We start from the raw sequence: 57,671 nt of genomic DNA on the forward strand, positions 1-57,671 counted from the left end.
CGCCTTGGCATGCCTCGACTCACTTGACCTCAACTACTCGAACCGCCCGGTGCGGACCCGCATGCCGGGTGGTGTGGGAGGGGACCGGCTGGATAACTGGCCGCCCCTATCCCGATTGGATGCTGTTTTGTCTGTCGGAAATCTTTACAATCGAACCACATTTCGATGTGTGGTCCGGATCATGAAGCACAGTTGCCGGCTTAAGCCTTTGTTTGCTAAGTAAAAATTCCTAGAAGAAAAATATGGCATAAAAATTGCTTAAAATAAATCATTCGTAAACCAAAATAGTTCATTCACCAGGGTCCAAGCATGTCCTTCAAAAACCTGTCCAAAGTTGCAGCCGGCGTCGTGTTCGCTTTCGCGGCAAGTCCAAGTTTTGCCTCGATCGTCTGGGACTACAGCCCGCTTGCTACCACGGATAATGCATCGGGTGACCGCTGGACTAACATTCTCCAATACCAGCACTTTGCCGAACAGGTGTCGTTCGATAAAACGACGCGCATCGACGGGATGGACATCTACAGCAGCGATTTCTTCGGTTCCATCGGCGACGACGTGCAGATCACGATCTGGAGCGGCACCGGCATCCCCGGCGACGTGGTGGCCAGCTTCAACTCGGTGACCTCCATTATCGACACCGAAGGCGCCCAGGACGGCCAGCACCGCCTGCACGCGGATTTCAGCGGCTTCGATATGCTCGCCAATACCCGGTATTGGATTGGCATGACGGCGTTGACGGCTAACTGGACCCAGACCGGCATGTACAGCATGCCTGGCGGCGACGGCACGATGGCGCAGTTCAGCAACATGGTGTACACCCAGCAAGCCAATATCGGCGACATGGCATTCCGCCTGCACGGCACCGCTGCCGCTGCCGATGTGCCCGAGCCGGCATCGCTGGCCCTGGTGGGCCTGGCCCTGCTGGGCATGGGCGCAGCGCGCCGCCGCCAGTCGTAACGATCATTGTTCCAGCCAGCCTGCAGCATGACGGCGCATGACCGTCGCTGATGGCCGCTCATGAAAACGGCATCCTCGAAGGATGCCGTTTTTGCTAGAGAGCGGGTAAGGAGCCGCTTCCCACTCAGTCCAGGCTCCGCTTCGGTGGAGCCGGGAATCCCGTATTCGCAAGCCCTCATTCTTGAGGAAATTCGGCTGGCAGTATTGGCGCTGCTTCAAACCCGGCGGTCGCCAAGCACGTCGAAAGCAGTACGCCGGCGCCATGTTTGCCACTTAACCCACCCGTACGCCCATCCTGCGGAATGACTGCTATGATCCGCTGCTAAGTTATCGTTATTTTCACATTCCCTACCCACCGAGCAATATATGCCCTGGCCTTTTGACGCGACCCCGGACGCCCCGCGCGCGCCTGCCATGCCGGACAGCCGCATCTCGGACATGGAACGCCAGATGCGCGCCTTCCCCTGGGAGACCACCGCCGTCGGCCCGGTCGCCGGCTGGCCGCAAAGCCTGAAGCATGCGGTGCGCACCGTGCTCGACCTGCGCATGCCGGCCTATCTCGCCTGGGGCGATTCGTACACCCAATTCTTCAACGACGCCTATCTCCCCATTCTGGGTGCGAAAGCAGAAAACGCATTGGGCGTGGACACGCGCGTCACCTGGTCCGAGGCCTGGCCCACCATCGCGCCGCTATGGGACCAGGTGCGCCAGGGCGCCACCTTCGCCGACGACGAGTTCCAGATCACGCTCAACCGCAATGGCTTCGCCGAGAGCTGCTATTTCAGCCACTCGTATAGCCCGATCTACGGCGCGTCCGGCGCGATCGAAGGCATCTTCGTCACCTGCGTGGAAACCACCAAGGCCGTCATGGGCGAGCGCCGCCAGGCCTACCAGCTCAAGCTGGCCGACACCCTGCGCCGCGAGACCGAATTCGGCCCGATGCTCAAGGCCACCATTCGCCTGACCAGCGAATACTTCACCGGCTCGAAAGTCGCCTACGTCGAACTCGACGAAGCGCAGCGCAGCTTCGCGGTCAAGGAAGAATGGATGGACGGCGTCGAGACGGGAGGCGCCCACGGCACGCTGCCGCTGGATATGCTCTCGCCCGCACAGCTCGAGCAGCTGCGCGCCGGCACCACCATCTGCATCAACGACGTCGAGACCGACCCGGAATGCGCGCCGGTCGCCGCGCCTTGCCTGGCGCTCGGCATCCATTCCGTCATCGTCATTCCCCTCAAGGACGGCCACCGCCTGCATGGCGCCGGCTTCCTGTACAAGGACCACGCCTACCGCTGGACCATTGATGAGCGTACGCTGGCCGAAGACCTGGCGCGCCGCACCTGGGAAGCGCTGCGCCGCATTCGCGCCGAGGAGGCGCTGCGCGAAGAGACGCGCATGCTCGAGCTGCTCAACCGCGCCGGCAAGGCGCTGGCATCGACGCTCGACATCGACACCCTGCTGCAGTCGATCACCGACGCCGCCACCGAACTGACCGGCGCCGAATTCGGCTCCTTCTTCTATAACGGCAAGGACGACAACGGCGACGCCTATTTGCTCTACACGCTCAGCGGCGCGCCGCGCGAGGCCTTTGCCCACCTGGGCCATCCGCGCCCGACCTCGATCTTCGGCCCCACTTTTCACGGCGCGGCGCCGATCCGCAGCGACGACATCACCAAGGATCCGCGCTACGGCAGGATGGGCCCGCACCACGGCATGCCGAAAGGGCACCTGCCGGTGCGCAGCTACCTGGCGGCCTCGGTGTATTCGCGCTCGGGCGAGGTGCTGGGCGGGCTGTTCTTCGGCCACTCGCGCACGCATGTATTCGACGAACGCACCGAGCAGCTCATCACCGGCTTCGTGTCGCAGGCCGCGGTGGCCATCGACAATGCGCGCCTGTACGAGCTGGCCCAGCGCGCGGCGAAGGAACGCGAAGGACTGCTCGCCAGCGAGCGCGCCGCACGCGCCGAGGCCGAGCGCCACAGCAAGATGAAGGACGAGTTCCTGGCCATGCTGGCGCACGAACTGCGCAACCCGCTGGCGCCGATCACGAATGCGGCGCAGCTGCTCAGGATGCCGACCGTGGACGAGAACCTGCGGCTCAAGGCCAGCAACATCATCTCGCGCCAGGTGCGCCACATGACCGAGCTGGTCGACGATTTGCTGGACGTCTCGCGCGTGACGCGCGGCCTGGTCAAGCTCGAAACCGAGCCGCTCGAACTGGACGCGGTGCTGCGCGCCGCCGTCGAACAGGCGCGCCCGCACATCGAGGCGCGCGAACATCTGCTGACGGTGGAAGCGCCGGCGCTGCCGGTGGTGGTGGCGGGCGACCGCACGCGCCTGGTGCAGGTGCTGGTTAACCTGCTCAACAACGCGGCCAAGTACACGCCGCCGCAGGGCCGCATCCTGCTCCGCCTGGAAGCCGGGCTCGATGCGGCGCGCATGACCGTGATCGACAACGGCAGCGGCATGGACGCCAAGCTGCTGCCGCACGTGTTCGACCTGTTCACGCAGGCCGAGCGCACGCCGGACCGCTCGCAGGGCGGCCTCGGTATCGGCCTGGCGCTGGTCAAGAGCATCGTCCAGATGCACGGCGGCCAGGTCGAGGCGCACAGCGATGGCCTGAACCTGGGCACTTCGGTGTCGGTGCTGCTGCCGCTGGTCGATGCGGCGGGCCTGCCTGGCCCCGCGCACCTGCATGCGGCGGCGCGCAACGTGGCGCCATGCACCTTGACCATCGTCGACGACAATGCCGATGCGGCCCAATCGCTGGCGGTGCTGCTGCGCGCACAGGGCCATAGCGTGAACGTGTTCGAGGACGGCGCACGCACGCTGGCTTCAAACGAGATCGCGCATACCCACGCCTTCATCCTCGACATCGGCCTGCCCGACATGACCGGCTACGAACTGGCGCGCCGCCTGCGCCGCGAGCATCCCAAGGCGGTGTTCATCGCGCTGACCGGCTACGGGCAGGAGCGCGACCGCGACCTTTCAAAAGCGGCCGGCTTCGACTATCACCTGGTGAAGCCGGTGGAGTTCCGCGCGCTGGCCGACATCCTGGCGCAGCTGCCGCAATGCGCGCAGGCTGCCGATGGGCTCAAGGCCGAGCCGGACGTCGCCGAAGCTGCCTGAGATCCCGGCTGTTCCGGAACAGCCCCAATTCCAGGATGGCCTACACTTGGACGCGTACCTGTCACTTCAACCAAACAAAAGGAGCTTGTCATGAAGATTCGCTGGATCTGTGCTGCCCTGTTGGGCGCGAGCTGCGCCGCCGTCAATGCTGCCGATGTGAAGGTCACCATGAAGATGGCGACCGAGAAGGGCGAGGGCGCCAGTGTAGGCAGCGTCACCGTCAGCGAGACGCCGCACGGCCTGGTGTTCACGCCCGCGTTGACCGGCCTGCCCGCCGGCCTGCACGGCTTCCACGTGCACGAAAACGGCAGCTGCGGCCCTAACCAGAAGGATGGGAAAACGGTAGCGGCAGGCGCCGCCGGCGGCCACCTCGATCCCGCCAAGACCGGCAAGCACGGCCTGCCATGGGGCGAGGGTCACTTGGGCGATTTGCCGGCCTTGAGCGTCGATGCGAAGGGGGCCTCAAGCAACCCGGTGCTGGCGCCGCGGCTGAAGATGGCGGACGTCAAGGGCAAGGCCCTGATGGTGCATGCGGGTGGGGATAACCATGCCGATCATCCGGCGCCGCTGGGTGGCGGGGGTGCGCGGATGGCGTGTGGGGTGATTCAGTAAGTGAAATAAAATTTCACCGTAGGGTGGGCGGCTCTACCCGTCGCGGTGAACACCCCGCGTCGGGTGGGCCGCCCGCGCGTTCAACCATGACATGGTCCTACGCGACGTCCATTCATGCGCCGGTTGAACGCGCGGGCGGAAGATCCGCCCACCCTACGAAAAGCGGATTTACTTCGCCGCGGTGCGCGCCTTGCCGAACGGATCGCCCGCCTTCCACATTGGCGCCTTCGGCGAATCGGCCACCATGCGGCCCAGGTTCAGCGTGAACTGCGCCTGCTGCACCATGCCCGACAGGTCCCAGTTCGGATCGTATTCATCCGACACCTGGTGGTAGCGCGCGCGATAGGCCTTCTGCTTGGCATCGCTCGCTTCCACGTCCTTCACCCAGCCGTGGCCCGCGCCCACCGAGAACGCCGGCACGCCGGCCTTGGCGAAGCTGAAGTGGTCGCTGCGGAAGTAGCCGCCTGCGAGGTCCGGCTTGGCTGCGGCGATCTGCATGCCCATGCGCTTGGCGGTGCTTGCGGCCATCGCGCCCAGGTCGGTGCGCTCGCTGCCCGGGGTGCTGACGTCCTTGACCAGGCCCACGAAGTTCAGGCTGTCCAGGTTCAGGTTGGCGACGGTCTTTTCGATCGGCCACAGCGGCTTGGTGGCGTAGGCGGCGCTGCCCAGCAGGCCCTGTTCTTCGGCCGCGACCCACAGGAACATCTGGCTGCGCTTGGCCGGGTTGAGCACGGCTTCGGCGGCCATCGCCAGCAGCGCGGCGGTGCCCGAAGCATTGTCGACGGCGCCGTTGAAGATGGTGTCGCCTTCGTTACCCTGCTTGCCCATGTGGTCCCAGTGCGCGCTGTAGACCACGACTTCGTCCTTGAGCTTCGGATCGGTCCCCGGCACGATGCCGGCCACGTTGAATTCGTTCAGCGTGCGCACTTCGGCGCGCGCCTCGCCCTTGACGCGGGCGTTCAACACGACCGGCTTGAACGCCTTGTCTTCGGCGGCCGAGCGCAATTTGTCGAGGTCCTGGCCGCCGGCGGCGAACAGCTTGCGCGCGGTGGCGTCGGTCATCCAGCCCTGCAGGCCGGTGCCCAGCTTGCCCTCGGCCAGCTGGAAGCGCTCGGCCGCGGCCCAGCTGTTCTGCACCACGCTCCAGCCATAGGAGGCCGATGCGTCGGTGTGGATCAGCAGCACGCCCGCGGCGCCCTGGCGCGCGGCTTCTTCGAGTTTATAGGTCCAGCGGCCGTAGTAGGTGAGGCCGGCGCCGTTGAAGCGCTTTGGCTCGCTCGCGGTCGGCGCCGGGTCGTTCACCATCATGACGATGACCTTGCCCTTGAGGTCCATGCCCTTGAAATCGTCCCAGCCTTCTTCAGGCGCATTGATGCCGTAGCCGACGAAGACCATCTCGGCGTCGAGCGTGTGGTCCGGCCTGGCGTCGCCCGGGCCCCAGACCCAGTCGGCGCCGAATTGCAGCGGCAGCGCCTGGCCACCGGCATAGACGCCGAGATTGCTCTTCTGCGGCAGCGAGCGCACGCCCGCGATCTTCACCGGCTGGCGAAAGCTCCCGTTGTTGGCGGGCTTCAGGCCTGCGGCCGCGGCTTGCGTTTCCAGATAGGTGACGGTCAGTTCGCCACCGCGCTGGCCGGTGCCGCGGCCTTCGACGGCGTCGGACGACAGGAAAGCCAGGTGGGCGCGCAGCGGCGCCTCCTTGACGGTCGCAACGTGTGACTTGGCGGCGCCCGCGGCGTGGGCCGGATAGGCCAGTGCCAGGCTGCCCGCGAGGGCGGTGAGGACAACGGAAGAGACGATCTTGTGCATGGAATCCTGCTGCGTAAGTTGAAGGGTAAGCACCGGGTGCAGGGGCCATTGTATGCCAACTGCTCAGTAAAACCGCAGCACGTCCGAGGAGATTGTCATGCCCGTTCCCGGCATCCGCGGCGGTGCGCCGGGCGGCAGCAGGTGGGTCGGCAAGCCGGGCATGCGCTCCTCGACCACGATCGCCAGCAGGTCTTCGCCCTTGGCGCTGACGGTAAAACGCAGCAGCTGGTCTTCCATCCCGTACAGCGACATCGACCAGCCGCCCTCAACGGCGGTGAGCACCCGTCCGTTCATGGTCGAGCCCAGCGGTTTGGTGCCGGCCGCCCACAGCTCGATGTGCGGCGCGCGGTTTTTCGAGCGCAGCGTGAATGCGACCTGCCGCGTCGTCGGCTTCGCGTTGGTCCAGGCCAGGGCCGGATTCTTCAGCAGGAAGGCTTCGGGGAAGGCGATGCGGTCTTCGCGCGGCGCGATCGCATACCACTGGCGCGGGCTGTGCCAGCCGAAGACGTCCACATGGATCGCGGGCTGGGCCAGGTCCGGGAACAAGGCCTTCGACCAGGCGTCGAGCGGCTGCGGCGGCAGCAGCCAGTAGGCGCGCCAGCTGTTCATGTCCTTGAAATAGACCAGCCGGTTCGGCTCGATGATCGGGCGTTCCTGCGGCATCGGCGCTGCCGACGCGTCGGAGACGGAAGGCGGCAGCACCGCGCAGCCGGCAAACACCAGCGCCAGCGCCGGCCCGGCGACCCGCCCGAGCGGCAGCAGCAGGAGCATGCTCGCGAACAGCAGCATCAGGATGGCGATCACCAGCGCCGGCACGTACAGTCCCTGCGGCGCCTGCGCGGTCCAGGCATCGTTGATGGCGGGCAGGAACAGCACCAGCGCCGGGGTCAGCCCGGCGGCGACCACCGCGAGGCGTGTCCACGAGCCGCGGACAGCCCGCAGCGCCGTGAAGGCGCCGAGCGCCGCCGCCAGCGGCCAGGCCAGCACATAGGCCACGGCGGGCGCCACCAGCAGCACTGCTGCCAGGACCGCTGTGACCCAGGCCATCGCCCCGAGGAAGACCGGCACGCCGCCGGCCGCCCAGCGCAGCAAATAGAGCGCGCCGATGAACAGGCAGCCGCACATGACCGCGAACACCAGCACCGGCTCGATGCTGGCCGCCTGGGTCAGCGCGGCCACTTCATCGCGCCGCTCCCACAGGCCCATGCGCGCCGCCAGCAGCACCAGCGCGATGCCGAAGAAGCCCTGCACCAGTGGCGCGACGGTGGTGTCCGACTCCGCCAGCGCGCTGCGGTAGCCGCGCACCAGCATCAGGCAGCACAGCGCCGCCAGTGCCCAGGACAGCAGCGCCGGATGCTGGACGCTGCCCACCAGCGGCAGGGCGAAATAGCTGTGCGCGCCGTGCGTCCCGCGCGCCAGCGGTGCGTCGCCGAACTGGCGCGCCAGGCGCAGCATGGTGTCGCCCAGCTGCGCCGGCATGGCCGGGTCCAGGCGCTGCGGCGTATCGAGCACGCCTTCGGCATCGAAGCGCTTGCCGGTATTCGCGAACAGCAGGACCGGGGCATCCATGTCGGCGAGTGGCCCGATGCGCAGCCTGTCGGGCAGCAGCCTGGCCAGCCCCGCCGTCAAGGAGGAACCTGCGAGACCAGGCAGCGCCGTGGCGACGCCGCGCAGGACGGCGCTGCCGGCGCCGGCAGCGTCATACAAGACCGGCGGCCCGCTGCTGCCCGCGCTGTCGAAGCGCAGGGCCAGTCCCACCTGGCGCGCCCACGGATGCTGCTGCGCGAAGCCCTGCGCGCCGAGCGCGCCGACCTGCTGGCCATCGGCGAACAGCAGCACGATGTCGTTCGCCGGCGCGGGCCCGGCACGCAGCACCCTTGCCGTTTCCAGCAGCGCCGCCACCTGCGCGCCGGAGCGCGCCGCGCCCAGCGTGGCCTTGCCGGTGTCGTAGTGCGCCGCGAGCAGCAGCGACGGACGCTGCATGCTGCCTGCTGCGCTGCCCGGAATGCGCACGAGGATGTTGTGGACCGCACCCACGGTCACATGCCTGCCGCCCCAGTACTGGATCACCGACTTCTGCACGGTGGTTTTCTGGACCAGCGGCGCCAGTCCCATGCCGCGCAGCTGGCCCAGGATGTAGTCGCGCCCCCTGGCGTTGGCGCGGGTAGCGATCGGGCGCGGTTCGCTTGCCAGCACCGCCACATGGCGCAGCATGCGCTCGAGGTGGGGCGCGGGGGCAGGCGGGATTGGCGGCGTGGCGGGGGCGATGGCCAGCCAGGCCAGGGCGATCAGGGTCAGGCAGGCGGCCGCCAGCGCGGCCAGGCCGAGGGCGCGCGGCGGCGCCCTCAAGGATCCAGCGGTATGCATCTTCTCTCTCCATTTATTGGTGTTGTTGTCGGTGCTGCGGGTGGGTAGGCAGGCGGCCTCCGGGGCGAATAGCGAAACTGCGGGCGAAAAAAAGCCCGCCAGGCTGGAAGCTGGGGCGGGCGAAGAGGGGAAAAACGGTCAGGATTACTCGAGGGTCCAAACGTAGGCGATCTGCGCCCAGCCGGCTTCGGCGACGCCGGCATTCATGGCCGGCTTGAACTGGCACAGGCTCAGGGCATTGACCGCGGCGCGGTCCAGGTCACGCGAGCCGCTCGATTTCTGCACACGCGAACCCTGCACCCGGCCGTCGGCGCCCACCATCAGGGCCAGCGTCACGGTGCCGGTCTCGCCATTGCGCGCCGCATTCACCGGGTATTCCGGCTTGGCGCAGCCATTGGCGTCGGCCAGAACGGCGCTGCGCATCTCGCCCGGATTGCTGTTGGTGGTCGGCGGCGCGGGCGGGGCCTCGGTCTGCGAAGGCAGGGCCGGTTCCGGCGCCGGATCGGGCTCGGTGCTGGCCCTGACCTGGTCTTCCATCGGCGGCGGCGGCACCTCGACTTCGGTTTTCGGCACCACGATGTCGGGCTTGGAGACGCGCTGCTGCGGCTGCGGCGGTTCCGGCGGCGGTGGCGGCGGGATCTCGGGCTGCATCCAGACGATCTTGTCGTCGATCAGCTTGGGCAGGCTGATGGTCTTGGTGTTCATCATGTTGACCATCCCGATGGCGACCAGGGCGTGCAGGCCGGCAACCAGCGCGAACTTGCCGGCCTTGCCGCCGGGGGCATCATTGATTTGCGAGAAGTGCATGGCGATCTCCTTTTCTTGTCGTCCGGCGACAGGGTCGCAGAACTTTTTGCTTCAGGAAAGATATGCATCGAACAGATGATGGAACCAATATATGCTAGAGCCTAGCAATATGTAAAGCGATTTCGTAGTAATTTTGATTCCATATGTAAGCGACCGAGTGCGCGGGCAGCAGGAAACATGGGCACTCGCATCGTGACGCGTTGTATGGAATAATCCTCCTATTGCCCGCACCCTTTCCGTCAGTTGGCACACATAGGTGCCAGAACTTGGTAAGCGAATGTAAGCGGGTCTCAAGACAGGAGCAAAAGTGGTGTCCGAACAGAAAAAACCGATCCGCGTGATGCTGGCCGACGACCATCCGATCGTCATGACCGGCTTTGCCATGTCGCTGGAAGCGGCGGGCATGCAGGTGGTGGGCCAGGCCAAGACCCCGAGCGAGGCGGTGGCGCTGTACGCGTCGCAGCAGCCCGACGTGGTCATCCTCGACATGCGTTTCGGGACCGAGCTCACCGGCCTCGATGCCGCGCAAAGCATCCTGAAGGACGACCCGCGCGCCAAGATCATCTTCCTGAGCCAGTTCGACCAGGACAGCCTGATCAAGGAAACCTACCGCATGGGCGCGCACGCTTTCGTCACGAAAGATTGCGACCCGTCCGACCTGGTCACCGCGGTGCGCCACGCCCACGACGGCAAGCTGTACTTCCTGCCGCAGATCGCCTCGCGCCTGGCCAGCATGGCGGTGCGCGGCGACGTCACGCCGCAATCGCAATTGGACGAACGCGGGCTCGAGATCTTCAAGCTGATGGCCGAGGGCATGACCAATGCCGAAATCGCCGAGAAGCTCGATTTGTCGACCAAGACCATCAGCAACATCAGCCAGTCGATCAAGGAAAAGCTGGGCGTGCACCGCCAGGCCAACATCACCCTGCTGGCCGTGAAACACGGCCTGATCGAACCGTAAGGCCGATGCATCTCCCGACGCTCCTGCGCACGGCCTGCGCCGCGCTCGCGCTGCTTGCCTGCGCGGTGCAGGCCGCCCCGCAGCAGGACGCGGCGAAGGAGGCCGAGGTCACGGGCTTCCGCTTCCAGATCGTCACCGGCGACGACAGCGAAGTCACGCGCCGCATCGCCGAAGACCTGTACAAGCGCCTGGTGCCCACCTTCGCCGCCTTCCGCACCGAACTGGGACAGCGCCGCCGTATGCTCTACGTGGCGATCGGCCCCGTGGCCTTGCGCGACGCGGTGGCGCGCCGCTGCGACTGCGTGGTGATCTCGGCTTTCACTTCGAGCCAGGTCTGGCGCGCGGTAACCAAATCCGCCCCGGGCCGCGCCGCCTCCATGACCGCCGTCTATGCCGAGCCGGCGCCGGCCGACCAGTTGCGCCTGGCCGCGCTGCTGTACGGGCGGCCGGTGCGCGTGGGCGCCATCCTCGGGCGCGATACCGCGTTTCTGCGCCCGACGCTGGAAAACGAGGTCGACGTGCAGCCGCTTGCGCTGGGCGACGACATCAACCACACACTCAACCGCATGACGCGCTCCGAAGTGCTGCTGGCGCTGCCCGACGGCGACGTCTACAACCCGGAAAACGTGCGCAACATCCTGCTCTCGACCTACCGCCGCAAGCAGGGCGTGATCGGCTTCTCGGCCGACATGGTGAAGGTGGGTGCACTGGCCACGACCTATTCCGAGATCGAGGATATCAACACCCAGGTGGCAGAGATCGCGGCCAGTTTCGTGGCCACGGGCGAACTGGCCCCGCCGCAGTTCCCGCGCTATTTCCGCACCCTGGTCAACGAAGGCGTGGCGCGCTCGCTCGACGTGCGCGTGACCGACGTCGCCCGCAAGTTCGCCCGCGCGCCGGCTGCCCCCGCGCTTGCCGCCCCCTTGGCCCCGGTGGCGCCCAAGCCATGACGATGCGCTTCTGGCGCGGCTGGAGCATCGGCCGGCGCATGACCTTCATCACCATGCTGCCTGTGGCCTGCCTGTTCACCTCTTTCGTGTGGTACTCGTGGTATTCGCACCGCTCGCAGGTGGCCGAGGAACTGTCCGAGCGCGGACGCATCCTGGCGCGCGCGCTGGCCGAGACCAGCGAATACAACGTCATCTCGGGCAACCTGTCCGACCTGCGCCTGACGATCAACGGCCTGGTGCAGTCCGACAGCAGCCTGTATCGCATCGAAGTGGTGGGCGTGGACGGCACGCACGCCGTGCGCGTCGATTCCGAATCGGCGATCGACGCCCAGCCGCATTACTACGAGGCGCCGATCAAGAAGCAGGTGGTGTGGATCAACCTGTTCACCGACAACGGCACGCCCCACGTCTCCGCATCGAGCCTGCTGCGTCCCCCGACCCTCACCACCGAGGTGGTCGGCTGGGTGCGCGTGACGATGTCGCCCTCGAACATGATGGCCAAGCAGACCCGCCGCTTCCAGTTCGAGCTCGGCATCGCCGCGCTGGCGCTGGCCGTCAGCGGCATCCTGGCCTGGGTGCTGGCGCGCTCGCTCACGGTGCCGCTGCGCGAAGCCATCGGCGCCCTGAGCCGCATCCGCAACAGCGACTTCCGCGTCCACCTGCCGGTCACCACCGGCGGCGAGATGGGCGAATTGCAGGCATCGATCGGCGAGATGGCGCTGGCGCTGGACGAATCCAAGCGCGACCTCGAGAACAAGGTGGCCGAGCGCACCCGCGACCTGCTTGCCTCGCGCAACGAGGCGCTGCGCGCCGACGCCGACAAGCGCAAACTCATCCAGAAGGTGAACTCGATCATCGAGGACGAGCGCAAGAGCATCGCGGTCGAGATCCACGACGAACTCAATGCCTCCCTGATCGCCGCGCGCCTGGAAGCGCAGGCCATCGGCGCGCTGGCCGCCAAGGCCGTGCCTTGCCCGGAGATCGACGAGATCGGGCGCAAGTCGCAGGCCATCACCAAGCTGGCGCTCGACCTGTACGCCAACGGCCGCCGCCTGGTGCGGCGCCTGCGTCCCGAAGTGCTCGACATGCTGGGCCTGCACGGCGCCGTGGAAGAGATGGTGCGCCACTACGACAGCGGCTCCGGCTGCAGTTTCGAATTCCACGGCGAGGGCGACTTCTCGCGCCTGCCCAACGAGCTGGCCATCTCGGCCTACCGCATCGTGCAGGAAGCGCTGTCGAACATCATGAAGCACGCCCAGGCCACGTCGGCCCAGGTGCGCCTGGTGCTCGACGAAGGCGCGCAGACCCTGCGCATCGTCGTGGCCGACGACGGCAACGGCTTCGATCCGGCCAGCGCCTCGGAAGGTATCGGCATCATCGGCATGCGCGAGCGCGTGTATGCGGTGCACGGCGTGATGGACGTGCGTTCCAGCCCTGGAGGCGGGACCGTGCTGGCGATCACGCTGCCGCTCACCGCGCCGGTGGCCGTGCCGACGACTATTCAGTAACTCAAACGCAAAGCAAACCATGTCAAACGAACTGCTGACCCCTTACGAACAGGGCAACCTGAACCAGACCACCACGCTGGTTGAGTGCATCGCCTGGTACGAAGACCTGGCGCGCCGCTATCCCGGCGTGCTGCACTTTGCCCAGGTGGGCGTGTCCGATGCCGGCGTGCCGATCCATGCGGGCGTGGTGACCAGCGATGGCGTGTTCGACCGCGAAGAACTCAAGCGCGCCGGCCGCCCGGTCTTCTTCAACAACAACGGCATCCATCCGGGCGAGCCCGAAGGCGTGGACAGCTGCATGGCACTGGTGCGCGACTTCTGCACCCAGCCCGAGCGCCTGGCTGGCCTGGGCAATACCGTGTTCCTGTTCGTCCCGCTGTACAACGTGGACGGCAGCCTGAATCGCGCCGACACCTCGCGCGTGAACCAGGACGGCCCCGAGCAGTTCGGCTTCCGCGGCAACAGCCGCCACCTGGACCTGAACCGCGACTTCGTCAAATGCGACACCCTGACCGCGCGCGTGTTCAACCAGCTGTTCACCGCCTGGGATCCGGACGTGATGGTCGATACCCATACCTCGAACGGCGCCGACTACAGCTACACGATGACCTTGATCCACACCCAGGCCGACAAGCTGGGCGAGGAGCTGGGCGGCTTCCTGCGCTCGACCATGCTGCCGGCGATGTATGCCGGCATGGAAGCGCGCGGCTGGCCGACCTGCCCCTACGTGAACCCGGTCAAGGACTGTCCTGACCACGGCATCGCCGAATTCCTGGAAACCGCGCGCTTCTCGACCGGCTACGCGGCGCTGCACCACACGATCGGCTTCATGCCCGAGACGCACATGCTCAAGCCGTTCAAGGACCGCTACGAGTCGATGCGCGCGCTGGTCGAGACCGCGCTGGACTTTACCGTGAAGCACTCCGGCCAGATCCAGGCCCTGCGCCGCGCCGCCAAGCAGCTTGGGCGCACCCGTGCCGAGTGGCCGATTCACTGGGCGATGGACGAGTCCAATCCGTCCTCGTTCCGCTTCAAGGGCTATGAGGCGAAGTACACGCCGAGCGTGCTGGGCGCCTACACCCGCCTGTCCTACGACCGGACCAAGCCGTGGGAGCGCGACATCGCCTACTACAACAGCTTCCCGGCCGATATCACCGTGCGCGCACCGCGCGCCTACATCGTGCCGCAGCAGTGGCGTGAAGCGATCGAGCGCCTGCAGTGGAATGGCGTGCGCCTCGAGCGCGTGGAAGCCGACCGCGTGGAAGAAGTCGACTATTACCACATCGTCTCCGTCACTTCGCGCCCGACCGCCTACGAAGGTCACATGTTCCACGACGACGTGGTGCTGGAAAAGCGCCGCGGGCGGGTAGCACTGCGCGCCGGCGACTTCATCGTGCCGCTCGACCAGGACAATGCACGCTATGCGGTGGAAACGCTCGAGCCGCAAGGCCACGACAGCTTCTTCCGTTGGGGTTTCTTCAACAGCGTGCTGGAGAAAAAAGAGGCGTATTCGGATTACGTGTTCGAAGACCACGCGGCGGAACTGCTCAACGACGAGCCGGCACTGGCGGCGAAGTTCGAGGAATGGAAGCGGGAGAATGCGGCGCTGCTGGGCAACCAGGAGGCGGTGCTGGACTTTATCTTTGCGAACTGCGAGCGGTATCGGGAGCCGGAGTGGAGGCGGTATCCGGTGTTCATGATCGGCTAACTCCTCAAGAATTTCGCCCAAGTACTGGAGCGATCAATTTCGTTAAGGGAACAAATTTCGCGCCCAACTTTTAGTTACAAATGCCTTGTAAAAGGCTATATAATTTATTACTGAGAGTAAATTTAAGGTGCCCCGATGATTTGGTCTGCGCTGTTCTCGCGACTTTTCGATCCGTATGAATTGAAGGCTCGGCTGTTTCCTGGGTTGCTTCTTCTAGCGCCTGTGATTATTTTTTTTGCGGTTGTAATGGGTTCTAAAGACCCATTGCTTGTCGCGCTTGGATCTGTCATTGCCAGTTGTGGCGGCCCTTATTTTCTCGCGAGTTTCGTCCGGTCGTGGGGGCTACGTGCCCAGAACAGGTTATACAAAAAATGGGGCGGTCAGCCAACGACGATCCTGCTGCGTCATTCTGATACGAAACTTTCTTCCCAAACCAAGAATACCTATCACCAGCGCATCGAAAAAAAGCTAGGAATTAAAATGCCGAGTCCACAGGATGAGGCTACAAATTTAGAGCAGGCAGACGATGTGTATGTGGCCGCTGCAAACGCATTATGTCTGTTGACCATTGACAAGAGAAAATACCCCTTTGTTTTTAGTGAGTTGGTCGCATATGGTTATAGCCGCAATGCCTACGGCTGCCGGTGGGTGGGAGTCGTAATTTGTATCCTATCGATTCTCGCCACTTTAATCCACGGAGTGAACATTTTTAGTTCTGACTTTCGTGTTATTTTTAAAGATTTGATTAAGTTAGATGCATCACATGTGCTTACGTTAGTTCTGACAGTCGTGCTTTTACTGGCGTGGCTTTTCCACTTTAATGCGAAAACGGTTGAATTGGCCGGGTATGCGTATGCGAAGCGCCTGTGGGAAGCCCTAAATAAGATACCTGCCAAAACTCCCGGCAAGGAAAAATTTTCTGTTTAGGGAGAAATCAAATTGCAGCAGTGTCCAATGGTCAACAAATTTTAATAAGTTTTTAGAAAAAGAATCTATGCTTCGTGTTCATTTTTTGAATGTTGGTCATGGGGACTGTACAGTTATCCAACATAATTCTGGCAACTTGACTGTTATTGATATAAATAATTCTCAAGAGTATGATGCTGACTCTCATAAAGAGCTCGTAGACGAGCAATTTGCATTCTTGTCGAGAGGCGGAGGCGGGATCATAAAAGCCGTCTTTGCAGCGGAGAGTCATGCAGACAGTGTCGAGCGAACCGAGTTAACTGATCCGATTCGATTCATGAAAGACATGTATCCTGGGAAGAAAGTTTTTAGATATGTCCAGACACATCCTGATATGGATCACATGCGTGGCCTTAAGCGCTTGTACGACGAGATTGGATTTGTTAACTTTTGGGACACAAGAAATACTAAGCCGACGCCTACTTTTCGTGGAAGCGCTGATCGCGAAGATTGGGAGTTTTACCAAGCACTGCGCTCTGGGATGGTAGCGGGAATTAGTCCAAAATTTTATGAACGAGGCAACTCGTTATACGCGTTCGGAAAAGATGAAGAGGGAATTTCAGGTGGTGACCAGATTGAAATTCTCTCTCCTACTTCGGAATTGGTAAGGGCTTGCAACGCTTCAGGTAAATCCAATGATTTAAGTATCGTTTTGCGTGTTACACATGCGGGGAAAAGTATTTTGTTTCCTGGTGATGCAGAGAGTGTTGCGTGGGAAAGTATGGCCGCAAATTACGGTAGTCGGTTGCAAACGACTTATCTTAAAGCTAGTCACCACGGACGTGATAGCGGTTACCACTGCGAGGCTATGAACTTAATTAAGCCAGAAGTAATTTGTGTTTCTGTAGGTAGGAAGCCGAATACTGACGCACACAGCAAGTATCGCTACCACTGTTCGCTTGTCCGGTCGACACGCCGTCACGGCGACCTTCATCTTGAAATCGACGATTCAGGAACCCAAACCTGGTCGGCCGACCGTAATACCGATAGTTGATGAGAACTTTTGACGATATAGAGATAACCGGATCGTAGCCCGGTTATCTAAGCAATCTACAAGAACAATTACTTCGTCTCCGCAATCCACCGATCCACCTTCGCTTCCAGCACCGCCAGCGGCAGCGTGCCTTCCTCGAGTACTACCTTGTGGAATTCCGGCAGGCTGAATTTGCTGCCCAGCGCATCCTGCGCGCGCTTGCGCAGTTCCATGATCTTCAGCGAACCGATCTTGTAGCCCAGCGCCTGGCCCGGCCACACCATGTAGCGTTCAATCTGCGCGCGTGCTTCGTGCTCCGAATAGCCCAGCGTCTCCTGGAAGTACTTGATCGCCCGCTCGCGGCTCCAGCCCTTCGCGTGCAGGCCGGTGTCGACCACCAGGCGCGCGGCGCGCAGCATCTCGTCGTTCAGGTGGCCGAAATAGTCTTCCGGTTTCTCGAACAGGCCCATCTCTTTGCCCAGGGTCTCGGCATACAGCGCCCAGCCTTCGGTGAAGGCGTTGTTGCCGCCGAACTTGCGGAAGTTCGGCAGGCCCAGTTCCTGCACCAGCGCGATGTGGAAATGGTGGCCCGGCTGGCCTTCGTGCAGGTAGAGCGTGACCATGCCGGTGCTGCCGTACTGTTTCGGATCGTTCACCACCGACCAGAACACGCCCGGACGCGAACCGTCCACCGCCGGCGGCGTGTAGTGGTCCGAGGCGGTCGCACGCGACAATTCCGGCTCCAGGCGCAGGTCGAGCGGCGATTTCGGCATCAGTGTGAACAGGCCAGGCAGCTTGGTGCGCACTTTCGCATCGAGCTCGCGGAATACGTCGATCACCTGCTGGTCGGAGGTAAACGGCTTGAATTTCGGCTGCTCCGACACCCAGCGCGGCAGGCCGGCGGCCGGGCCGGTGTAACCCATCTTCGGGCCGGTCACGCCGTACTCGCCCTGGATGCGCGCCACTTCCTTCAGGCCGATCTCGTGGATCTGCTCGGGCGTGAGGCTGGTCGTGGTCATGGCCGCGGCGCGTGCTGCATACCAGGCGGCGCCTTGCGGCAGCGCGTTCCAGCCGGCAGTGGTGCGGGTCTTCGGTAAGTAGTCCTTCTCGATGAAGGTCGCCAGGCGCTTGAGGGCCGGATTGAGCTTGTTGGCGATCGCCTTGCGGTAGGCGGTCTTCAGGCTGCGCTTGTCGGCGCTGGAGAACTTGGCCGGCATGTTCTTGATCGGCGTGTAGAAGATGCTGTCTTCCGGCTTGGCCGCCACCAGCTGCTTGAACTGCGGCAGGGCGGACTGCATCGGCTCGCGCGGCTGCACCACGCCGCGCTTGATCCCTTCGCGCATGTTGACGATCGACTGGTCGATGTGCGGCACCAGCTGGTTCAGGCGGCTCAGGTAGGCACGGTATTCGCGCGCCGTGGTGAGCGGCTGCGCGCCCTGGCCGCTGGCGTAGTTCGCCAGGATCACCGGCATGCTGACCATCTGGTCGATCGGGATCAGGTGCTCGGGGAAGGCGGCCAGGCGCAGCGCGGTGTCCAGTTCGAACTTCAGGATGTCGTGGCTGGTCTGGTCGCGGCTGCCGAGGCGCTCGCGCGGGATCGCGTTCAGGCGCTTGAGGTAGCTGCGGTACAGCGCGAACTGCTGCTGGCGCAGTTTCGGCGAGATCGACAGGCCCAGCTTGTCGTTGAAGCGGCTGTCGCCGCTTTCGGTGGCCCATACCGGCTCGAAGCGCGCCAGCGATTCGTAGTACTCGTCGGCCAGGGCGTTGATCTGGCGGCTCTCAAAAGTAGCCGCGGCGGAGGCGGGCTTCGGCGGGGTCGTGGGCGCAGCCAGCGCCGGCGTGCAGGCGAGCAGCGCGGCCGCAGCCACGGCGCCCAGTGTATACAGTGCTTTCATTTTCGTTCGTCCCGGATCAGTAGCTGGCCAGCGGCGTCAATGCGCCGTTCTTGAAGGTGTAGACGGTGACGGCGGTCTTCTTCAGGTTGCCCTTCGGGTCGTAGCCATAGGTACCGACCACGCCCTGGTAGCTGATCGTGTGCATCGCCGCGCCGACCTTGGCCGCGTCCGTCGAGTTCGCGGTCTTCATGGCTTGTGCGATGAATTTCGTCTGGTCGTAGAACGAGGGCGCGTACACGTCCGGCTCGCGCTTGAAGCGCGCCTTGTAGCTGTTGATGAAGGCCGGGCCGCCCGGCTGCTTGGCGACGATGGCGCCGGCCTGGGCGCAGCGCACGTTTTCGCCCACCGCAGCGCCGCCGAGCTTGGCCATCTCCGGGCTGCACAGGGTGTCGCCGCCCAGCAGCGGCACGTTCAGGCCGAGCTGCTTCATCTGGCGCGCCATCGGGGCGGCCTGCGGCGCGTAGCCGCCGAAGAACACCGCATCGACGCGTTTGGCCTTGAGGGCGGTGAGGATGGCGGCGAAGTCGCTGGCCTTGTCGGTGGTGTATTCGTGGCCCGCGACCTTCATGCCGCCCGCCTGCGCCTGGCGCTTGAATTCCATCGCGATGCCCTGGCCGAAGGCGGTGCGGTCGTCGATGACGCCCACGTTCTTGACCTTCAACTCCTTGGCCGCATAGGCCGCGACCGAGCCGCCGACCTGGGTGTCGCTGGCCACGATGCGGAACACGGTGGCATAGCCCGACGCGGTGATCTTGGGATTGGTGCCGACCGTCGACATCAGGATGCCGCTGTCGTTGTAGACGCGCGAAGCGGGAATCGCCACGCCCGAGTTGTAGGGCCCGAGCACGAACTTGACGCCGGCATCGGCGAATTTCTGCGCCACGGTCACGCCCTGTTTCGGGTCGCCGCCGTCGTCTTCGGACTGCAGCTCGAAGCGGAGCAGCTTGCCGCCGACCTGGAGTTTTTGTGCGTTGAGTTCTTCGACGGCGAGGCGCACGCCGTTCTCGTTGTCCTTGCCGGCGAAGGCATTCGCGCCCGAGAGCGGACCGCTGACGCCGATTTTCACGAGCTGTTCGGCGGCAGTGGCCGAACCGGCATGCGCGGCAAGCAGCGCGGCCAGCGCCAGCGGCGCCATGTTCATCTTGATTGGCATTCCTGAGGTCTCCGTTTTTCATTGCGAACGGCCGCCATCATCGCATGATTCCGCGATGTTTTTGAAGTCAGGCAGGCAGCCCGTGCGAGATCAGTTCCAGCGGCAGCGCCGTGGTGTACTTGATCTGCTCCATCGAGAACGCGGACGACACGCCGCTCAGCCGCGCGGCCTTGATCAGCTTCTTGTAGAAGCGGTCGTAACCGGCGATATCGGTGGTGACGACCTTGAGCAGGTAGTCGACGTCGCCGCTCATGCGGTGGAATTCGAGCACTTCCGGCAGCGCGACCACGGACGCCGCGAAACGCGCCAGCCATTTTTCGTCGTGCTCGCTGGTGCGCACGCTGACGAAAACCGTCACCGGCAGGCCGACCTTGTTGCGGTTGACGATGCTGACGCGGCTTTCGATATACCCGTCTTCCTCGAGGCGCTTGACGCGCTTCCAGCAGGGTGTGCTGGACAGTCCGACCTTTTCGCTGAGGCCGGAAATCGAGAGGGTGGCGTCTGCCTGCAATGCGGCAAGAATGGCGCAATCAAACTTGTCGAGTGAATTCATTTTCCAAATATAGGTATATGGAGAATAGATATGCCAAACGTACGGGATAAGTCAGGAAAATTGGTATACCTTTATCGGGTCAATTCCGTAACATATTCACTAACAATAACACGATCCATAGCAATTAATTACCTTTTTGTAATATCTTTATGAACAGCGAACTCTACCTCGACGCCAACGCTACTTCGCCGGTCCTGCCGGCGGCTCTGGCGGCCGCCAACGCCGCAATGGGGGCCTGTTTCGGGAACCCGAGCAGCAGCCATGCGGCCGGCCTGCGCGCCAAGGCCTTGCTCGATGCGACCCGCGCATCGGTGCGCCGCGTGCTGGGCGCCCCCAGGGGCAGGGTGCTGTTCACCAGCGGCGCCACCGAAGGCATCCAGACCGCCGTGCTGTCGGCGCTGTGCGCGGTGCGCGAGCGCCGCCTGCGCGGGGAGCCCTGCGGCGACCTGCTGCTGTACGGCGCCACCGAGCACAAGGCGGTGCCGGAATCGCTGGCGCACTGGAACCGCCTGCTCGGCACCGGCCTGGAGCTGCGCGCGCTGCCGGTCGACGCCGACGGACGCCACCGGCTGGACCTGCTGCGCGAACTGGCGCCGCGCGCGGCGTTCGTGTGCACCATGGCGGCCAACAACGAGACCGGGATCGTGTCCGACCTCGACGGCATCGCCGCCGTCCTTGGAAACACCGCCAGTCCGGCGCTGTGGATGGTCGACTGCGTGCAGGCGCTCGGCAAGCTGCCGCTGGCACTTGGCACCACGCGCATCGACTACGCACCGTTCTCGGGCCACAAGCTGTATGCACCGAAGGGCGTCGGCCTGCTCTACGTGCGTGAAGGCGCGCCCTACACGCCCCTGATGTGCGGCGGTGGCCAGGAAGCCGGCCAGCGCTCCGGCACCGAGAACATGGCCGGCATCGCCGCCCTGGGCGCGGTGCTCGCCGCGCTGGAAGAGGGCGGCACCTTCCGCACCCACGCCGAACTGCTGGCATGCCGCGACCGGCTGGCCGGCGCGCTGCGCGACGCCTTTCCGGGTGTCGTCTTCAACGCCCCGCTCGCGCACGCACTGCCGACCACCCTGAATTTCTCGGTGCCGGGACGCAGCAGCAAGGAGCTGCTCGACCTGTTCGATGCCGCCGAGGTGCGCGTCAGCGCGGGTTCGGCCTGCTCGGCGGCCAAGGCGGCGCCGAGCTATGTGCTCGACGCGATGGGCGTGCCGGCCGAGCGCAGCGCCTCGGCGGTACGCATGTCCTTCGGCCCCCTGGTGGACGATGCCTTCATTATTGAAGCCTGTACCCGGATCCTGCGCTGCGGCCAGGCGCTGGCAGCCCCCAGGGCGCCGTCCGGGCTGGAGCAAATCGAGTCGGGTGGCGCAAGCGGCTGGCTGCTGTTCGACGAGGAGGGGCGCGAATGCATCGCCATCGATCCGCCCGCCGCGCTGGCCTCGCGCGTCGCGGCCGACCTGCGCGCCCGCGGCTGCCGCTTGAGTGCCTGTTTCGACACCAGCCATGGGGCAGGGGGCGCCGATGCGCTGTGCGCATTGATGGATCTGGCGCCTGGCAGCGCACCCGAGTCCATCACGCTCGGCCGCGACCTGCTGCTCAAGGCCGGCGACGCCTTCCTGCTGGGAAGGCCGGAAGGCGATACCTTGCCGGCCCATGCCGTGCGCTTCGTCTTCGGTACTCTGCCGCAGGATGCCTCGGTCGCCGATCTGGCCCTGTGCTGCCACCGCATCGGCGAGCCGGCGGTCTCGCGCCCCGCCGCCGAGCCCCTGCTTGACGACGGCATGCACCTCGATGCGGCTGCCGCACAGGCTTACCTGGACGCCCATCCGGACGCGCTGCTGATCGACGTGCGCGAGCAGCCCGAGCACGCGGCCGGCGCCGCGCACCTGGGCGGCCACGTGGCCCGGCACGTCCCGCTGTCGCAGTTGGCCGGGCAGGCCGCGGCATGGCTGCAGGGCGAACCGCGTCCGCTGGTCTTCATGTGCCGCAGCGGCAACCGCAGCGCACGGGCGGTTCGCCTGTTGCGGCGGCTCGGCCACGCCCAGGCCTGGCACGTGGCCGGCGGACTGGCGCTGGCCGGCTGAGTCGAGGCAAACCCGCAACAGGGTGGCGCATCTGCCCCCTTTGTACGTCACCGCACAGTGCCCACCCCGGGCTTCTTCTAGCATGACGGAGGCCGTGCGCGCCCCGCCATGTTGGTCTGCTGTATCGCTCCACTGAACCGCCCCGGGCGCCCGGCGCGCCAGCAGTCGACAGCGCACGCCTCATTGCCGAGGACCCTGTTGAACCTGGAGAAGAACCCGATGGCCGAATTCGCGTCCGCGCAGCAAGCTGGTACCGTGCGCGCCGACGCTGACGTGCCGATGAGTGTGCCGATGACTGCCGCGCAGCTGGCGGCGCATGGTCGCGCACTCGCGTCCCGCCACCGACTGGCCGGCGGCAATGGCGCGCCCGGCCTGCGCGCCCTGCTGGCCGGGCAAAGCGCCGCCCTGGACGCCGCCTGCGAGGCGCTCGACCGTGCGCGCCAGGCCGGCAGCGAACTGCCGGCCGCTGCCACCGCCATCCTCGACCATACTCCCCTGATCGACGCCCAGCTGCGCCTCGCCCGCGGCCAGCTATTACACGACGATGGCGTGCTGCCCTGCCTGGAGCAGCCCGCCGGGGCCCGCCTGCAGGTCCTGGCGCGCGAAGCCGTGGCGCAGGGCGCCGGCCGCATCGAGCGCGAGCCCCTGGTCCGTTTCCTCGCCGCCTATCAGGAAACCGCCCCGCTGCTGCTGGCCGAGCTGCGCCTGCAGCCTGCCGCCTTGCGCCTGGCGCTGCTGGGCAGCCTGCGCGACATCGCCGCGCGCAGCGAGCGGGCTTGCCGCGAGCGCGTGCTGGCCGAGGGCTGGGCCACGCGCATGGTCGATACCGCCGCACAGCGCTCCGGTGACCTGATCCTGCTGGTGGCCGACATGGCGCGCGCCGTGCAGCCGATGGGCAGCAGCTTTATTGCGGAGCTCGCGCGCCGGCTGCAGGGGCAGGGCGGCGCACTGGCCCAGGCGCTGGCCTGGATCGATGCCCGCCTGGCGGACGACGGTTCCAGCATCGCGCAGCAGGTGCAGGACGAACGCAGCGCGCTGGCCGCCGACGGCATCCATGCCGCCCACTGCCTGGCCAGCCTGCGCCTGCTCGGCGGGATCGACTGGCGCGCGCTGCAAGAAAATCTCGCCACCGTGGAAAGCACGCTGCGCGCCGACCCGGATGGCAGCTACCCGCGCATGGACGGCCCGACGCGCGACCTGTACCGGCGCAGCATCGAAGACCTGGCGCGCCGCACCGGGCGGCTCGAATCCGAAGTGGCTTCCGAGGCGCTGGCGCTGGCAGGCAGGCACCATACGCCGGCGGAGGGCGGCCTGGATGCGCGCCACCGCCACATCGGTTATTACCTGTGCGGTCCGGGCGCGGCCGCACTGGAGGCGCGTCTCCAGCCGCGTCCCGGCCTGGCCGCAGGCTTGCGCCGGCGCGCGCGGCATCTGCCGCTGGCGCTGCGCATCGGCGCCACCTGCGTGCTCACGCTGCTGTTTGCGATGGCCGCCGTGGTATGCGCGCGCCAGGGCGGCGCGGGAATGCTGCTGCAGGCCGCCGTCGGGCTGCTGGCCCTGGTTGGCGCGAGCCAACTGGCCGATGCGCTGGTCGACATGATGGCGCCCTGGCTGGCGCCGCCTCCCGCCACGGCGCGCATGGATTTCAGCAGCGGCATCCCGCTTGATGCCCAGGCGCTGGTGGCGGTTTCCGCGCGCCTGAAAACCAGTGCGCAGGTCGACGCGCTGTGCCGCGACCTCGAAGTACGCTATCTCGCCAACCGCGACCCGCGCCTGCGTTTCTGCCTGCTGGCCGACCTGCACGACGCCGACGCCGAAACGCTGCCGGGCGATGCAGGGCTGGTCGCTCGCGCCACCGAGGCCATCGACGCGCTCAACCGCAAGCATGCGCAGCGCCACACTTTTACCACGCTGGACGAAGACGGCCAGCCGGCCACGCTCACCCGGCGAATCGAGCCCTTCCTGCTGCTGCAGCGTCCGCGCACGTGGAACAGCGGCGAGCAGGCCTGGATCGGCCGCGCGCGCCGCCGCGGCCAGCTGGCCGACCTGAATGCCTGGCTGGCGGGCACGGGCCGCGAGCGTTTTGCCTGCAGCGCGGGCAGCACCGCCGCTCTAGCCGAAGTGCGCTATGTGATCACCCTCGATGCCGCCATCGACCTGCCGCGCGATGCCGGCAGGGCGCTGGTCGGCGCCATGGCCCACCCGCTCAACCAGCCGGCGCTGCATGCCGATGGCAGCCGCATCGTCGAGGGCCACGGGATGCTGCGCCCGGCCATCGGCGGCGCCCTGCCGGGCCGGCAGGCCTGCCGCTACCAGCGGCTGTGGACCGGCGGGCGCGGTACCTGGGCCGCGGCGCTGGCCGGGCACGAATGCGACACCCAGGGCATGTTCGGCTGGGCTGCCATCTATGACGTCGACACCTACGAGCGCGTGCTGCGCGAGCGCTTGCCCGACGATGCCCTGCTCAAGCCGGGGCCGGTCGACGAAGGCTGCCTGCATGCGGCCCTCGATTGCGACGTGCGCCTGGAAGAAGCCTTCCCCGACAACTACGGCGAGCACGCGGTGCGCCGCCACCGCACGGTGCGCGCGGCCTGGCAGTCGGCCGGCTGGGTGCGCCGCGTCGTCGCCGCTGCGGACGGGAAGCGCGAAGCCAACCCGATGACGCCTGAGCACCGCTGGCAGCTGTTCGACGCGCTGCGCGACAGCCTGGTGGCCCCGGCGCTGGTGTTGCTGCTGGTGCTGTGCTGGACTGCGCTGGCCGCCCCCGCATTCTGGATCGGCGCCGTGCTGTCGGTGTTCTTCCTGCCCGCGCTGGGCGCCAGCCTGGTGGCGCTTGCCGACCGGCCACACGACACGCCATGGCGCCAGCACCTCGACGCCTGGGCGCGCGGCGCCCGCGTGGCGCTGGTGCGTGGGGCGCTGGCGGCCAGTTTCCTGCCGCATGCCGCCTGGTGCCAGCTGGACGCCATCGCGCGCGCGGTCTGGCGCCGCCACGTCTCGCGCCGGCACCAGCTCGAATGGCGTCTGCCGGCACTGTCGCGGCCTGCCCGTGACATCGCCAACAACTGGATCACGATGTGGATTTCCCCGGCGCTGGCGGTGGCCGTCGCGCTGCTGCTGACCTTTGCCAATCCGTATTCGCTGTTCACCGCCGCCCCGGCGCTGCTGGTGTGGTTCCTGGCGCCGGCGCTGGCCTGGTGGACCAGCCTCCCGCTGCGCCAGCGCCCGCCGCGCCTGCCGGCCGCGCGGCACGCCTTCGTGCAGCGCCTGGCGCGCCGCAGCTGGAGCTTCTTCGAAGACCACGCCGGCCCCGCCAACAACTGGCTGCCACCGGAAAGCGTGCAGGAGCACCCGCATCCGCTGGTGGATGGGCGCAGCACCCCGGGCGGCATCGCGTCAGGCCTCTTGTCCACGCTGGCGGCGCGCGATTTCGGCTACCTGCCGGTGGGCGCCTTGCTCGAACGGCTGGAGGGCTCGCTGGCGTCGATGGCCTTGCTGGAACGCTGGAAGGGCCATTACCTGGCCGCCTACGACAACGCCACCCTCGCACCCTGCGAGCCGGCCTTCGTATCGACAGCAAACAGCGGCTGGCTGGCACTGAGCCTGCGCACGCTGGCCGTGGGGCTCGACGAATTGCCGGACGCGCCGCTCTGCGGACCGCATGCGCTGGACGGGATCCGCGCCGCCCTGCATGTGGTGGACGAGCTGGCGGTGGGTCAGCGGCCGGATGTGCGCCAGAAGCTGGCCGCCGTCTGGGCCGCGCTCGACCCGACACGCTGCCGCGCCGCCGACACCTTGCCCGGCCTGTGCGAATGCCTGCGCCACGCCGTCGACGCGGCCGATGCGCTCGATGCCGCGCTGAGCCAGTCCGATAACGACAGCCTGCGCGGCTGGGCAGCGCGCCTGGCGGCCCAGTGCCACGCGGTGCGGGACGACCTGCTCGCGCTGGCGCCATGGATGCGCGCCGCGCAGGAATACGTCTTCGATGCCAGCCTGACGCGCATTCCGACCTTGCGCGAACTGGCCGCCATCGATCCGGCGGCCGCCACCCAGCCGGGCCTGGCGCGCCTGGTGCGCGAAGGACGCGACCGGGCAACGGCGCTGCTGGCGCAGGCCGCACGCCTGGCCGCGCAGGCGCGCTCGCTCGGGGAGATGGATTTCGCGGCGCTGCTCGACCATGACACCGGCTTGCTGTCGGCGGGCTGCCATATCCGCGAAAACCGGCTGGACGCCGACAGCTGCGACCTGCTGGCCTCCGAGGCCTGCATGGCTGTTTTTGTTGCGGTGGCCCAGGGCCAGCTGCCGCAGCAGCACTGGTGGAGCCTGGGGCGGCCGGTGCGCGTTGCGGGCGCCGAGCAGTTGCTGCTGTCGCGCTCGGGCAGTTTGTCGGACACCCTCGCGCCGCCCCTCTTGATGCCGTCCTGGCGCGAGTCGCTGCTCGACCACGCCGGCCGCGCCGCCGTCCGCGCCCAGGTGGCGCACGGCCGCCATCTGGTCATGCCCTGGGGGTTTTCGGAATCGGCCTGCAACGCGGTGGATGCCGCGCTGCGCTTCCAGTTCCGGCGCTTCGGCGTGCCCGCGGCCGCCCTGCAACGCGGCGCCGGGGCCGAGCTTGTGGCCGCGCCGTATGCGGCCATGCTGGCGCTGCCGGTGGCGCATGGCGTGGCGCTGGCCAACCTCGAACGCATGGCGCACGAGGGATTGAGCGGCGACTACGGTTTCGTCGATGCGGTCGATTACACGCCAGGCCGGCTGCCGCATGGCGAGCAGCGCCACGTCGTGCGCACGGTGGCCGCGCGCCACCAGGGCATGGGCCTGCTCGCGCTGCTGCAATTGCTGCAGGACGCACCGATGCAGCGCCGTTTCGCGGCCGATCCCGAACTGCGCGCGGCCCTGCCGCTGCTGCAGGAGCCGGTGCCGTTCTCCGGCGCATCGCGCGCCGCTCCCTACGACGGCGCGGCGCGCCAGGCCGTGCCCTCCAGCGGCCGCGTCATCGACAGCAGCGCCATGCCGGAGCTGCAATTGCTGTCCAATGGCCGCTACCACGTGATGATCACGGGCGACGGCGCCGGCTACAGCACCTGGGGCGGCGTGCCCCTCACGCGCTGGCAGCCCGACCCGCTGGGCGGCCGCGGCGGCCTGGCCTGCGTGCTGCGCGATACCGCCTCGGGCGACACCTGGTCGGCCACGCTGGCGCCGGTAGCGGGCGCGCCGGAACGCTATGAAGCCGTCTTCGCCGAAGGGCGCGCGGCCTTCCGCCGCGAAGAACGCGGGCTGGCCATCCTGAGCGACGTCGTGGTGGCCCCGAGCGACGACGTCGAGCTGCGCCGCATCCGCATCCGCAACACGCTCGCGGAGCCGCGCACGCTGGAGATCACCAGCCATGTCGAGCTGGCGCTGCCCGGGGTGTCCCCGGGTGCGGCGCAGAGCGATCCGGCCCAGCCGGTGCGGATCGACGAGGCATCGCAGGCGCTGTTGTGCTCCTTCGGCCTGGGCGCGCCCTCCGTGCTGCACATGATGGCGGTACGCGCTCCAGCCGGCGCGCCGGCCTACAGCAGCAGCTGCCTCGACCCGCTCGCGGAGCTGCCGCCGCTGGACGAAGCGCCGCCGGCGCCGGCCCTGGCCATCCGCCGCACGCTCACGCTGGCGCCCGGCCAGGAGGTGACCGTGGACCTGGTGCTGGGCGCGGCCGCCACCCCGGCCGCCGCGCGCGAGCTGGCGCTGCGCCACCTCGACGCGCAGGTGGTGGCGGGGGCAATCGATGCGGCCTGGACCCACGGCCAGGCCTTCCTGCGCCGCGCCGGCCTGGGTGAAGCCCAGGCCCAGCTCTACAACCGCCTGGCCGCCTGCCTGCTCGATCCGGTGCCCGGCCTGCGCGCCGACGCCGGCGTCATCGAACGCAACGTGCGCGGCCGCGCCGCCCTGGATTTCTATGGCGTGGGGGCCGGCCGTCCGCTGCTGGTGCTGCAGCCCGGCCAGGAGAGCAGCCTGGTACGCGAGACCCTGCTGGCGCATGCCTACTGGGACGCGCGCGGCCTGGCCGCCGACGTGCTGGTCTTGTGTGACAGCCGCGCCATGCGCGACGAGGTGGCCGGCCTGGCGCCCGGCGGGCAAGAGGGCATCCATGTTTACCTGCTCGAGGACGTGCCGCAGGAAGACCGCATCCTCCTGCGCTCGGCCGCGCAGGTGCTGCTGCTGGGCGAGCGCGGGTCGCTGGCCGACCAGCTGCGCCACGCCGCGCCGGCGATGCCCGCCCTGCCGGCGCCGTTCGCGGCGCGCGAGCCGGCCACGCCGTGGACGGCGGATTCGGCGCCCGTCTTCGACGAGCCACTCCAGTACGACAACGGCGCCGGCGGCTTTTCGCAGGACGGACGCGAATACCTCATCCGCAGCAACCAGGGCTTGCCGCCCGCCTGGGACAACCCGCTGTCCAATGCCGGTTTCGGCTCGGAGCTGGCGGCCAGTGGCATGGCCGGCACCTGGTGCGGCCGCCGCAACTTGCGCCTGACGGCGACCGGCGGCGAAGCCTTCTACCTGCGCGACGAGGACAGCGGCGCGACATGGTCACCCATCCCTTGGCCGATGCCCTCCAGCGAGCCTTATCTCACGCGCCACGGTTTCGGCTACACGCTGTTCGAGCACCGGGCCCACGGTATCGCCTCAAACCTGCGCTGCTTCGTGGCGGCCGGGGAGGCGCTCAAGTATTCGGTGCTCACGCTGCGCAACGTCTCGAACTCGCCGCGCCGCCTGTCGGTGACCGGCTATGTGCAATGGCTGATGGACGATGCCGCGCTCCCACCCGGCCTGCAGGTCGTCACCGGCATCGACCTCGCCAGCGGCGCCCTGATCGCCCGCAACGCTTTCGGCGAGGGCTTCGGCGACCGGGTCGGCTTTTTCCATGTCGAGGCGGGGCAGGTGGCCTATACCGCCGACCGCCGCGAATTCGTCGGGCGCCACCGCAGCCTGGCGCGGCCTGCGGCGCTGGAGCGGAGCAGCCTGGCCGGTACGCTCGGCGCCGCGCTCGATCCCTGCGCCGCATTGCAGGTGATGGTCGAGCTGCAACCGGGGGCGGAAACCGAACTGGTGTTCCTGCTCGGGGTGGCGAGTCCCGATACCCTGGCGGCCAGCCGGGTCGTGCAGCAGCACGGCGGCGCCAAGGGGGCGGCGCTGGCGCTGCGCCAGCTGCACGGGTTCTGGGACGAGCTGCTCGGCAGCGTGCGCGTCGAGACGCCCGATCCCGCTTTCGACCTCTTTGCCAACGGCTGGCTGCCGTATGGGGCGCTGTCCCGCGCCATGGGCGGCACGCCTGCCCAGCAGCTGCAGGGCGCCATGGCAGCGGTGCACGGCAGCCCGGCCACGCTGCGCGCGGCGCTGCTGCGGGCGGCGCGCGAAGAAATCGGCGCCACCTTCGCCCAGGTCGAGGACTTCCTGTGGCTGCCCTATGCGCTGCACCGTTATGTCGGCGCGACTGGCGACTATGGCGTGCTGCGCGAGCCGGCCGGCGGCGACCCCTCGAGCGGCACGCGCCTGGCGCGCGACGACCTGTACCAGTATTGCGTGCATGGCCTGCGCGGCTGCCTGCGCTTCGGCGCCCGCGGCTTGCCGCTGCAGGACGCCCGCATGCACGAGGACGATCCGCAACATGCCGGCCGTCCCGAGAGCCTGCGGCTGGCCTTCCTGCTCGCCACCGTGCTGCAGCGTTTCGCCGAGGTGGCCGACCGCCGCGCCGATTTCGGCTTCGCCACCACTTGCCGCGGCGCCGCGCTGGCCTTGAAGGCGCAGGCCGAAGAACACGGCTGGGATGGCGCCGCGTATGCAGACGACGCAGGCGGGAGCGTGGCTGCCACCCAGGCCTGGGCCGCCATTGCCGGCGCCGCCCCCGCCCGCGTTCAACCCGCGCTGGGCGCCATCTCCGGCGCCGCGCCGCAGGATGGACGCACGGCGGCATGGCTGGCACTGGCGCTGGCCGGGGACGGCGCGGCGACGCGCGCCTGGGAACTGGCGCGCGCGTCGAATCCGGTCGCACCACACACCGATGCATCCGTGCGCTACGCCGGCACGCCTTACTTCATGATGGATGCCGTGGGCGCCGGCTGGACCCAGGTGCTGCTGACCGACGCGCTGCTCGGCCTTGGCCGCGCGGTCGACCGCATCAGGCTCGCGGCCCTGCTGCCCTCTGGCTGGGACAGCCTGCGCTTGCGCTACCGCACCGGCAGGACCGATTACCTCGTGACGGTGCGGCGCGCGAGCGCCGGCGAGCAGATGGTGCTCGACGGCCAGCCGCAGGAGGGGAACACCCTGGAGCTCGTCGACGACGGCCGCGAGCACCAGGTCGAGCTGTATGTGGAACGCAAGCCGTCCGACGCCATGGGCGGCCATCACGACAACCAGCCAGGATCGAGAACATGACCAAAAGACTAGCCACCGCGGCCTGCGCCGCCCTGCTGTGCTGCAGCGCACCGGCCGGTGCGCAGGACTGGAGCGACAATGCAGTCAGCTACCGCTACGGCACGCGCTTCGCCGAGCCCTTCATCCCGGGGCACATCAAGAAGCATGTGCTGGCCTTCACCCACGCCAGCGGCTACAAATATGGCAGCAATTACTTCAACCTCGACCTGCTCAAGTCCGACAGCACCGACCCGCGTTCGCTGGGCAGCAGCAGCGGCGCGCCCGAGGCCTACCTGCTGTACCGCCACACGCTCGACTTCGGCGCGCTGCGCGGCTCCGAAATCCGCTTCGGCAAGGTCAAGGGCGTGGGCCTGACCTTTGGTTTCGATGTGAACCACAAGGACGATGTCGGCTACAACTCGCGCAAGCGCATGCTGGTCGCCGGTCCCACCCTGATGTGGGACGTGCCGGGCTTCCTGAACACCAGCATCCTGTGGCTGCGCGAGAGCAATGCGCCGAGCGGCCCTTTCCCGCCGATCGCCAACGTGCGCGGCCGCTACACCTACGACACCCACCCGATGTTCGGCGCCAGCTGGGGCATCCCGGTGGCCGAAGGCTGGTCCTTCGAGGGCTTCGTCAACTGGATCGCCGCCAAGGGCCTGGACGAGGCGGGGCGCGCCACCAGCGCCGAGACCAATCTCGACCTGGCGCTGATGCACGACATCGGACCGCGCCTCGGCTACCCGAAAAAGCGCATCCGGGTCGGCGTCGGCTACCAGTTCTGGAACAACAAGTTCGGCAATTCGCGGGCGACCACGGGCGGGGCAGGGCAGCGCGCCAGTACGCCGATGCTGCGGGCGGACGTGCATTTTTGAGGGTCCGCAAGTCTGTTGAAGTCGCTCAACAGATGTAGATAAATGTGCAATTAAGGAGGCGGATCGGCGCAAGGTGGAATTCGGTGCAATTGTCAAAATTGCATTGTGAAAACCACACTCCTGACCCCCACCCTCCGTGCGCTGCTGCTGGCCCTGTGCTGCAGCAGCGCTGTCGCGGCGCCTGCCGAGCACAAGGAATTCGAAGCCACCCTGCACGCGCCCTTCAAGGCCGACGCGGGTGCGCGCCGGACCTTCAGCCTGTCCTTCGATTACCCCGGCCTGGAACGCTCCGGGACGGTGGACTGGTCGCTGGAACTGGTCGATCCCCAGGGCCGCGTGGCCCAGCGCTGGCGCGGCAGCCGCGTCCTCGCCAGCGCCGCCGTCCCGGCAACGGTCACATGGAACGGCCGTATCGGCACCAAACCTGCACCCGCAGGCCTGTACCGCGTGCGTCTGCGCGCCGGCCTGCGCGGCGACCTTGAGGCGCTGGTGGAACAGGAATGGCAGATCGCCGTCGGCAGCGCGCCCGCGCCGCGCATGCCGGGCTTCGCCTCCTTGCCCGGCGCCCGCGGCCAGGACCAGCCTGCCGCGATGGCGCCGGCGCCTGGCGCCTTGCCCTATACCGTCTACCTGGCCAACCTGCACAGCCAGAGCAACCACAGCGACGGCGGCGCCGCGCTCGACGTATGCAAGGGCGCGCAGGACCCGCTTACCGGGAAGTACGGGCCCGACGCGGCCTTCGCCTATGCCCGCGGGCGCGGACTGGACGTGCTGGCGGTATCGGAGCACAACCACATGTACGACGGCTCGGACGGCACCGCGCCCGACGCCGATCCCGCCGCCGCCAGGGCCCTCTACCAGGCCGGCCTGGCCAGCGCAGCCGCCTTCACCGCCACCAGGCCGGGTTTCCTCGCGCTCTATGGCATGGAATGGGGCGTCATCAACCACGGTGGCCACGTCAACATCTTCAACAGCGACGAGCTGCTGGGCTGGGAAAAGAACGCCAGGGGCGAGCTGCTGGCCGACACCCTGAGCCCGCGCAGCGACTACGCCGCGCTGTATTCACTGATGCGCCAGCGCGGCTGGATCGGGCAGTTCAACCACCCCGCGCAGCAGGGCCAGTTCGTGGTGAATGGCGTGCCGCTCGCCTACACGCCGGACGGCGACGAGGCGATGGCCTTGTGCGAGGTGATGAACAGCACCGCCTTCTCGACCAACGAGTCCGAGACCGAGACGCGGCGCAGCAATTTCGAGCAAGCCTGCAACCGCCTGCTGGAAGCCGGCTACCACGTCGCCTTCAGCACCAACCAGGACAACCACTGCGCCAACTGGGGCGCGTCCTACACCAACCGCACCGGCGTGCTGCTGCCCAACGGGACCCCCTTGACGCGCGAGAGCTTCATGGCGGCCCTCAAGGCCCGGCGCGTGTTCGCGACCATGGACAAGACCTCGCAGCTGGTCTTCACCGCCAACGGCAAGCTGATGGGAGAACGCTTCACCAACTGCGGCCCCCTCACGCTGAAAGTGAACTTCGCCTCCAGCTCGGGCAAGAAGGTCGCGGCGGTGGCCATCATGGAGGGCGTGCCGATGCGCGGCGGGACCGTCACGCAACTGTCGTCCACAGCCACCACGACCATCACCCCGGCGCCCGGCCAGCATTTCTACTACGCGAAGGTCACGCAGGAAGACGGCAACGTGCTGTGGTCCGCCCCGGTGTGGATCACGCAGGAATAGCCGCGCACCTGTTTTACGGCTAACTGTCACCGCGCGGGCGTTGGCATTCCGCGCATTGCCTGGAATGACCCCGCCCACGCGTTCAAACGACGTTAATGCTGCCCGCGCGCCTGTTTGACGGCTAACTATCACCGCGCGGGCGGAATCCGCCCACCCTACAAAATCGCCCGTCAATACGGCGCCGCCGCATTGTCAACCCGCGCTTTCGCCCCCTGGGCGAAAATGCTATCCTGCTCGCGCCCCTCAGCCCTGCCTGGGCTGCCTGACCTACCTCTGCGAGAGACCATGAAGACAAGCACCCTGCTGCGCGCTGCGGCCTGCGCCCTGATCGGCCAATGGAGCGCCTACGCGTTCGCACTCGATCCGCTCAGCTACGCCAAATACGACCAGGTCCGCACCAAAGCCCTGCACCTGGACCTGAAGGCCGACTTCACGCGCAAGACCCTCAGCGGCCATGCCGACCTGACCCTGGACTGGCTCGACAAGTCCGCCACCACGCTCGATCTCGATACCCGCGAGCTGGCGATCTCGAAGATCGAAGCGCAGGATGCGAAGGGAGCGTGGAAACCGGTGAAATACACGCTCGACAAGCTCGACGCCGAAAAGGGCCAGGCCCTGCACGTGGCCCTGCCGGGCCAGCCGTCGAAAATCCGCATCCACTACAAGACCGCGCCCACCGCCACCGCGCTGCAGTGGCTCACGCCGAAGCAGACCATGTCGGGCAAGTACCCCTTCATGTTCAGCCAGTCGCAGCCGATCAATGCGCGCTCCTTCGTGCCGATCCAGGACACGCCGGCCGTGCGCTTCACCTACACCGCCCGCATCGAGGCACCTACTGGCATGCGCGTGGTGATGAGCGCCGATAACGACCCGAAGGCCACCGGCAAGGGCGGCTGGAAGTTCACGATGCCGCAGCCGATTCCGTCCTACCTGCTGGCGATCGGCATCGGCGAGTTAGAGGCGCGCACCTTGGGCGGTCGCACCGGCGTCTACGCGGAGCCGCAGCGCATCAAGGCCGCCGAATACGAGCTGGCGGACACCGAGAAGATGGTGGAAGCGGCCGAATCGCTATACGGCCCTTATCGCTGGGGACGTTACGACATGCTGGTGCTGCCGCCTTCGTTCCCGATCGGCGGCATGGAAAACCCGCGCCTGACCTTTTTGACTCCGACCATGATCGCGGGCGACCGCAGCCTGGTCGACCTGATCGCGCACGAGCTGGCGCACAGCTGGTCGGGCAACCTGGTGACCAACGCCTCGTGGAAGCACTGGTGGCTCAATGAAGGCTTTACCACCTACGTGACCACCCGCATCCTCGAGAAGATGTATGGCGACGAAGTGGCGACCATGAACCTGCAGCTCGAGCAGGAAGAAGCGATCGAGTCGCTCAAGACGATTCCGGCTGCAAAGCAGGCGCTGCTCACGCGCGATGCGGACACCTCGAACGAGCACTACACCGACGAAGGCCTGGCCTATCCGAAGGGCGCCTGGTTCCTGCGCACCCTGGAACAGCGTGCCGGCCGCGCCGCGTTCGATCCCTTCTTGCGCAGCTGGTTCGACCAGCACGCCTTCCAGAGCGTGACCACCGCGCAGTTCGTGCAGTTCCTGCGCGCGAACCTGCTGGCCAAGAACCCAAAGATCATGACCGACGCGGAGCTCGACGAGTGGCTGTACGGCCCGGGCATCCCGGCCAGCGCCAAGCACGCCGTTTCTGAACGATTGGCGAAACTGAACGACACCACCGCGCGCTGGCTCAAGGGCGACCTGAAAACCGCGCAGCTTGACACCAAGAGCTGGACCGCCGCCGAGTGGATGAAATTCCTGAACGATATCGACAACAAGGCCACGGCCGTGCAACTGCAGGAGCTGGACAAGGCCTTCGGCCTTGCCAAGACCGGCAACAACGAAGTCGCCTTCCGCTTCTACCGCGCCTCGGTGCATGCCGGCTACCGCGGCATCCGCCCGAACCTGGAAGCCTTCCTGATGAGCGTAGGCCGCCAGAAGTTCGTGGTACCGCTCTACGGCGCGCTGCGCGCGAATGCCGAAGACCGGACCTGGGCCGAGCGTATCTATAAAGCCGCGCGCGAGCGCTACCACCCGGAGACGCAGGGCAGCGTCGACAAGCAGATGAACAAGCAATAAGGACCGAACAGCGTGATTTCCATGAACCGCATTGCAGCCGCGATCCTGATCGCGTTTTCCACCACTGCCGCCGCCGTCGCGCAGACCGCCGCCGCACCAGTCGCCGAGCAACAAGCCGCTGCCTACAACCTCGAAGCCGACGTCACCCGCGTGATGAAAGCCTTCCAGGTGCCGGGCATTGCGATTGCCGTCGTCAGGGACGGCAAGGTCGTCGTCGCGCAAGGCTTCGGCGTGCGTAAACTAGGCGAGCCGGCCAAAGTCGATGGCCAGACCATCTTCGAGATCGCGTCGAACTCCAAGGCCTTTACCGCCGCAGCGCTGGGCATGCTGGTCGACCAGGGCAAGCTCGATTGGGACGACCCGGTCATCAAGCACCTGCCGGACTTCCGCATGTACGACGCCTACGTCACCGCCGAGATGACCGTGCGCGACCTGCTGACCCACCGCAGCGGCCTTGGCCTGGGCGCGGGTGACCTGATGTGGTGGCCGACCACCACATTCACCACCGACGAGATCATTCACAATCTCCGCTACATCAAGCCGGCCACCAGCTTCCGCAACAGCTACGCCTACGACAACCTGCTCTACATCGTCGCCGGCAAGATCATCGCCGCCAAGTCGGGCAAGACCTGGGGCGAGACCATGCACGAGTGGATCCTCAAGCCCACCGGCATGGCGGGCACCACCACCAGCCTGGCGGAAAACGCGAAGTTCGCCAACGTCTCGGCCCCGCACAGCAAGATCAACGGCAAGATCGCCGCGGTCAAGCCGATGCCGGTCGATAACGCGGTCGGCGCGGTCGGCATCAACACCAGCGCCGAGGACATCGCGCGCTGGATGAATGTGCTGTTGGATAACGGCCGTGTGGGCAAGGGGGCGGACGGCAAGGACGTGCGCCTGTTCTCCGAAAAGCAGGCGCGCGAGCTGTGGACGCCGCAGACGCCGATGAAGATCAGCCAGCCGCGTCCTCCGCTGGCTGCGACCCGGCCGAACTTCTACGCCTACGGCCTGGGCTTCCAGCTGCGCGACTACCAGGGCAAGATGGTGGCGCTGCACGGCGGCGCGCTGCAGGGCTTCTACTCGCGCGTGCTGCTGGTGCCGGAATCGAAACTGGGCATCGCGATCTTCACCAACGCCGAAAGCGGGTCCTCGCTGTCGGCCCTGCAGTACCGCCTGCTGGACCAGTACCTGAACGTGGCGCCGACCGACTGGATCGGCCGCGTGGCCGATGTGGAACGCGAGATGACCGAAAAGGAAGCGGCGCGCCTGAAGAAGGAAACCGCGACCCGCGCCGCCGGCTCGAAGCCGTCGCTGGCGCTGGCCAGCTACGAGGGCGACTACCAGGACCAGTGGTATGGCCTGGCGACCATCAGGCGGGTGGGAGCGAAGCAGGTGCTGTCGTTCGCGAAGACGCCTGATTTGACCGGGGAACTGGAGCACTTCCAGCACGATACCTTCATCGTGCGCTGGAAGGAGCGGAACTTCAATGCAGACGCCTACGTGACCTTCTCGCTGGACCACGACGGCAGCATCGAACGGATGCGGATGAAGCCGGTGTCGACGGAGACGGACTTCAGTTATGACTTCCAGGACTTGTTGTTTACGCCTGTGAAGAAAGAAAAAAAGGGCTGATCTACAGCCGGTTGCACTTGGGTCCCGGCGAAGGCGCTAGCAATGCCACTGGCATTGCTAGCCCCAAGTTAACGTGAGCAGCGTAAGCTCACTTCCCGGCCCACACCTTCATCATATCCTCCGACCCCTGCGTGCGCACCCCGTTATCCGACAGGATCGCATCGGTCGCCTCCAGCGTCGCCTTGCGCGGCAGGATCATGGTTTCGCCGTAGCGCTGGTCAAACTTGAACACGACGTGCTCGTCCTTCAGGTCGCGCAGGGTCGACACCAGGTGCGCCAGGCTGCGGATCCTGACGCCGTTGACCGTATCGACCACCGAACCGAAGCGGTTGCTGTAGCCGCTCACCAGCTTGTGCGGGAAGAAGGGGCTGCTGATCACCACCAGCTCTTCGCGCGCCGCGTCCGGCGAGTCGCCGCGCTGGGTCACCAGCGGGCTGTCGTTGAAGCTGTAGGCGTTCATCGCCGGCGCACTCGAGACCAGGAAGGACAGGAACTCGCTGGTCGCGCGCGTGAACACCGCCGGGCCATACACGAAGTAGGACGGATAGCCGCCGTTCAGGTCCGGGATCAGGAGCGGGCGCGGGCCGCTGGCCGGCACCTCCACCCGCATGGTTTTACCGCCGCGCACGATGGTCATCGGCAGCTTGCCGTTTTTCGCCACCTGCTGGATGCGGTACTGGAAGCGCACGCGCAGGTTCGAGCCCAGCTTCACCATGCCCTGGTTGTCGATCGGGTGCTCGCCGATGTGGGTGACGATGTCCCATTCCTTGAGCGGCCAGCCGGCATCGGTTTTATACGGGCGGTGCACCACCGCGCCTTCCACCGACTTGTCGAGCTTCAGGTACTGGCGCAGCGCCGGATTTTCCAGCGTCTGGATGCTGTCGTGCAGCAGCGGCTTGCCGTCATAGCGGCCGTCCGCCACGTCTTTGAGGAACAGCTCGATCTCTTCGTTCGGGATCACATAGCCGATGTTCTGGGCATTGGTCGCCATCGAGAAGGCCAGGCCGATCATCTTGTCGCCGGCGATCACCGGGCCGCCGCTGTTGCCCGGGTTGATCGGGGCATCGATCTGGATGCGCAGGCCCGAGCTGAACGAGCCGTAGCCGACGAATTCCACGCGCGAGACGATGCCGCGGGTGGTCGAGAGCGAATTGCCGCCCACCGGATAGCCATAGGCGAAGACCGCTTCGCGCACGTCCGGCAACACGGCCGCGCGCGGCACCGCCGGGCGCTTGTCGAAGAAGGAAGCGTCGTCCAGTTCCAGCACCGCCAGGTCCAGGCCGCGCGCCAGCGCGATGACCTTGGCCGACACCTTGTCGCCCGACTGGCTGGCCTGCACCTCGACCTGGCTGGCGTAGCCGACCACGTGGGCATTGGTCAGGATGCGCTTGCCCTCGATGATGACGCCCGAGCCGGTCACGTCGACCGGGGACTGCTTGGCCCACGGCTTGTACGGATCCGGACGGCGCACGGTGGCGAAAATCTTGACGACCGAGTTCTCGACGGACGGCAGGGCCGGCGCGGTGGTGGCGGATGGAGTCGCGGTCGCCGGCGAGGGCGGGGTCGCAGGCGTCGGGGCTGGCGGGGTGGTGTCCTGTGCGTGGACGAGGCCTGCCATGGCGAATGCCACGGCGGCGGCGAGGCGGACAATCTTCATAAATTCCTTCGGTGGCTCAATCGGTTCGAACTGGATGGGTCAAGCCGCCAGAATATACACGCTCGCCGCCGAAGGAAACACACGAATCTTCACGGCCGGAGAGGGGGAGCTCCCCGGCCGCGGTGCCGATGCGGCTTACTGCTTGACGAACTTGAGCGTCATGCGGTCGCTCTCGCCGATCGCCATGTACTTCTCGCGGTCCTTGTCCTTGTTGGCAAGTACCGGCGGCAGGGTCCAGACGCCTTTCTCGTGATCGGCGGTGTCCTTCGGATTGGCATTGACTTCCGATTTGCCGGCCAGCTTGAAGCCCGCGCTTTCCACGGTCTTGATCACCCAGGCTTCGTGCACATAGCCGCTCGAGGCCTTGGCGTCCTGCGTCATCTTGGCCGGCAGGCGGTGGTCGACGATGCCCAGCACGCCGCCCGGTTTGAGCACCTTGTGGATTTCCTTGAAGGTGGTCTTGAGGGCGTCTTCGCCGTTGCCGACCCAGTTGTGCAGGTTGCGGAAGGTGAGCACCATGTCGACGCTGTTCGGCGCCGCGATCGCATAGGTCGCTGGCGGCTCGAACACCGATGGCACTACCTTGTCGTAGAGCGCCGGGTTCGAGTCGAGCTTCTTCTTGAAGGCCATGCCGTAGCGCTTCTCCGGCGCGATCGCTTCGCCCGCGCCAATGAGCTTGCCCTTGTCGCGCAGGTAGGGCGCGAGGATCTCGGTGTACCAGCCGCCCGATGGCGCCAGTTCCACCACCGTCATGGTCGGCTTGATGCCGAAGAAGGTGAGGGTCTCGTAGGGATGGCGGGCGCTGTCGCGCGCCTTGTTGGCCGCGCTGCGGTGTTCGCCCGCGATGGCCGCTTTCAGTGCGTCGTCCGCGTGGGCCGCGCCGGCCATGCCGGTGGCCAGCATCGCAGCCAGGATCAGTCGTTTCATCGGTTCGGGGTCTCCAGAAGTTGTTGTGCGCGGCTGGGCGGAACGCCGCCGCCGCGCTGATGATCCGGCAGCCCGGACCGGCAGTCAAGCGTTCCCTGTATATGCATATTCGACGCGCGATCTTGTCCCGTTGTTGTCCGGAAAATGTCCGCGGCGGACACGGCGGACAGCCGCGCGGACACCAGGCTGGACAGTGCTCGGCATCCAAAATCAAGTACTTGGCGAAGGCTTTGATATGGCACAACAATTGCCTATTCAAATCCTCATGTTGCTGCTAATGTTGCCAGGTTTTTCGTCGCAATCATTGCCTGGTAAAGAAAATTACCAGCGCCGTACATACAAGAGCGGACCGTGAAGCCGGCGGGACCGCTGTCCAGAAACAGGTAGATTTCAGGAGGCACGATGGAACGCCGTACTTTTCTAAACTTCAGCAGCCTGGCCCTGGCCACGACCATGGTTCCGTTCAGCCGCGCGATCGCCGCTGAAGAGCTATTGAGCAGCATGCCGACCGCCGCCAAGAAGGCGCTCGCCGACGTCGCGCTGAACGCCGCCACCAAGGCCGGCGCCAGCTACGCGGACGTGCGCATCGGCCGCTACCTGAACCAGTTCATCACCACCCGCGACCTGAACGTCGAGAACGTGGCCAACACCGAGTCGGCCGGCATCGGCGTGCGCGTGATCGCGAGCGGCGCCTACGGCTTCGCCGCCACCTCCGACATGAGCAGCGACGGCATCGCCAATGCGGCGCGCCAGGCCGTGGCAATCGCCAAGGCCAATGCCAAGCTGCAGTCGGAGCCGGTGCGTCTCGCACCAGTCAAGGGCGTCGGCGAAGTGTCGTGGGCCACGCCGATCAAGAAGGACTGGCGCACGGTGCCGATCAAGGAAAAGGCCGACCTGCTGATCGCCGCCAACAAGGCCGGCATGGACGGCGGCGCGACCTTCATGAATTCGATGCTGTTCCAGGTGAACCAGCAGAAGTATTTCGCTTCCACCGACGGCTCCTACATCGAGCAGGACGTGCACCGCCTGTGGGCCCCGTTCCAGGCCACCGCCGTGGATAAAACCACCGGCAAGTTCCGTTCGCGCTCGGGTCTGGGCGCGCCGGTCGGCATGGGCTACGAATACCTGGACGCACGTCCCGAGCACAAGATCAAGGCGGCCGGCGGCGTCGCCACCCTGTACACCGGTTCGTATGACCTGATCGAAGACGCGAAGGCCGCCGGCCGCGACGCCAAGATGAAGCTGACCGCCAAGTCGGTCACGCCGGGCAAGTACGACCTGATGCTCTCGCCGGAACACCTGTGGCTGACCATCCACGAGAACGTCGGCCACCCGACGGAACTGGACCGCGTGCTCGGCTACGAAGCCAACTACGCCGGCACCAGCTTCGCCACGCTCGACAAATGGGAAACCAAGAAATTCAAGTACGGTAACCCGATGGTCAACCTGTACGCGGACAAGGTCACCCCGGGCTCGCTTGGCGCCGTCGGCTACGACGACGAGGGCGTCAAGACGAAGAAGTGGGACATCATCAAGGACGGCATCCTGGTCAACTACCAGGCCACGCGCGACCAGGCCCACATCATCGGCGAAAAGGAATCGCACGGCTGCTCGTACGCCGACAGCTGGAGCTCGGTGCAGTTCCAGCGCATGCCGAACGTCTCGCTGGCGGCCGGCAAGAAGAAGCTGACCCCGGACGAGATGGTCAAGGACATCAAGAAGGGCATCTACATCGTCGGCGACGGTTCGTTCTCGATCGACCAGCAGCGCTACAACTTCCAGTTCGGCGGCCAGCTGTTCTACGAAATCAAGGACGGCAAGATCGGCCCGATGCTCGAGGACGTCGCCTACCAGGCCAACACCCAGGAATTCTGGAATGCCTGCAGCGCGATCTGCGACGAGCGCGACTGGCGCATGGGCGGCTCCTTCTTCGACGGCAAAGGACAGCCGCCGCAGATCAGCATCGTCTCGCACGGTTCGAGCACGACCCGTTTCAACGGGATCAACGTGATCAACACCGCACGCAAGATCGGCTAAGGCGAGGACCCCATGAGCATCCTGACCCAGGAACAAACCAAGCGCATTTCGGATCGCGTGCTGTCGCTCTCGAAGGCGGACGAGTGCATCGTCAGCGTCGAGGGCAGCCGCATCGGCAACATCCGCTTCGCACGCAATGCCGTCTCCACCGCCGGCCTGGCCGACGACACCCAGCTGCAGGTGCAGGTCGCCTTCGGCAAGCGCCAGGGCACCGCCACCATCAACGAGTTCGACGACAAGTCGCTGGAGCGCGCCGTACGCCGCGCCGAAGACCTGGCGCGCCTGGCCCCGGAGAACCCGGAATTCATGCCGGCGCTGGCCAAGACCGGCTACAAGACTTCCGATACCTTCGTGCAGCGTACCGCCGACATCGACCCGGAATACCGCGCCCAGGCTGCCGCCTACGCGATGGAAGCCTGCCGCAAGAAGGGCCTCGTCGCCGCCGGCTTCTTCACCGACCGCGCCAGTTTCGAGAGCGTGGCCAACTCGAACGGCGTGTTCGGCCACCAGGCCGCCACCTCGCTGGACTTCACCTGCACCGTGCGTACCGAAGACGGCCGCGGTTCGGGCTGGGTCAAGCGCTCGGCGCGCGACGTCGCTCGTTTTGATCCGCGCGAAGCGGCCGACGTGGCCATCGAAAAGGCGCTGCGTTCGGTGGACGCCCGGGCACTCGAGCCGGGCCGCTATACGGTCGTAATGGAGCCGGCCGCTACCAGCGACCTGATCAGCGCCATGCTGGGCGGCTTCAACGCGCGCCTGGCCGACGAAGGCCGCAGCTTCCTGTCGAAGCAGGGCGGCGCCAATCGCCTGGGCGACAAGCTGTTCGACCAGCAGGTCAATATCTGGACCGACCCGTGGGACAAGGACGTGCCGGTGCTCCCGTGGGATAACGGCATGCTGCCGCGCGAGCGCATGCAGCTGGTGAAGGATGGCCGCATCAATGCGCTGAACTATTCGCGCTTCTGGGGCCAGAAGAAGAACCAGCGCGCGATCGGCAGCGCCGGCAACATCATCATGTCCGGCACCGACAAGACCACGGCCGACCTGATCGCCAGCACCAAGAAGGGCGTGCTGGTGACCCGCACCTGGTATATCCGGATGGTGGACCCGCAGTCGGTGCTGCTGACCGGCCTGACCCGCGACGGCACCTTCTACATCGAGAACGGCAAGATCAAGTACCCGATCAAGAACTTCCGCTTCAACGAAAGCCCGGTGACGATGCTGAACAACATCGAGGAGATCGGAAAGCCGGTCGTGATCGGTGGCGACGAGGCGAATTATTCGATGCTGATCCCGTCGATGAAGATTCGCGATTTTAACTTTACGTCGCTGTCGGACGCAGTCTAAGCAACCGTAGCGTGGGCGGCGAAGCCGCCCACGCTACGAAACAAACGGAAACTCAAATGGAACGCCGTAAATTCCTCCATATCGGCGCCGGCACTGCCGGCGCCATGCTCATCCCGGTCTTTGGCAATGCCGTCGCCGCCGATGAGCTCATGAACCCGATGGCGGCCAGCGCCAAGAAAATCCTGGCTGACACCGCACTGAACGCAGCCACCAAGGCCGGCGCGTCCTATTGCGACGTGCGCATCGGGCGCTACCTGAACCAGTTCATCATCACGCGCGACCTGAACGTCGAGAACATCAGCAATACCGAATCGAGCGGCGTCGGCGTGCGCGTGATTGCCAATGGCGCCTACGGCTTCGCCTCGACCAACGACATGAGCCCGGACGGCATCGCCAATGCGGCGCGCCAGGCCGTGGCGATTGCCAGGGCCAACGCCAAGCTGCAGTCCGAGCCGGTACGCCTGGCGCCTGTGAAGGGCGTGGGCGAAGTGGCCTGGGCCACGCCGCTCAAGAAAGACTGGCGCGGCATCCCGGTCAAGCAGAAGGCCGACATGCTGATCGCCGCCAACAAGGCCGGCATGGATGCGGGCGCGAGCTTCATGACCGCTTCGCTGTTCCAGATCAACCAGCAAAAATACTTCGCCTCCACCGACGGTTCGTATATCGACCAGGACATCCACCGCCTTTGGGCCCCGATCAATGCGACTGCCGTCGACAAGGCCAGCGGCAAGTTCCGCTCGCGTGCCGGCCTGAGCTCGCCCGTGTCGATGGGCTACGAGTATTTCGACGCCAAGGCCAGCGACAAGGTGCAGGCCGCCGGCGGCGTCACCACGCTGTACACCAACTCCTACGACATCGTGGAAGACGCCAGGCTGGCCGGCAAGCAGGCGCGCGAAAAGCTGTCGGCCAAGTCGGTCGAGCCGGGCAAGTACGACCTGGTGCTGAGCCCCGAACACCTGTTCCTGACCATCCACGAAAACGTCGGCCACCCGACGGAACTGGACCGCGTGCTCGGCTACGAAGCCAATTACGCCGGCACCAGCTTCGTCGGCCTGGACAAATGGGAATCGAAGAAATTCAAGTACGGCTCCGAGCGCGTGAACTTCGTTGCCGACCGCACGACTCCGGGTTCGCTGGGCCTGATCGGCTACGACGACGAAGGCGTGCGCGCCAAGAAGTGGGACATCATCCGCAACGGCATCCTGGTGAACTACCAGGCCACGCGCGACCAGGCCCATATCATCGGCGAGAAGGAATCGCACGGCTGCTCGTATGCCGATAGCTGGAGCACGATCCAGTTCCAGCGCATGCCGAATGTCTCGCTCGAAGCCGGCAAGGCGCGCCTGACCCCGGACGAGATGGTCAAGGATGTGAAAAAGGGCATCTACATCCTGGGCCGCGGCTCCTACTCGATCGACCAGCAGCGCTACAACTCCCAGTTCGGCGGCACGCTGTTCTACGAGATCAAGAACGGCAAGATCGCCGGTCCGCTGGAGGACGTCGCCTACCAGACCAACACCCAGGAATTCTGGAATGCCTGCAGCGCCATCTGCGATGAGCGCGACTGGCGCATGGGCGGCTCGTTCTTCGACGGCAAAGGCCAGCCGAGCCAGGTCAGCGCAGTGTCGCACGGTTCTGCTACCTCCCGCTTCAACGGCATCAACGTCATCAACACCGCACGCAAGATCGGTTAAGAGGAGACACTATGAAACAGCTGAACCAGGAACAAGCCAAACGCATCACCGACCGCGTGATCGCTTTCTCGAAGGCCGACGAGTGCAATGTGTCGATCCAGGGCAACCGCACCGGTAACATCCGCTTCGCGCGCAACAGCGTGTCGACCGCCGGCCTGACCGAAGACATGCAGCTGGCCGTGCGCGTCGCTTTCGGCAAGCGCACCGGCACCGCCGTGATCAACGAATTCGACGACAAGTCGCTTGAAAAGGCCGTGCGCCGCGCCGAGGAGCTGGCGCGCCTGGCGCCGGAAAACCCGGAGTTCGTCCCGGCCGTGAGCAAGCAGGACTACCTCACCACCAAGACCTTCATGTCCTCCACCGCCGGCATCGATCCGGACTACCGCGCCGAAGTAGCCGCCGCCGCCATCGGCGCCGCGCGCGCCAAGAAGCTGGTGACCGCAGGCTTCTTCACCGATAACAGCAGCTTCGCCTGCATCGCCAACTCGAAGGGCGTGTTCGGCTTCCAGGAATTCACCGACCTGTCCTTCACCTGCACCGCGCGCACCGAAGACGGCCGCGGTTCGGGCTGGGTGAGCCGCTCGGCAGTCGACGCGCGCCGCTTCAACGCACGCGAAGCGGCCGACATCGCCATCGACAAGGCGCTGCGCTCGGTCGACGCCAAGGCGCTCGAGCCGGGCCGCTACACCGTCATCCTGGAGCCGGCGGCGACCTCGGAAATCCTGGGTAACATGTTCAGCTCCCTCGGCGCTAGAGCCGCCGACGAAGGCCGCAGCTTCCTGGCCAAGAAGGGCGGCGGCAACCGCCTGGGCGAGAAGCTGTTCGATGAACAGGTGAACATCTGGGCCGACCCGTGGAATCCGGACGTGCCGGTCGCGCCATGGGATAACAACACCATGATCGCCCGCAAGCGCACCGACATCGTCAAGAACGGCCGCATCGCTTCGCTCGGCTATTCGCCCTACTGGGCGCAGAAGACCGGCAATCAGGCCACCGCCAGCCACGGCAACATGATCATGGCCGGCGGCACCAAGTCGCTGGAAGAGCTGATTGCCGGCACGAAGAAGGGCATCGTGGTCACCCGCACCTGGTATATCCGCATGGTCGATCCGCAGTCGCTGCTCATCACGGGCCTGACCCGCGACGGTACCTTCTACGTCGAGAACGGCAAGATCAAGCACCCGGTGAAGAACTTCCGCTTCAACGAAAGCCCGGTCACCATCCTCAACAACATCGACGAACTGGGCAAGCCGGAAGTCATCGGTGGCGACGAGGCGCCGTTCCAGATGGTGCTGCCGCCGATGAAGGTCCGCGACTTCAACTTCACCTCGCTGTCGGACGCGGTCTAAGGACGATGGCACGCTTCTGATGGCGAACTTCGACTTCTACTTCACGCGCCTCATGTACGAATCGGGCGACTGGGACGTGGATATTCGTACGCCCAGCAACGTGCTGAACTCGCTCGTCGAGTACACCACCTTGCGGGTGGATCCGGCGGAGCGCATGGTCGCGCTGTCGGATCCGAAGATGCTGCAGGCGCCGTTCTGCTATTTCGCGGGGCACAAGCTGGTGCAGTTCACCCCCGCCGAGCGGCGCAACCTCGAGCGCTACGTGCGCGGCGGCGGTTTCGTGTTCGTGGACGATTGCAACCACGACATCGACGGCCTGTTCGCCAAGTCGTTCGAAGCCGAGATGACGAAGATCTTCGGCGCCTCGGCCCTGAAGAAGATCCCGAATACGCATCCGCTGTATTCGTGCTTCTTCAAGTTCGATGGGCCGCCGACCACCGGGGGCGAACTCAATGGCTGGGGCGACGACCTGGTGCACGAATACCTGAAGGCGATCGAATTCGGCGGGCGCGTGCGCCTGCTGTATTCGAACAAGGACTACGGATGCGAGTGGGACTACGATTTCCGCAACAAGCGGTTCCTCGCGGTCGACAACACCCGCTTCGCAGTCAACATCATTCAATACGCGTTGGGAGCTTGAAGAGTGTCGGAACGTAATGCAGTGGAGTGGGACGAGGCGGAAATCGCCAGCTTGAGCGCGGCGGTGGGCGCGCTCAAAGAAAGCATGGCGCGCGTGATCATCGGCCAGGAAAACGTCGTCGATTTGCTCGTCACCTGCCTGCTGGCAGGCGGGCACGCGCTGGTCGAAGGCGTGCCGGGCCTGGGCAAGACGCTGCTGGTGAAATCGCTGGCCCAGGCCACCGACATGCAGTTCCGCCGCGTGCAGTTCACGCCGGACCTGATGCCCTCCGATATCGTCGGCACCGAGATCCTGGAAGAAGACACGACCACGCGCCAGCGGGTGTTCCGCTTCCAGCAGGGCCCCGTGTTCACCCAGGTGCTGCTGGCCGACGAGATCAACCGCGCGCCGCCCAAGACCCAGTCGGCGCTGCTGGAGGCCATGCAGGAGCGCGCGGTGACCTTTGCCGGCACCACGCACAAGCTGCCGCGCCCCTTCTTCGTGCTGGCCACGCAAAACCCGATCGAGCAGGCCGGCACCTATCCGCTGCCGGAAGCGCAGCTGGACCGCTTCCTGCTGCGCATCGACGTGGTCTACCCGACCGAAGACGAAGAAGTCATGATGGTCTCGCGCACCACCCACGCGGGCCTGGACGATGCCGAACCGGCCATGACGGTGGAAACCCTGCTGCGCCTGCAGCAGTTGGTGCGCGACATCGAAATCGGTGAGCACCTGCTGCGCTATGCGACGCGCCTGGTGCGCGCGACCCGCCCGTCCGAGACCACGGTGGCTGCGGTGAAGCAGCACGTCGGCTGGGGCGCAGGTCCGCGCGCCGGCCAGGCCCTGGTGCTGGCCTCGAAGGCGCGCGCGCTGATGCAGGGCCGCCTGGCGGTCACGCGCGAGGACATCGGGGCCATGCTGCTGCCGGTGCTGGCCCACCGCGTGCTGCGCAACTTCGAGGCGGAAGCGGACGGCGTGGCCATTGCCGACATCCTGCACGCGCTGCGTAACGAGATCCGGATCGATTAATCTTGTCGCTGGCGAAGACCGCGCTGATCGCGCACACGCAGAACCTTGACCTCGTGATCCGCCATGTGCTGGCGGGCTTGGGCCACGGCATCCATGCCGGGCGCGAGCGCGGGGCCGGCGTCGAATTCTCGGAATACCGGGCCTATGCGCCCGGGGACGAGTGGCGCCGCGTCGACTGGAAGCTGCTGGCGCGCGCCGACCGCTATTTCGTGCGCGAGGCGGAACGCGACAGCCACGTGGCGATCTGGCTGGTGCTGGACGCCAGCGCCTCGATGCTGGAACCCAGCCGCGATGTGGAAGGCGTCGACAAGCTGGCCTATGCGCGCACGCTGCTCGGCTGCGTGGCGGCCATCGCGCAGCGCCAGGGAGATGCCTTCGGCCTGGTCATCCTGAACGAAGGAAAAGTGCAGTTCACCCCAAGCCTGCGCGGCCCGCGCCACCTGCAGCGCATCCTGCTGCAGCTCAGCCGCGTGCAGGCAGCCGGCGACTTGCCCGACGCCGACACCCTGCGCGCCAGCCTGCATTTCGCACTATCCCCCAGCGTGATCTTCGCGGCGAGCGACCTGCTCGACTGGCCGTCGCCGCTGTCGCAGGCCTTGCTGCGCCTGCGCGGCATGCGCCACGACGTGCGCGTGCTCTGCCTGCAAACCCAGGCCGAAGTCGATGCCAGTTTCTCGTCCACGCCCGCCTATCGCGACCCGGAGCAGGGCAGCGGCGTGTTCCGCTTCGGCGCCGACCTGAAGGAAGGCTATCGCCGCAACCGCGACGAGCATTTCGCGCAAGTCACGGCCCAGTGCCGCAAGCATGACATTCCGCTGGTGGCGGCGCGCATCGAGCAGCCGCCGGGCGAGGTGCTGCGGCTATGGCTGCGTAGGCCAGGGAGCCGCCCATGAATGCGCTCTGGTGGCTGGCGCTGCCCATCCTGCTGCTGCCGGTCTGGTGGCACCGGCGCAAGCGCGAGCAGCACAAGGCCGAGCCCCTGGCCACCGCGCGCTTCCTGCCGCGCACCGAGCCGCGCCAGACCCGGGCCTGGCGCTGGAACGATCTGTTCCTCCTCCTGGTGCGCTGCCTGCTGCTGGCCTGCGCCATCGCCTGGCTGGCCGATCCGGTCATGCCCTGGCGCGGCGATACGGTCATCGTTGCGACCGGCACCGACCAGGCCTGGGTCGAACGCCAGGTGGGGCAGGCCGGGTTGCTCGAGGCCGACCGCGTCGCCCTGCCTGCGGCGCAAGCCATCGGCTGGCTGCGCACGCACGAACGCGAGTGGCGTCCCGAAGCACGCCTGCTGGTGCTGGGCGATATTCCCATGCCGGCCCTGGCCCCGGAATTCAGGCGCATGATCGACCTGCGCACGCTAACGCAGCCGGCACAACCGGCCAAGCGCCACGTGTTCATCGCCAGCGAGCGCCCGGAGCAATGGCGCCGCGTGCTTGCTGCCGGCGGCGTGATCGTCGACGCGGCGCCGGGCGCGAAGACCGGCTTGATCGTCTGGGACCGTGTCGACGCACCGGCACCAATGCTGCGCGCGCCGCTCTGGCTCGTCGCCAATGCCGCCGCCTTCCCCGAATTGCGCACCGCCCCGCAGGTGGACGGCCTGCGCTATGCCGACAGTCCTCGCGGACGCCTCTGGCATTCGGCCGCCTGGCCGCCGCAGAATGCCGACGCCGCGCGCACGCTGCTGGAGGACTGGCAGCGCCTGCATGCTGGAGCGCCTGCCTACACGACGCCCTCGCGCGTGTTCGCAGCAATGCCCGCAGCGCCGGTCCTGGCGACGAGCGGCGCGCTGCGCGACATCCTGATGGCGCTTCTTGCGGCCTTGTTCGTACTCGAAAGGATCCTGACGCATGCAAGAAGGCGCTGAGATTGTCCGGCGCGTCTGGCGCGCCGCCCAGCTGCGCCGGTTGCCGCTCTGGATCGCCGGGGCCCTGCCATGGCTGTTCATCCGCTCAGCGCCGGGCCTGATCGCCTGGGTCGCGTGGTGCTCCTGGGACTGGGCCATCCTGCGCCGCCAGGTCGGCTACGCGTGGACGGGCTGGCTGGACGGCGCCGTGCCCGAAATGGAAGACAGCAGCGCCTTGCTCGAGCATGCGGCCACGCCCGTCGCCCAGCTCCAGCGCCGCCGCCTGCTCGACCGGCTGGACGCCAGCCTCAGTGGCGCGCAACTGCGCCGCATCGCGCGCAGCCGCGTGAAGGCCGGCGTGCCATGGCTGCTGGCCAGCCTGGCGCTGGCCGCCGCCGTCTGGTTCTCCGGCGCCGCACCGCAAGCCCCCATCGCTGCGCCGGGCAAAGTTCCCGCAGCGGTGGCCGCCCCGAGCATCGGCCAGCTGGTGGTGCGCACCGCGCCGCCCTCGTACACGGGCGTAAAAGCCATCGAATCCGCACCGCGCGACCTGCTCGTGCCCGAGCAGACCGTCATTACCTGGTGCCTGAAGGACGACGCCACCCCGCAGGAAACGATCGAGGTCAGCAACGGCCAGGTGCTCAAGCCCGGTCAAGAGTGCGCGCGCTGGACCGCGACCGAATCGGTATTCTGGCGCTGGCGCGGCAAGCGCTTCACGGTCAAGGTCACGCCGGATGCGCCGCCGGAGATCACGATCACCGCGCCGACCCGGATGGTGCAGGAATTATCGGAGACGGCCACCAGCGCGGCGATGGGCGTGAAAGTGAGCGACGACTACCAGGTGCGGCGCGCCACCCTGCACATGACGCTGGCGCGCGGCAGCGGCGAGAACATCCGCTTCACCGACCGCGAGATACCCATCCCCGCCTCGCCGGACCCGAAACGGCGCAACTGGTCCAAGAACTGGTCGCTTGCGGAGCTGGGCATGGAGCCGGGCGACGAGCTGTATTTCTTCGTGCGCGCGGTCGATAACGCGGGACGTCCGCACACCGTGCAATCGCCGACCTATACGCTGCGCCTGCCGGCCCCGCCGGAAGCAGCGGAAGAAGAGAGCGCCGCCATGCCGATGCTGGTCAAACCGCAGAGCCTGCGCAGCCAGCGCCAGATCATCATCGATACCGAGCAGCTGGTGGCCGACATGCGCAGCACGAAAATGAGCAAGGATGCGGTGCTCGAGCGCAGCCAGAAGATCGCCGCCGACCAGGGCGCGCTGCGCCGCCGCTATGGCCAGTTCCTGGGCGAGGAATCCTCGCTGTTCGCCGATGCCGATGGCGGCGACGATCACGCGGGGGAAGAAGGCAAGCAGGACATCCTGCACCAGTATGGACACGCCCACGACGAAGCCGAAAACGCCACGCTGTACGACGAAGACACCAAGAAGGTGCTGCGGCGCGCGCTGATGGCGATGTGGGATGCCGAAAAGGCGCTGCGCGCGATCACCCCGAAGGTGGCGCTGCCGCCCGAGCACAAGGCGCTGGAGGCGATCAAGGAATTGCAGCAGGCCGAGCGTATCTACCTGCACAAGACCGCCTTCGTGCCGCCGCCGATCAAGGAAGAAAAGCGCATGTCGGGCGACATGGATGGCACCGCGAGCTACCGGCGCGAGCAGGGCGGGGCGGAAAAGCGCGTGCCGGAAGACGTGCAGCTGCTGGTGGGGGCATTGTCCGGCAATGGCCCGCTGCCGGCGCTGTGGACCCGCGCCGCCCATGACTGGGTGCGTACCCGCATCACGGACGACGACCAGCGCCTGTCGGCCCAGACCGCGATCCAGGACGTGGCGGATGGTTGCGCCGCCTGCCGCCCGGTGCTGCGTGCCTGGCTGCGCCATGCCGCAGGCCAGGGACAGGTGCTGCTGCAGGCCAGGCCGACGGTCGAAACGCCCTTCGTGCGCGCCTGGCGTGAAGGAGCGAAGCCATGAACTTCATGATGAGCACGAATATGATGCTGGCGCTGATTGGCGTCGCAGGCCTTGCCAGCGCTGGGCTGTACCTGTGGCGCCGGCAATGGCTTGATGCCTTGCTGGTGCTGCTTGCAGCGGCGAGTCTCGGCCTGTTCGCGGCCGGCATCCGGCTGCCCGGCGACGCCGGCAGGACGCTCACGCTCGATGCGGCCGCGCCGGCGCCGATGCTCGACGGCGTGCGCGCGCTTGCCGTCAAGGGCGACGGCCTGCGCGCCGCGCAGTGGAACGATTTGCCGGCGCTGCCGCTGGAATGGCAGCGCCCGGAAGGCGGCACGCTGCGCTTGCATTATCCGCGCCAGCTGGCGCTCGGGCGCACCTTTACCTTGCGCGTGCAGCGCGAGGACACGGTGGATGCGCGCTTGCAGCTGCTGGCCGAGAACGGCCAGGTGATTGCGCAAGCGCACGGTACGGGCGAGCTGGCCGTGAACTGGTTGCCGCCGCTGGCCGAGCGCGTGGTGCTCAAGGCGCGCCTGCTGGACGCCGCCGGGAAAACCCTCGCCGAAGGTCCCGTGCCGCTGACGATCAATGCGCCGGCGCTTCTGCAGGTGCAGGGCCGTTTCGGCGCGCCGTCCTTCGACCTGCGCACGCTCAACGAGCTGCTGGCCGGCAGCGGCGCGCTGCTCGACTGGCAGGTGGTGCTGGGGCGCGCCATCACCCGCACCGAGCTGCCGGCGGGCGAGATGAAGGAGCCGAACCTGCTGGTGATCGACGCCGCCTGGTTCGAGCGTCTCGGCGCGGGTGAGCGTTCGGCATTGCTGGGCCGCGTGGCGGGCGGCTTGCCGCTCCTGGTGCTGGGCGCGAATGCGAACGACCCCGGCGTCTGGTCGCGCACGCTCGGGCTGCCCTTGCAGGCGCAAGCCGCGGGCAAGAAGATCGAGGCTCCGCTGGAGCTTCTGGCGACGCCGCTCAACCCTGGCGCACGCGAAGCCGGCGCATGGTCAGGCTCCGATAATCTGGTCTGGACCCGCAACTGGCAGAAGGGCCGCATCGCCTGGCTGGGCGCCAGCGACTGGCATCGCCATGCGATCGCCGAGCCGCAGGCGCTGGCGCTGTGGTGGCAGGGTGTGCTCGACCGTGTCGGTGTGGACGATCCGCGCAGCGTCGAATGGCTGGAACCGGAAGAATTGCCGTTGCCGGGGCAGCGCATGGAACTGTGCGCACGCGGCGTCAAGGGCGAGGTGGCGTTCCCCGAGTTGAAGCTGACGCGCACCTGGTCGGCACGTACGGACGCGGCCTGCGTGGCCGTGTGGCCGGAGAAATCGGGCTGGCTGGAGGTGAAGGATGCGAAGGCGGGCGCGCACGCGGTCTATGTGTACGCGCCTGGGGACTGGCCGCAGTGGCAGGCGGCGCAGCGCCGCGATGCGACCGCGCGCTATGCTGCCCGTACGCCGGATAAAGCTTTGGCGGGCACTGCGCGTGCTTTCCCGGGCTGGCCGTTTGCGCTCGTGTTTGCACTGGCGATGCTGCTGCTGTGGTGGCGGGAAAGACGCTGAATTTGTAGGGTGGGCGGCTTTGCCGCCCACCCTACGAAAAGCGAATCAAAACGCGTAATCCACCTTCGCGTACATCGACCGCCCATTGATACCAAACGGGCAGGTTTCCCAGCAGTAGGTGAAGCCCAGCTGCGGGAAGGGCGATGCCTTGACCGGATCCCACTTGGTCGGATAGGTGTCGAACAGGTTGTTGACGCCGGCCGACAGGCTGAACTTCTTGCTGAAGTTGTAGCGGGCGGTCAGGTCGACGATCCACTTCGCTTCCCAGGTCTGGATGAAGCCCGGGGTGAAGCCCTGGCCTTCGACTTCGCCGAAGTAGTTGGCGCGCACGGTCGCGTTCCATGGGCCGGTCGTGTAGTCGGCTGCCACCACGTGGTGCTGGCGCGGCTGGCCTTTCTCGATCAGCGTCACTTGCGTGTCGTCGAACAGCTGGGTGCCGGAGAGCACCGCCGATTGCGATTTACGGTCCTTCACCTCGGTGCGGTTGAAGCCGAGCTGGCCGGACAGCACCAGGGTCGAATCGGTGGCGCGCGTGGTGTGCTGGGCCACCAGGTCGAAGCCCGTGGTCGAGGTGTCGATCGCATTGGTGAAGAACTGGGCCTGGCCCACGCGCAGCGGATCGAGGATTGCCTTGATCGGGCAGCTTGCCGCCGTCAGGCAGGCGCCCGACTCCGGTGCGATATTGCTCGAGAAGACAATGCGGTCGTCGATGTTGGTGCGGTACAGGTCGGCCGTCACCGAGAAGCTCGGGGTCGGGCGCAGGATCATGCCGACGCTGGCGCTTTTTGACGTTTCTTCCTGCAGCGGTGCGATGCCGAAGGCGCGGGTCACGGCGCTGTTCTCGCGCGCGGTCAGGGTTTCGGTCAGCACGCCGGCCGAGTTCAGGTTGGTCGACACCGAGCTGTAGAACTTCTGCTGCACGCCCGGTGCGCGAAAGCCCGTGGAGCCGCTGGCGCGCAGGCCGATGGTGCGCGAGGGGTCGTAGCGCAGGCTCAGTTTGCCGATGGTGGTGTTGCCGAAGTCCGAATAGCGCTCGTGGCGGATCGCCGCGCCGGCCGAGAAGGCGTCGCCGAACTTGCGCTCGAGGTCGAGGTAATACGCGGTGTTGTGGCGGCCGTCGTCCACTTCGGTGCCGGGCGTATAGCCCGGGAAGCCCTGGATGCCCGAAGCGGCGATGCCGCCGGACTGGTCGCGGATGATCTTGCGCGGATCGTTGGTGCGGCCGTACTGGTAGGACACCGGATCGCCTGCGACGATCTGGTAGTTATCCTGGCGCCATTCGAAGCCGGTGCCGATGTACAGCGGGCCGCCGGCGAAATCGACCGAACCCTTGAAGTCGAGGTTCAGGGTGGTCTGGTCGAATTTCAGCTTGCCGGTGTCGGCGGCCAAGGGCGAGCTGCCGTTCTCGTAGAAATAGCTGACGTTGATCGAGTTCCGCTCGTGGAAACCGAGCTCGCTGCGGCCGTGGTTCAGGCTCAGGTCCACGCTCCAGTCGTTGGTCAGGTCGCGCTTGAAGCCGACGCCGAGCGAGGCATCCTTGACGGTGGTGATGATGTTCGGCAGGAAGCCGTTCGGGTAGATCGACGGCACGTTGCGCGCGTCGCCCGCCGAGCGGAAGAAGCCGGACGAATCGCCGGTGCGCTTGGAAGCGCCGCCGAAGACATACAGCTCGCCGCCGCCGACCGGCAGCCCGGCGTTGAGCCACAGGTAGCCGTCCTTGGCCAGCGAGTCGCCGATGCGCTGGGTGACGCGCGGCGGATTCACGCGCAGGCTGTCGACGCCGGCGCGGTTGGTTTCGTTGCGGCGGCGGCCTTCGACCGACAGGTTCAGGTAGCCGCCGTCAAGACCGAGGGCGATGCCCTTGTGGGCGCTGGCGGTATAGGTGTCGCCGTCGCCTTCGCTGGTGGTGCCGGCGCTGGCGCTGAACAGGGTATCGGTGGCGCCCTTCTTGAGGACGATGTTGATCACGCCTGCGATTGCGTCCGAGCCGTATTGGGCGGCGGCGCCGTCGCGCAGCACCTCGATCGACTGGATCGCGGACAGGGGAATGGCGTTGATGTCGGTGCCGGCCGAGCCGCGGCCGATGGTCTGCTGCACGTTGACCAGGGCCTGCTGGTGGCGGCGCTTGCCGTTCACGAGCACCAGCAGCTGGTCAGGGCCGAGGCCGCGCAGGGTCGCCGGACGGATGATGTCGGTGCCGTCGCTGATGAACGTGGTCGTGAAGTTGAACGAGGGGTCGAGGTCCTGCAGCACCTTGCCGAGTTCGAGCGAGCCGGCCGACTGCAGGTCTTTCGCGCTGATCAGGCCCACCGGCACCGCGGTGTCCAGTGCCGTCTTGGCCTGCGTGCGCGAACCCAGCACGACGACCGTGGACATGTCCTTTTCGGCCGTGGGCGCCGCTTCCTGTGCAAACGCCGTTGCCATCGCCGATACCAGCGCGGTCGCCAGCAATACCCGTTTCTTCGGTTGATTCGCCATCTTGTTCCCTTTGTAGAGTTAAATCACGCCATCACGAAAACTATGTCTCCTATAACTACAGCTTCTTGATTCTGTACAAATATTTCTGTAAGTACAAGTGTCAACTGTGCAATACGCAACACTTTTGGCGATTTGCGTGATTTATGGGGGATGAATGGAACGGGACGGGCGCATGTGCTAGAACGATCTGCCACCGTGCACAATGACGGTGCGCGCGCACACGCCGGCCGCACTTCAAGCGTGGTCGTGCATCCATTCCTTCAGGCCGTCGACCCAGTGCCTGGCCGGCAGGTTCAGGCGCCGTTTGAGTTCCGCGGCGCGCTCGTACAGCAGCGAGAAGTCGAGCTGGGGCGCGCTCTTGAAGGCGAGGACGACGATGTTCGCATCGTGCACTTCGGGCAGCCAGACCACCGCGTCGAACACCTGCTGCATGGTGGCCAGGTTGGTGTCGTAGCGGTTGACGTCTCCGAAGACGTTGGCGGTCATGATGCCATCGCTGTTCAGGCAGTCATGGCAGCCCTGGTAGAACTCGAGCGAATCGAGCACTGGGCCGCGCGCTTCCTGGTCGTACAAATCCACCTGCAGCACGTCGGCCTGGCCATGGTTCGTCGGATCGAGCACGAAGTCGAGGGCATTCGTCTCGCGCACGTCCAGGCGCGCGTCGTTCTCCGGCAACCCGAACAAGGCGCGGCAAATCGCAATCACGTTTGGATTGAGTTCGGCCGCCGTCACGCGCGCCTCGGGAAAGCGGGTGGTGCAGAACTTGGTGAGCGCCGCGCTGCCCAGGCCCAGCTGCACGATGTGGCGGGGCGCGTCCTTGAACAGCGTCCACATCATCATCAGTTGCACGTATTCGAGCTCGATCGCATCGGGCTTGGCCAGCCGCATGGCGCCCTGGACCCAGGAGGTGCCGAGATGCAGGAAGCGCACGCCGTCGAACTCATCGATGGTGGCGGGCGGGTGGCCGGGCTGGGCGAAGCGGGGATCGATGCGGGTGTAAGAGGGAGGCATGGCGATGGGATGATACGCTACGCGACGCCGTTGCGCCCGTAGGTTCGGAATCCCGGCCGCTCGGCCAGGCGGTCGTAGTAGGCCGCCACATTGGGCAGGTCCGGCTTGTCCATCGGCGTCATCATCCAGCGGTTCACGGACAGCCCGAGCACAATGTCGGCCAGCGTGAAGCTAGCGCCCGCCGCATAGGCGCCGGTCGTACCCAACTGCGCGTCGAGGATGGCAAGGTGGCGGTTCCACGCTGCGATGCTGGCCTGGACTTGCGCCGGATCCTGGAACGCCGCGCTTTGCCGCACCAGCGCCATGAAGGCATAGCGCCAGGCCGTATTCAGGTCGGTCGCCTGCCAGTCCATCCACTGCTCGACGCGGGCGCGGCCTCGGGCGTCGCTTGGCAGCAGGGCGCCGTCGCCATAGTGGGTGCAGAGGTAGCGGCAGATCGTGTTCGATTCCCACAGCACGAATCCGTCATCCACCAGCACCGGCACCAGTGCATTCGGATTGAGCGCCGCATGACCGGGGTGCCAGTCTTCGCGCTCGAAGGGCAGGCCCAGCTCAATGCAGGTCCACAGCACCTTGCGCACGTTGATCGAACTGTCCTTGCCGATGATCTTCAGCATAGTTTCAAGCCTTTCATGGTGACTGGGTTCCCGGCAGCGCCGGCAGGATCAGGGTCACGGCCAGGCCGCCGCCGTCGCGGTTGGCCAGCGTGATGCGCCCGCCGTGCGCCTCGGCGATCTCGCGCGCCAGCGCCAGCCCCAGGCCCGTGCCGCTGCGCTTGGTCGAATAGAAGGGCACCAGCGCATTGGTCAGCACGGCCTCGCTCATGCCGGTGCCGCGGTCAAACACGTCGATACGGAGGGCGTCCTGCACCCGGCGCACCTGCAGCTCGACGTCTTCCGGGCTCGAGCCCGATTCGTGCGCATTCTTGAGCAGGTTGAGCAGGGCTTGCTCCATTTGGGCCGCGTCG

Annotated in this window: 37 protein-coding genes (1 of these 37 running past the window's edge); 25 read left to right on the plus strand and 12 right to left on the minus strand. The window is 66.3% G+C overall.

The genetic code is table 11. The features are described from left to right. Positions 1–309: 309 nt before the first annotated feature. The 3 genes from AC56LR_RS17425 (at position 310) to sodC (ending at position 4,698) form a co-directional block, all read left to right on the plus strand. On the plus strand, positions 310–957 hold the full coding sequence (locus AC56LR_RS17425; protein WP_497132096.1) for a PEP-CTERM sorting domain-containing protein: 648 nt from the start codon (positions 310–312) through the stop codon (positions 955–957). A gap of 366 nt (positions 958–1,323) precedes the next feature. After that, on the plus strand, positions 1,324–4,086 hold the full coding sequence (locus tag AC56LR_RS17430) for a GAF domain-containing protein (RefSeq protein ID WP_497132098.1): 2,763 nt from the start codon (positions 1,324–1,326) through the stop codon (positions 4,084–4,086). A 90-nt stretch (positions 4,087–4,176) separates the two neighbouring features. Beyond that, a complete protein-coding gene (gene sodC, locus AC56LR_RS17435; RefSeq protein WP_497132100.1) occupies positions 4,177–4,698 on the plus strand; it encodes a superoxide dismutase [Cu-Zn] SodC in 522 nt (173 codons plus the stop codon). 168 nt (positions 4,699–4,866) lie between these two features. On the opposite strand, the gene AC56LR_RS17440 is transcribed toward sodC, so the two are convergent. The 3 genes from AC56LR_RS17440 to AC56LR_RS17450 all read right to left on the minus strand — a co-directional run bounded on the left by AC56LR_RS17440 (position 4,867) and on the right by AC56LR_RS17450 (position 9,681). Further along, positions 4,867–6,507 (minus strand): M28 family peptidase, encoded by a 1,641-nt coding sequence (locus AC56LR_RS17440; RefSeq protein WP_497132102.1) that lies wholly within the window; start codon positions 6,505–6,507, stop codon positions 4,867–4,869. A 63-nt stretch (positions 6,508–6,570) separates the two neighbouring features. After that, complete coding sequence (locus AC56LR_RS17445; RefSeq protein WP_497132103.1) at positions 6,571–8,874, minus strand: M28 family peptidase; 2,304 nt, start codon at positions 8,872–8,874, stop codon at positions 6,571–6,573. Positions 8,875–9,018: 144 nt separating this feature from the next. Further along, a complete protein-coding gene (locus AC56LR_RS17450) occupies positions 9,019–9,681 on the minus strand; it encodes an energy transducer TonB (protein WP_497132105.1) in 663 nt (220 codons plus the stop codon). Positions 9,682–9,991: 310 nt separating this feature from the next. Here AC56LR_RS17450 and AC56LR_RS17455 point away from each other — a divergent pair, with 310 nt between their 5' ends. The 6 genes from AC56LR_RS17455 to AC56LR_RS17480 all read left to right on the plus strand — a co-directional run bounded on the left by AC56LR_RS17455 (position 9,992) and on the right by AC56LR_RS17480 (position 16,768). Beyond that, positions 9,992–10,642: a response regulator gene (locus AC56LR_RS17455; RefSeq protein WP_489876084.1), complete on the plus strand. Its 651-nt coding sequence runs from the start codon at positions 9,992–9,994 to the stop codon at positions 10,640–10,642. A gap of 5 nt (positions 10,643–10,647) precedes the next feature. After that, complete coding sequence (locus AC56LR_RS17460) at positions 10,648–11,592, plus strand: hypothetical protein (RefSeq protein ID WP_497132107.1); 945 nt, start codon at positions 10,648–10,650, stop codon at positions 11,590–11,592. Continuing rightward, positions 11,589–13,100: a sensor histidine kinase gene (locus AC56LR_RS17465; protein ID WP_497132108.1), complete on the plus strand. Its 1,512-nt coding sequence runs from the start codon at positions 11,589–11,591 to the stop codon at positions 13,098–13,100. Before AC56LR_RS17460 ends, AC56LR_RS17465 begins: the two co-directional genes overlap by 4 nt. Positions 13,101–13,119: 19 nt before the next feature. Next, a complete protein-coding gene (locus tag AC56LR_RS17470; RefSeq protein ID WP_497132109.1) occupies positions 13,120–14,808 on the plus strand; it encodes a M14 family zinc carboxypeptidase in 1,689 nt (562 codons plus the stop codon). Between the two features lie 135 nt (positions 14,809–14,943). After that, positions 14,944–15,735 (plus strand): hypothetical protein, encoded by a 792-nt coding sequence (locus tag AC56LR_RS17475; RefSeq protein WP_497132111.1) that lies wholly within the window; start codon positions 14,944–14,946, stop codon positions 15,733–15,735. A 67-nt stretch (positions 15,736–15,802) separates the two neighbouring features. Continuing rightward, positions 15,803–16,768 carry a ComEC/Rec2 family competence protein gene (locus tag AC56LR_RS17480; RefSeq protein ID WP_497132113.1) on the plus strand — a complete coding sequence of 322 codons (966 nt, stop codon included), beginning with the start codon at positions 15,803–15,805 and terminating at the stop codon, positions 16,766–16,768. A gap of 68 nt (positions 16,769–16,836) precedes the next feature. On the opposite strand, the gene AC56LR_RS17485 is transcribed toward AC56LR_RS17480, so the two are convergent. The 3 genes from AC56LR_RS17485 to AC56LR_RS17495 form a co-directional block, all read right to left on the minus strand. Beyond that, positions 16,837–18,642 carry a DUF885 domain-containing protein gene (locus AC56LR_RS17485; RefSeq protein ID WP_497132115.1) on the minus strand — a complete coding sequence of 602 codons (1,806 nt, stop codon included), beginning with the start codon at positions 18,640–18,642 and terminating at the stop codon, positions 16,837–16,839. Between the two features lie 16 nt (positions 18,643–18,658). After that, positions 18,659–19,795 (minus strand): branched-chain amino acid ABC transporter substrate-binding protein, encoded by a 1,137-nt coding sequence (locus tag AC56LR_RS17490; protein ID WP_497132117.1) that lies wholly within the window; start codon positions 19,793–19,795, stop codon positions 18,659–18,661. A 67-nt stretch (positions 19,796–19,862) separates the two neighbouring features. Beyond that, complete coding sequence (locus AC56LR_RS17495; RefSeq protein ID WP_497132119.1) at positions 19,863–20,348, minus strand: Lrp/AsnC family transcriptional regulator; 486 nt, start codon at positions 20,346–20,348, stop codon at positions 19,863–19,865. Positions 20,349–20,497: 149 nt separating this feature from the next. Here AC56LR_RS17495 and AC56LR_RS17500 point away from each other — a divergent pair, with 149 nt between their 5' ends. The 6 genes from AC56LR_RS17500 (at position 20,498) to AC56LR_RS17525 (ending at position 37,203) form a co-directional block, all read left to right on the plus strand. Next, on the plus strand, positions 20,498–22,432 hold the full coding sequence (locus tag AC56LR_RS17500) for an aminotransferase class V-fold PLP-dependent enzyme (protein WP_497132121.1): 1,935 nt from the start codon (positions 20,498–20,500) through the stop codon (positions 22,430–22,432). Between the two features lie 198 nt (positions 22,433–22,630). Then, on the plus strand, positions 22,631–30,841 hold the full coding sequence (locus AC56LR_RS17505; RefSeq protein ID WP_497132123.1) for a GH36-type glycosyl hydrolase domain-containing protein: 8,211 nt from the start codon (positions 22,631–22,633) through the stop codon (positions 30,839–30,841). After that, positions 30,838–31,695 (plus strand): outer envelope protein, encoded by an 858-nt coding sequence (locus AC56LR_RS17510; protein ID WP_497132125.1) that lies wholly within the window; start codon positions 30,838–30,840, stop codon positions 31,693–31,695. The genes AC56LR_RS17505 and AC56LR_RS17510 overlap by 4 nt, the downstream gene beginning before the upstream one ends. 105 nt (positions 31,696–31,800) lie before the next feature. Then, the gene (locus AC56LR_RS17515; RefSeq protein ID WP_497132127.1) at positions 31,801–33,429 is read left to right on the plus strand and encodes a CehA/McbA family metallohydrolase; all 1,629 of its coding nucleotides are present in this window, start codon (positions 31,801–31,803) and stop codon (positions 33,427–33,429) included. A 285-nt stretch (positions 33,430–33,714) separates the two neighbouring features. Next, positions 33,715–35,571: a M1 family metallopeptidase gene (locus AC56LR_RS17520; RefSeq protein WP_497132129.1), complete on the plus strand. Its 1,857-nt coding sequence runs from the start codon at positions 33,715–33,717 to the stop codon at positions 35,569–35,571. 21 nt (positions 35,572–35,592) lie between these two features. Then, the gene (locus AC56LR_RS17525) at positions 35,593–37,203 is read left to right on the plus strand and encodes a serine hydrolase (protein ID WP_497132131.1); all 1,611 of its coding nucleotides are present in this window, start codon (positions 35,593–35,595) and stop codon (positions 37,201–37,203) included. A gap of 88 nt (positions 37,204–37,291) precedes the next feature. On the opposite strand, the gene AC56LR_RS17530 is transcribed toward AC56LR_RS17525, so the two are convergent. Then, a complete protein-coding gene (locus tag AC56LR_RS17530; protein ID WP_497132132.1) occupies positions 37,292–38,860 on the minus strand; it encodes a S1C family serine protease in 1,569 nt (522 codons plus the stop codon). 135 nt (positions 38,861–38,995) lie between these two features. Continuing rightward, a complete protein-coding gene (locus AC56LR_RS17535) occupies positions 38,996–39,787 on the minus strand; it encodes a class I SAM-dependent methyltransferase (RefSeq protein ID WP_497132134.1) in 792 nt (263 codons plus the stop codon). Between the two features lie 402 nt (positions 39,788–40,189). Here AC56LR_RS17535 and AC56LR_RS17540 point away from each other — a divergent pair, with 402 nt between their 5' ends. From AC56LR_RS17540 to AC56LR_RS17585, 10 genes are read left to right on the plus strand one after another with little or no spacing between them, the layout of a single operon-like run. After that, positions 40,190–41,824: a TldD/PmbA family protein gene (locus AC56LR_RS17540; RefSeq protein WP_497132136.1), complete on the plus strand. Its 1,635-nt coding sequence runs from the start codon at positions 40,190–40,192 to the stop codon at positions 41,822–41,824. Between the two features lie 12 nt (positions 41,825–41,836). Continuing rightward, on the plus strand, positions 41,837–43,171 hold the full coding sequence (locus AC56LR_RS17545; protein ID WP_497132138.1) for a TldD/PmbA family protein: 1,335 nt from the start codon (positions 41,837–41,839) through the stop codon (positions 43,169–43,171). 56 nt (positions 43,172–43,227) lie between these two features. Next, entirely contained in the window at positions 43,228–44,865 is a 1,638-nt protein-coding gene (locus AC56LR_RS17550; protein WP_497132140.1) for a TldD/PmbA family protein, read from the plus strand. 11 nt (positions 44,866–44,876) lie between these two features. Further along, positions 44,877–46,214: a TldD/PmbA family protein gene (locus AC56LR_RS17555; RefSeq protein WP_497132142.1), complete on the plus strand. Its 1,338-nt coding sequence runs from the start codon at positions 44,877–44,879 to the stop codon at positions 46,212–46,214. A 19-nt stretch (positions 46,215–46,233) separates the two neighbouring features. Continuing rightward, positions 46,234–46,854, plus strand: coding sequence for a DUF4159 domain-containing protein (locus AC56LR_RS17560; protein ID WP_497132144.1), 621 nt, complete (start codon positions 46,234–46,236; stop codon positions 46,852–46,854). Between the two features lie 3 nt (positions 46,855–46,857). Further along, positions 46,858–47,862 carry an AAA family ATPase gene (locus tag AC56LR_RS17565; RefSeq protein ID WP_497132146.1) on the plus strand — a complete coding sequence of 335 codons (1,005 nt, stop codon included), beginning with the start codon at positions 46,858–46,860 and terminating at the stop codon, positions 47,860–47,862. Between the two features lie 2 nt (positions 47,863–47,864). Beyond that, positions 47,865–48,755 (plus strand): DUF58 domain-containing protein, encoded by an 891-nt coding sequence (locus tag AC56LR_RS17570; protein WP_497132148.1) that lies wholly within the window; start codon positions 47,865–47,867, stop codon positions 48,753–48,755. After that, positions 48,752–49,723 (plus strand): BatA domain-containing protein, encoded by a 972-nt coding sequence (locus AC56LR_RS17575; RefSeq protein ID WP_497132150.1) that lies wholly within the window; start codon positions 48,752–48,754, stop codon positions 49,721–49,723. Before AC56LR_RS17570 ends, AC56LR_RS17575 begins: the two co-directional genes overlap by 4 nt. Then, positions 49,707–51,680 carry a DUF4175 family protein gene (locus AC56LR_RS17580; protein ID WP_497132152.1) on the plus strand — a complete coding sequence of 658 codons (1,974 nt, stop codon included), beginning with the start codon at positions 49,707–49,709 and terminating at the stop codon, positions 51,678–51,680. The genes AC56LR_RS17575 and AC56LR_RS17580 overlap by 17 nt, the downstream gene beginning before the upstream one ends. Continuing rightward, a complete protein-coding gene (locus tag AC56LR_RS17585) occupies positions 51,677–53,215 on the plus strand; it encodes a hypothetical protein (protein ID WP_497132154.1) in 1,539 nt (512 codons plus the stop codon). The genes AC56LR_RS17580 and AC56LR_RS17585 overlap by 4 nt, the downstream gene beginning before the upstream one ends. 45 nt (positions 53,216–53,260) lie before the next feature. Here the strand turns inward: AC56LR_RS17585 and AC56LR_RS17590 are convergent, their stop codons facing one another. From AC56LR_RS17590 to AC56LR_RS17605, 4 genes are all read right to left on the minus strand, one after another. Next, on the minus strand, positions 53,261–55,693 hold the full coding sequence (locus AC56LR_RS17590) for a TonB-dependent receptor plug domain-containing protein (RefSeq protein WP_497132156.1): 2,433 nt from the start codon (positions 55,691–55,693) through the stop codon (positions 53,261–53,263). A gap of 234 nt (positions 55,694–55,927) precedes the next feature. Next, positions 55,928–56,704, minus strand: a complete 777-nt coding sequence (locus AC56LR_RS17595; protein ID WP_497132158.1) for a spermine/spermidine synthase domain-containing protein — start codon at positions 56,702–56,704, stop codon at positions 55,928–55,930. Between the two features lie 17 nt (positions 56,705–56,721). Continuing rightward, positions 56,722–57,321, minus strand: coding sequence for a glutathione S-transferase family protein (locus AC56LR_RS17600; protein ID WP_497132160.1), 600 nt, complete (start codon positions 57,319–57,321; stop codon positions 56,722–56,724). 13 nt (positions 57,322–57,334) lie between these two features. Next, on the minus strand, positions 57,335–57,671 hold the 3' end of the coding sequence (locus AC56LR_RS17605) for a sensor histidine kinase (RefSeq protein WP_497132162.1). 1,016 nt of this gene lie beyond the right edge of the window; only the last 337 of its 1,353 coding nucleotides appear in the window; its start codon lies off the right edge, out of view; the stop codon is at positions 57,335–57,337.

This window comes from Telluria sp. ZT3P39 (genome assembly GCF_059685935.1).

Bases quoted from the DNA above. Each gene is read 5' to 3' on its own strand.
- AC56LR_RS17425 (WP_497132096.1), top strand. From the start codon at position 310: ATGTCCTTCAAAAACCTGTCCAAAGTTGCAGCCGGCGTCGTGTTCGCT.
- AC56LR_RS17430 (WP_497132098.1), top strand. From the start codon at position 1,324: ATGCCCTGGCCTTTTGACGCGACCCCGGACGCCCCGCGCGCGCCTGCC.
- sodC (WP_497132100.1), top strand. From the start codon at position 4,177: ATGAAGATTCGCTGGATCTGTGCTGCCCTGTTGGGCGCGAGCTGCGCC.
- AC56LR_RS17440 (WP_497132102.1), bottom strand. From the start codon at position 6,507: ATGCACAAGATCGTCTCTTCCGTTGTCCTCACCGCCCTCGCGGGCAGC.
- AC56LR_RS17445 (WP_497132103.1), bottom strand. From the start codon at position 8,874: ATGCATACCGCTGGATCCTTGAGGGCGCCGCCGCGCGCCCTCGGCCTG.
- AC56LR_RS17450 (WP_497132105.1), bottom strand. From the start codon at position 9,681: ATGCACTTCTCGCAAATCAATGATGCCCCCGGCGGCAAGGCCGGCAAG.
- AC56LR_RS17460 (WP_497132107.1), top strand. From the start codon at position 10,648: ATGCATCTCCCGACGCTCCTGCGCACGGCCTGCGCCGCGCTCGCGCTG.
- AC56LR_RS17465 (WP_497132108.1), top strand. From the start codon at position 11,589: ATGACGATGCGCTTCTGGCGCGGCTGGAGCATCGGCCGGCGCATGACC.
- AC56LR_RS17470 (WP_497132109.1), top strand. From the start codon at position 13,120: ATGTCAAACGAACTGCTGACCCCTTACGAACAGGGCAACCTGAACCAG.
- AC56LR_RS17475 (WP_497132111.1), top strand. From the start codon at position 14,944: ATGATTTGGTCTGCGCTGTTCTCGCGACTTTTCGATCCGTATGAATTG.
- AC56LR_RS17480 (WP_497132113.1), top strand. From the start codon at position 15,803: ATGCTTCGTGTTCATTTTTTGAATGTTGGTCATGGGGACTGTACAGTT.
- AC56LR_RS17485 (WP_497132115.1), bottom strand. From the start codon at position 18,642: ATGAAAGCACTGTATACACTGGGCGCCGTGGCTGCGGCCGCGCTGCTC.
- AC56LR_RS17490 (WP_497132117.1), bottom strand. From the start codon at position 19,795: ATGCCAATCAAGATGAACATGGCGCCGCTGGCGCTGGCCGCGCTGCTT.
- AC56LR_RS17495 (WP_497132119.1), bottom strand. From the start codon at position 20,348: ATGAATTCACTCGACAAGTTTGATTGCGCCATTCTTGCCGCATTGCAG.
- AC56LR_RS17500 (WP_497132121.1), top strand. From the start codon at position 20,498: ATGAACAGCGAACTCTACCTCGACGCCAACGCTACTTCGCCGGTCCTG.
- AC56LR_RS17510 (WP_497132125.1), top strand. From the start codon at position 30,838: ATGACCAAAAGACTAGCCACCGCGGCCTGCGCCGCCCTGCTGTGCTGC.
- AC56LR_RS17520 (WP_497132129.1), top strand. From the start codon at position 33,715: ATGAAGACAAGCACCCTGCTGCGCGCTGCGGCCTGCGCCCTGATCGGC.
- AC56LR_RS17525 (WP_497132131.1), top strand. From the start codon at position 35,593: ATGAACCGCATTGCAGCCGCGATCCTGATCGCGTTTTCCACCACTGCC.
- AC56LR_RS17530 (WP_497132132.1), bottom strand. From the start codon at position 38,860: ATGAAGATTGTCCGCCTCGCCGCCGCCGTGGCATTCGCCATGGCAGGC.
- AC56LR_RS17535 (WP_497132134.1), bottom strand. From the start codon at position 39,787: ATGAAACGACTGATCCTGGCTGCGATGCTGGCCACCGGCATGGCCGGC.
- AC56LR_RS17540 (WP_497132136.1), top strand. From the start codon at position 40,190: ATGGAACGCCGTACTTTTCTAAACTTCAGCAGCCTGGCCCTGGCCACG.
- AC56LR_RS17545 (WP_497132138.1), top strand. From the start codon at position 41,837: ATGAGCATCCTGACCCAGGAACAAACCAAGCGCATTTCGGATCGCGTG.
- AC56LR_RS17550 (WP_497132140.1), top strand. From the start codon at position 43,228: ATGGAACGCCGTAAATTCCTCCATATCGGCGCCGGCACTGCCGGCGCC.
- AC56LR_RS17555 (WP_497132142.1), top strand. From the start codon at position 44,877: ATGAAACAGCTGAACCAGGAACAAGCCAAACGCATCACCGACCGCGTG.
- AC56LR_RS17560 (WP_497132144.1), top strand. From the start codon at position 46,234: ATGGCGAACTTCGACTTCTACTTCACGCGCCTCATGTACGAATCGGGC.
- AC56LR_RS17575 (WP_497132150.1), top strand. From the start codon at position 48,752: ATGAATGCGCTCTGGTGGCTGGCGCTGCCCATCCTGCTGCTGCCGGTC.
- AC56LR_RS17580 (WP_497132152.1), top strand. From the start codon at position 49,707: ATGCAAGAAGGCGCTGAGATTGTCCGGCGCGTCTGGCGCGCCGCCCAG.
- AC56LR_RS17585 (WP_497132154.1), top strand. From the start codon at position 51,677: ATGAACTTCATGATGAGCACGAATATGATGCTGGCGCTGATTGGCGTC.
- AC56LR_RS17590 (WP_497132156.1), bottom strand. From the start codon at position 55,693: ATGGCGAATCAACCGAAGAAACGGGTATTGCTGGCGACCGCGCTGGTA.
- AC56LR_RS17595 (WP_497132158.1), bottom strand. From the start codon at position 56,704: ATGCCTCCCTCTTACACCCGCATCGATCCCCGCTTCGCCCAGCCCGGC.
- AC56LR_RS17600 (WP_497132160.1), bottom strand. From the start codon at position 57,321: ATGCTGAAGATCATCGGCAAGGACAGTTCGATCAACGTGCGCAAGGTG.